We start from the raw sequence: 55,944 nt of genomic DNA, 5'->3' as shown, positions 1-55,944 counted from the left end.
TGTTCCCGTTGGGCTTCGAAGCAGCCCTAAACCCTGCAATCGATATCGACCTGACGGAACACCAGTGCCTGCTTTGGGGCCGCTTCGCAGCCCAGCGGGAGCAAGCTCCCTCGCCACAGGTTGTCGGCTGCCCTTACGCTTGCGGTATTGGTCAGACGGTTACCGTTCTGCCACCTGCGCTGAGTGCTTTCGCCCCATTTTCGCGCACGGTACAGCGTGTTTTGCACGACGTCCCGCCTATCCAGCGGGCCCGACAACAGCGGTCCGTTTCTTGCTAGAGCCAGCTTAATCAATGACATGGCATTTTGCCGTCAATCATTTCAAAGCTTGATTCGCTGTTGAGGCGAGTGGTTCTAGGAGTAGTCGGACATGCAAAGTGTGTTGTCGCCAGGTATCCGCCTGCTCGGACGTTTTGGATTCGCGCGCAAGTTCCAGATCCTGTTTTTCCTGTTCATGCTGCCCCTGGCGGGCAGCCTGTGGATGATCGCGCAGGAGTACCGCACCAAGCTGACGGTGATTTCCAATGAGCAATCCGGGGTGCGCGAACTGCTGGCGCTGGATGCCCTGGACGCCCAACTGACCGCCCAGCGCAACCTGGCGGCGCGCTGGAAAGCCGCCGACATCCTCCACGACCAGACACCCGCGGCCAAGGCGGCCATGACTGCGGTCGATACCAATTTCCCGCTGATCCTGCAAAGCGTGCAGGCCCTGGGCGAGGCCCTCAAAGCCCAGAGCGCCCGCCCGGATACCCTTGCACGTTTTGAGGCATTGCAAGCCTCGGTCACGGGCATGGATTCCCAATCCCTGCGCACCGTGGGCTGGTGGCCGGATGGTTATGACCGCTTCACGTCTGCGCTGAGCGCGATGCAAACCCTGCGCGAACAGATCACCATGGACACCGGGTTGATCCTCGATCCGTGGCTTGAAACCTATTTGCTGATGCAGATTTCCACCCAGCAAACCCCCGACCTGATCGAGCGTATCGGGCGTATGGCGAGCGTCGGGCAGTCATCCATCGCATCGGGGCAGTTCACCCTGCAAAGCCGTTTGCAGATGCGTGATTTGCGCGGTCGCATCGGCGATGCAAGGGACCAGTTGGTCAAGGCCGCCGCATCCCTCAAGGCCAAGCAATACCCGGGGCTGCAAACCTGGATCGCGCCATACGACGACAGCTTGCAACTGCTGGACAACGAACTGAAGACCCTGGACGAAGGCGTGTTCGGCGGCACCATCAAGCTCGATACCACCGGCTTCGAACGCAGTGTGGATGGCATGCTTGGCGCCCTCGGCGCGTTGCGTAAACAGTCGCTGACCTCGCTGGACGCGCGCCTGGGTTACTACCGCGACAGCTCGCTCAAGCAGTTCATTCCGGTGGCGGTGACGTTCAGCGTGCTGGCGCTGGCAGCCCTGTACCTGTTCGTGTGCTTGCAGGCATCGATTCGCCGCAGTGCCAGCGGCATCACCACCCTGGCCGAATCCCTGCGCGACGGTAATCTGTGCGTTGAAGTGGCGGTGGAAGGGCGCGATGAACTGGCGGCCATCAGCACGGCGCTCAACGTGGCGGTGGTGCAGTTGCGCACCAGCCTGCTGGGGGTCAATCACGAGACGCAGCAGTTGGGCTCTGCGGTGCTGACACTCAATTCGCAATCGGGCAGCACGCTGACCGAAGTGGAAGACCAGCAACAGCAGATCAGCCAGATTGCAGCGGCCGCCACACAGTTGGCCGCGACCTCCATGGGCGTCGCCAAGAGCTGCGAGCAGGCCTCCGGCAGCGCGCAGAAAACCCGGCAGATTGCCGAAGACAGCAGCCGCGACAGCCAGCGCACCACCGCGAGTATCCAGCAACTCAACCAGCGCTTGACCGACACCTCCGATGCATTGGAGCGCGTCAGCCAGCAGGGCCAGCAGATCCAGTCGGTGGTTGACACCATTCGGGGTATCGCCGAGCAGACCAACCTGCTGGCGCTGAACGCTGCCATCGAGGCTGCGCGGGCCGGTGAACAGGGCCGGGGATTTGCGGTGGTAGCCGATGAAGTGCGCAGCCTGTCGCAACGGACCCAGGCCTCCACGGCGCAGATCGCCGGCACGGTCGACAGTTTGCGCGCGACGGTGAGCCAGGCGGTCACCCTGATGGGCGTGGCCTGTGAGCAGGCGGTGACCGATGCCGAGTCCGTCACGGGCCTGGGCCATCGCCTGGGGGAGATCGCCAGCGCGGTGCAGAGCGTCACTGACACCCTGGCGCAGATCGCCACGGCGGTTGAGGAACAGGCAGCGACGGCGGATGAAGTGAGCGGCAATATCCAGCAGGTTGACCAGGCCGCCGGGCGCTTGCTCGACGGCGCGCGGGCGGTGAACCAGGCGGCGGATAGGTTGAGCAAGGGCAGCCGGGCGCTGAGCGACAACACGGCGCGGTTCCAGCTGGGTTGAGGGGCGGCCTACAGTGCAATGGATAGATGTTCTATCATGAGCATCTATTCATAAACGGTGAAGCAATGCCATGAGAGACCTGCCACCCACCTCGACATTGCGCGCCTTTGAGGTTGCCACACGCCACGCAACCTTCACTTCGGCTTCAGAAGAGTTGCATGTCACCCAGAGTGCCGTCAGCCATCAGCTCAAGCACCTTGAAGAACTCTGGGGATTGCAGTTGTTCCAGCGGGGCAAGTCACTCAGCCTGACGCCTGCCGGAGCAGCCCTTGCGCCGATCGTGCGCGAGTTTTTCATGAACCTTGAGGCGACACTCGCGGACCTGCGCGAGCAAAAGGGCAGGGTCCGGCTCAAGGTCAGTACCACCTATTCCTTCGCGCTGAAATGGCTGCTGCCCCGATTGCCGAGCCTGGCCCAACGGCACCCTGAAATATTGGTCACCCTGGACTCCAGCGACAAGATCATCAACTTCTCCAGTGCGGAGGCTGATGTTGCAATCCGCCTGGGCAACGGGAATTACCCGGCGCTGTATTCGGAGTTCCTGTTCCGCGAGCAGATTTTTCCGGTGGCCAGTCCCGATCTGTTGAAGCGCTTTGGCCGGCCACACACACCCGCCGAACTGCTGCGCTATCCCTTGCTGATGCGCGACGGCGCCGACCTGGTGCCGAAGTGGGAAGTCTGGTTCCAGCACGTCGGGCTCGCGATTGCGCCGCTCAAGGAAAGTGTCAGGTTTGCGGACACCAACATGACGATCGAGGCGGCCTTGCTCGGCCAGGGCATTGCATTGGCGCGCAGTGGGCATGTGGAGTCAGAGCTGAGCGATGGCAGCCTGGTGAGGCTGTTCGATGTGCCGTTCCCGTCACCGGTCGCTTATTACTTTGTCTGCCCCAAAGGCATCGAGTCCCAGCCGCATATCGTCAGCTTTCGTGATTGGCTGATGCAGGAAGCCGTAAACGCCGGACTGGCTTACGAATAAAGCATGAGGATTTGCTCATTCTTCAATGAGCAGACTTCGCTTCAGTTAAGGCGCCGGTTTGCTTAGGATGGGCGCATGCCTTATCCCATTATTCTCCTGGTCCTCTTCGCTGCCTTACTGCACGCCAGTTGGAATGCGCTGCTGCGTGGCGGCGCCGACCGGCTCTGGTCGATGACGGTCATGTGCCTGGCGGTCGCTATCGCCAGTGGCGGCGTTGCGGTGTTCCTGGACCCTCCGGCGCCAGCCAGCTGGTTTTATGTGGTGCTGTCAGCGGTGCTGCACGTGGGCTACAACCTGTTCCTGGTGCGCAGCTACAAAGTCGGAGACCTGGGGCAGACCTATCCGATTTCACGGGGCTCCTCGCCGGTGCTGATCACCCTGGGTGCCGCCGTGTTTGCCGGGGAGAGTGTCTCGGCCAGCTCGCTTCTGGGCATTGCCCTGGTGTCGGGCGGCATCATTTCCCTGGCGTTCAGGGGGCGCCGGCTCGCCGTTCCCAGCCTGCCATACGCCCTGGGCACCGGCTGTTTCATTGCCGCCTACAGCGTGACAGACGGCATCGGCGCGCGCCTGTCGGGTGCGCCGATGGCCTATACGGTGTGGATGTGCGCCTTGTGGGGCGTGTTGATGCCGGCGGTGTATATCGGCCTGCGGGGCCCGAAAAGTCTGTTCAGCCTGCGGCCCGGGTTTTTCACGGCCTTCGCCGGTGGGCTGGTGTCGCTCCTGGCCTACGGAATCATTATCTATGCCATGGCCGGTGCGCCCATGGGCGCGGTCTCGGCCTTGCGCGAGACCAGCGTGCTGTTTGCGGCACTGATCGGCTATTTCTTCCTGGGCGAGACACTGACGGTGCGCAAGGTGCTGGCGTGCGTGGTGATTGCCACGGGCACCATCCTGATCGGCTGACAGCAGGCAAAGCATTTTCCACCACCACATGAAGGTTCGCGCAATGGATACCGTCCCGCAGGCACCGCTGATTCTGATAACAGGTGGAAGTCGTGGCGTTGGCGCCGCCACCGCGCGGCTGGCCGCCGCACAAGGTTATGACGTGGCGATCAGCTTCGTTTCCGATGAGTCTGCCGCCCTCGCGGTGGTGGCGGATGTAGAAGCGGCAGGGCGCCGGGCGTTGGCCGTACGCGCGGACAGCGCAGACCCGGAGCAGGTCGTCCAGTTATTTGCGGCGATAGATCGGGCGTTCGGGCGCATCGATGTGCTGGTTAACAACGCCGGGATCAACGCATTGCAGTCCCGGGTCGAAGACTTGCCGTTCGAGCGGATGCAGCGGATTTTCGCGGTCAACGCGATCGGGCCGATGCTGTGTGCCCAGCAAGCGGTGAAGCGCATGTCGTTTCGTCACCAGGGGCGGGGTGGTGCCGTGATCAATATCTCGTCGGCATCCGCCCGGCTGGGCAGCCCCAACGAATATGTCGACTACGCCGCATCAAAGGGGGCTCTCGAGACCTTCACCATCGGGTTTGCCAAGGAAGTGGCCAGGGAGGGAATACGCGCCAACTGCATCCGCCCGGGGCATATCTACACCGACATTCACGCCAGTGGCGGGGAGCCAGGGCGGGTTGATCGCGTGAAGGATTCGATCCCCATGGGCCGCGGCGGTCAGCCTGAAGAAGTGGCTCGGGCGATCCTGTGGCTGGCAGGCGCCGAGGCGTCCTTCATCACCGGTACGTTCCTGGATGTCACCGGCGGGAAATGAGCAGCAGGGCGCGGCCTACCGAGGTTTCCCTCGGTAGGCCGCGCCCGGCATGCGTGCACTGGGTCAGCTGTTGAGCCTGACTTGCTCCTTCGCCAGTTTCACCACATTGTCCAGGGTAAAGCCGAACTTGGCCTGCAACTTGGACAGCGGTGCCGAGGCGCCAAAGCTGTTCATCACCACCTTGGCCCCGGTTTGCCCCACGTAGCGATCCCAACCCAACGGGCCGGCCTGTTCCACCACCAGTCGTGCCTTCACTGCGGGTGGCAGCACGCTGTCGCGGTAGGCCTGGTCCTGTTCTTCGAACAGTTCCCAGCTCGGCATCGACACCACTTGCGCCGCCACGCCCTCGGCCTTCAGTTGCTCATAGGCGTCTACCGCCAGGCTGACTTCACTGCCGGTGGCCATCAGGATCACCTGAGGCTTCTCGGCGCCGGCCAGCACATAAGCACCACGGGATGTACCCGTCGCCGCTGCGTATTTCGTGCGGTCCAGGGTCGGCAGGTTCTGCCGCGACAGCACCACGCAGGTTGGCCGATGGGTCTGGGCCAGGGCGATCTTCCAGGCTTCCAGGGTTTCATTCGCGTCGCCCGGGCGCAGGGTCAGCAAGCCCGGCGTCGCCCGCAGTTGGGTCAGGTGTTCGATGGGCTGGTGAGTGGGGCCGTCTTCGCCGACACCAATCGAGTCATGGGTAAACACGAACACCACCGGCAGCTCCATGATCGCCGCGAGGCGAATCGGCGGCTTCATGTAGTCGCTGAACACCAGGAAGGTCGAGGTATACGGCCGCAGGTACGACAGCGCCATGCCGTTGGCAATCGCGCCCATGGCATGTTCACGAATGCCGAAGTGCAGGTTGCGCCCGCCGTAGTTCTCGGCGCTGAAGCGCCCGGCGTCGTCGAACGTCAGGTTGGTCTTGGTGGACGGCGACAAGTCGGCCGAGCCCCCCAGCAGCCATGGGATCTGCTTGGCAAACGCATTCAACACCTCGCCACCGGCGGCACGGCTGGCGACGCCTTTGGCATCAGTGGCAAAGCTCGGCAGTTGCTCCTGCCAATGCTCGGGCATCTCGCCGGCACGCATGCGGCGCAGTTCATCGGCCAGTTCCGGTTCGTACTGTTCGAGGTGGGACAGGGTCTCAGTCCATTGCTCATACAGCGGCTTGCTGCGCTTGAGCAGTGCATCCCGCAGGACCGTGCGCGCTTCATCCGGCACCAGGAAGCTTGAGTCTTCGGGCCAGCCGTACGCGGCTTTGGTCAGGCGAATTTCTTCATCGCCCAAAGGCTCGCCATGGGCCGACGCGGTGTTGTGCTTGTGGGGCGAGCCATAGCCGATCACGCTGTCGACTACGATCAGCGTCGGTGCCCCAGTGTTTTTCTGGAACGTGCTCAGCGCGTCGCTCAGGGCCAGCAGGTTGTTCGCATCGGTGACGTGCAAGGTGTGCCAGCCATAAGCCTGGAAACGCTTGATCACGTCTTCGCTGAAGGCCAGTTCAGTGTGGCCTTCGATGCTGATGGTGTTGTTGTCGTAGATCCAGCACAGGTTCTCCAGCTTCAAGTGCCCGGCGATGGACGCGGCTTCGCTGCTGATGCCTTCCATCATGTCGCCGTCGCCGCACAGGGTGTAGACGTTGTAGTCGAACAGCACCTGGTCGTCACGGTTGAAACGCTTGGCCAGCCAACGCTCGGCCATGGCCATGCCGACGCTGTTGGCGCACCCCTGGCCGAGGGGGCCGGTGGTGGTTTCCACACCGGTGGTCATGCGGTATTCGGGGTGGCCGGGGGTTTTGGAGCTCATCTGCCGGAACTGCTTGATGTCGTCCAGGCTGATGGCCGGTTGGCCGGAGCGCTTGCCGTGGGCATCAATCTCCACCACACCGGCCAGGTGCAGCAGCGAATACAACAGCATCGAGGCATGGCCCACCGACAATACGAAACGGTCACGGTTGGGCCAGTCGGGGTGCTCGGGGTGATAACGCAGGAAGCGGCTCCACAAGGTGTAACCGACGGGCGCCAGGCCCATGGGCGTGCCGGGGTGGCCGGAGTTGGCCTTTTGCACAGCGTCCATGGCGAGGGTACGAATGGTGTTGATGCACTGGGTGTCGACAGCGTTGGCAGCGTGATTCATGGAACCTGTTCTCCATCGGGTGACGATCTACAGTGGAGGGCAGCGTGCGCCAAAGGTTTTATGAAATCGTCTGCCCCGCGACGAACGGGGACGCAAACGCGACAGGTTGATCTCAAACATGACAAGAGCCCGCCGGATGGGCTAGCTTCAAGGGGCATTCAGTCAATGATCAACTTGCGGAGGTACTCCATGCCAGTGAAACACGACCTGTATCAGGACCTGGGTTTGAGCAAGGAAGCTATTCATGAACGCAGGGCGAGCGATAACCGATTGGATTCGCTGCTCCACCAATACGACAGCGCCGACAAGGAGGTGCTGGAGCTTGAGTCCTCAAGCGGCGGTGACGAGGAGCTGGAGAAGCTGAAGAAGAAACGCCTGTTGATCAAAGACAAGATCGTCGAGCAGTTGGAGAAAGCCGCGGCCAAGTAAAATATTTGTTCAGAATTGCCTGAAAGACAGCGACCCCGTCGCTGCCTATCATGCCAACCGTTCGCCCGGCACTGGGGCTCTTAGACGGCGCATGGAATGCGCTGTGGCCGGGCGAACTCTCTCTTTCAAGCCAGCAGCGCGCGCTTGCATTCGTCAATCGAGCGCTGCTGGGTTTCACCGTACAACTTCAACTCGTCGATAGTCTGGCGACCCAAGGCCTTTTCAAACTCGGCCTGGTTGGAGTTGGCCGCGTAGTGACTCTGCGCCGCATCCCCCAGGTTCGACTGGAAAATCCCCGCCGCACTCACCGGCAGAAAATCTTCGTACACCAACGGCTCCACGTCCACGTGGCCGGCGGCGATCAGTTCGTCCAGGGTTTTAAACTTGTCCTGGGCGGCCAAGCCTTTCTCGGTTACGAAGTAGCGGAAGTACGCCAGCTCCTGCTCACGCATCTGCTGGTAATTATCGGGAAACGCCTGGAAGTGCTGCTCCATCAATTCGGTGTAGCGCCCGGCATTGGCCTCATTCGGAAACGCGCCCAATTCGTCCCGTGCGGCATTCAGCAATTGGTCGTACAGCGCGCGGCCCTTGGGGGTCAGCGCCACGCCGCGTTGTTCGATTTCACCAAAGCGCGCGCTGTGGCTGCCCTTGGCATCGGTAAAGGCAATGGCTTCATCCAGGGCCTTGAAGCTGGTCTGGCGCAGCAGTATCGGGCACTGGCGGCGGGGCGGGCCTTCGATCACCGCCTTGGGGGTGATGCCTTTGCCGGGCATTGCGGCCTGCACCTGGTCGATGTCCAGGGTGCGCGGTGTCAGGTGGTTGATGTGCGGGCCCTTGAAGGCGACCACGTCGGCGATCAGCCGGTGCTGGTCGCTCAGTTGCTGGTATTGCGCGGCCGTGACGGTGGCGGTGTGGTGCCAGCGGAAGGTTTCCAGGGCTTGCTGGATAAACTCTTCGGCATGGGCGGCGTCGAGGCCGCCGTCGGCTTCGGCTTGCTGGATCAACTCTAGGGCGCGTGGGGTGAAGATCGAACGCTTGGCCAGGGCTGACTGGGCGAAGGCCCGCAGTTCAGTATTTTCGATCAGTTCCAGACGCAGCAGTGAAGTGAACACTCGGAACGGGCTGGTTTGCAGGGCGCTTTCATGCACGGCGCGAAAGGCGGTGGAGTGCACCGGTACCCCGGCCGGCGTGAGGTCGTAATAGCCCACCGGCTGCATGCCCATCACCGCAAACAGGCGGCTGATGGTCGCCAGTTCTTCAGCGGTGCCCAGGCGGATGGCGCCGTGGCGCTCCCTGTCCAGGCGCTGGATTTCCCCGGTGCGCTTCAGTTGGTGCGCCAGCGCGGTGTCGGTTTCCAGCACCCGGGCATTGGTCTCGGCCACCAGTTCCATCAGTGCGCCATACAGCGGCACTTCATCGCGGTACATGTCGGACATGGCCTTGGAGAAGCCTTTGCGAATCTCGTCAGGGCTGACTGGGCGGGCGGCGGGCATAGAAAAATTCCTGGCGGCTATAGAGAGGAAAGGCACGGTTGCCTGATTTTGTTGGGCCTGCCGACGCCTTGCAAACGAAGATTCCTCTGGACTTCATTCTGCAAATGAATGAGCTGGATGACGTCAGCTTCACGTGCATCTCACCGTCGAAGGGCTCTACACTGGCCGTCACCTCTGAACGCGACGGAAGACTCGATGACGGCACAGCCTGCGACGAACATTCTGGAAACGATTGAAGGCCAGCGCCTGGCCAAACCTGACGGCGAACGCTGGCGTGACTGGGGCCCCTACCTGAGCGAACGGCAATGGGGCACGGTGCGCGAAGACTACAGCGCCGACGGCGATGCCTGGCGCTACTTCCCCCACGAACATGCCCGCAGCCGCGCCTACCGCTGGGGCGAGGATGGCCTGGCGGGCTTCAGCGACAAGGCCCAGCGCTGGTGCCTGGGCCTGGCGCTGTGGAACGAGCGCGACGCGATCATCAAGGAGCGCCTGTTCGGCCTGAACAACGCCGAGGGCAACCACGGCGAAGACGTCAAGGAACTGTACTTTTTCGTCGATGGCGTGCCGAGCCATGCCTACATGCGCATGCTCTACAAATACCCTCACGCGGCCTTTCCCTACGATGACCTGATCACCGAGAACGCCCGGCGTGGCCTGGGGGATGCCGAATACGAGATCCTCGATACCGGGGTTTTCGAAGACAACCGCTACTGCGACGTCACGGTGGAATACGCCAAGCACCAGCCCGATGACGTGTTCATGCGCATCACCGTGCACAACCGATCGGACCAGCCCACACGCTTGCAGGTGTTGCCGCACCTGTGGGCGCGCAACGACTGGAGTTGGACCCACGATGCCCCCAGGCCCGAGTTGCGCCTGGAGGGCGAACAGGTGGTGGCGCGGCACCATGAGCTGTTCGATCGCCACCTCAGTGCCTGGGGCCAGGACGGGGTGGAATGGCTGTTCTGCGAGAACGAAACCAACTACCCCAGGCTGGACGGGCAACCGGCGCCGGGGCCGTTCAAGGACGGGATCAACGACTATGTGACCACGGGGGCGCAAGCAGCGATTCGCCGGGATGCGGGTACCAAGGTGGCTGCGCGTTTCATCCTCGAGCTGGCGGGCCAGGAAAGCAAAACCCTGTACCTGCGCTTCGCCCCGGTGGAGGCGCCGTGGATCAATGCGCGCAAGCTATTCGAAGAGCGCCGCCAGGAGACCGATGACTTTTACGCGGCGCTGCAACAGGGCATCGCCGATGAAGACGCACGCAATGTGCAGCGCCAGGCCCTGGCCGGGTTGCTGTGGTCCAAGCAGCTGTACTACTTCGACGTGAATCAATGGCTCGACGGCGACCCGGCCCAGCCCGCGCCGCCGCCCGAGCGTTTGCATATCCGCAATACCCATTGGCGGCACTTGTCGAATTTCGACATTCTCTCGATGCCCGACACCTGGGAGTACCCGTGGTATGCCTCCTGGGACCAGGGGTTCCAGGCGGTAGCCGTTGCCCTGATCGACCCCGGTTATGCCAAGCAGCAACTGTTGCTGTTGGTGAAAGACCGCTTCATGCACCCCAACGGTCAGTTGCCGGCCTACGAGTGGCGTTTCGACGACGCCAACCCGCCGGTGCATGCCTGGGCCAGTTGGCGGGTGTATCAGCAGGACAAGGCGCTGAATGGCGTGGGCGACATGGATTTCCTCGAGCGGATCTTCCACAAGCTGCTGCTGAATTTCTCGTGGTGGGTTAACCGCAAGGACGCCGAGGGCCGCAACCTGTTCCAGGGTGGGTTTCTCGGGCTGGACAACATTGCGCTGTTTGATCGCTCGGCTGATTTGCCGCCGGGTTATCAGTTGGACCAGGCGGACGGCACAGCGTGGGTTGCGGCGTACGCGCTGGACCTGATGCGTATCGGTCTGGAGTTGGCCAAACGCAACGTGGTGTATGTGGATATCGCGGTGAAGTTCTTTGAGCACTTCCTGTATATCGCCGGGGCGATCAACCGCGTCGACAATGGCGATGAAGGCTTATGGGATGAGCAGGATCAGTTTTTCTATGACGTGCTGCATCGGCCTGGCGGTGAAAGCGAACCGGTGCGCCTGCGCTCCATCGTCGGCCTGATGCCGTTGTTTGCGGTGCTGGTGCTGGAGCAGCGCGAGCACGAAGGGTTGGAGGGGTTGCGCGAGCGATTGCTGGGTTTTATGAAACACCGGCCGGACCTGGCCAAGCTGGTGTCGCGCTGGAACGAGCCGGGGCAGGGTAATCGCCTGCTGCTGGCGCTGTTGCGGGGGGAGCGGACCAAGGATTTGCTGCGGCGGATGCTGGATGAGTCGGAGTTTCTCTCCACCTTTGGGGTGCGGTCGCTGTCGAAAGCGTTCGCCGAGGAACCGCTGGCGCTGAAGATGAATGGCAATACCCTGTGTGCCCGCTATGAGCCGGCGGAGTCGGATTCGCGGCTGTACGGCGGTAACTCCAATTGGCGCGGGCCGTTGTGGATGCCGGTCAACTACATGCTGATCGAATCGTTGCGGGAGTTTCACCGCTACTACGCGGATAATTTCTCGGTGGAGTATCCGGCGGGGAGTGGGTATCTGGCGTCGTTGGAGGAGGTTGCGCAGGGGCTGAGCCAGCGGTTGACGAGCCTGTTTCTGAGGGATGAGAACGGTTCAAGGCCGTCGATGGTGGGGTATGCACAGTTGGAGGCGGACCCGGCGAGCCGCGACCTGGTGTTGTTCCATGAGTATTTTCATGGCGAGACCGGGCGGGGGTTGGGGGCTTCGCATCAGACAGGGTGGAGTGCGTTGGTGGCGCTGTTGTTGCAGCCAAAAACCTGAAAACAGCACAATCAAAATGTGGGAGCGGGCTTGCCAGGGTTGCCCTGATCAGGCCGGGAACAGCTCGCTCAATTTCATGGCCAGCATCATGTCGCCTTCAGTGCGCAGTTTGCCGCCCATGAATGCCTGCATGCCGTCGGTGGAGCCGTCAACGATGCCTTTCATGGTTTCGCCGTCCATCACCAGGGTGACTTGGGCGTCCGGGTTTTCACCTTCCAGCAGTTCGCAGGTGTTGTTTTTCACAACCAGCGAGAAGTTCTGGGTGTCGTCGATACGGAAACCGAACACCAGGTCCAGGCCGTCGGCAGCGGCTGGGTTGAATTTGGCTTTCATTGCTTCTACGGCTTTAGCTACGTCAGTCATGGTTTCGATCCTTTTATGGTGAGTCCAGTGACCTTGGGGTCACGGTTGGCCGCAATTCATCGGAAAGTGATGAGCTGCGGCGCCTTCAACAGTTGCAAGTGGGTATGGCTGTTGAAGGAAGCCAGTGCCACCTCGCGACCACGGAATTTCAGCTGGTTGAGCGAGGTGTTAACAATTTGCCAGTTCAGTTCGAAGGCCTGTGCGGCAGGCATTCGGGTAATCAGGTGGAGCAGGGCCGTAATGGTGCCGCCGGAGGTGAACACGGCGATCTTGTCACGGTTGTCGGCGGCTTCGAGGATGCGTTGCAGGCCACCCTGAACACGTTCGACAAATCCCAGCCAGCTTTCCAGGCCCGGCGGGTCGTAGGTGCCGGCCAGCCAGCGTTCGATGATCAGGGAAAAGATGCGCTGGAATTCGCCACGGTTTTGCGCGGCGTTGCGCAGGATATGCAGGGCTTCGGGTTCGCTGTGCAGCAGGTCCGGGAGCAGGGCGCGGATGATCGCCTCGGCGTCGAACTCGTTGAACGCGCTGTCGATTTCCAGCGTGGGTACCGGCAGGCCGAGGGCGCTGTATTGTTCGAAGGCGGCGGTAGCAGTGTGCTGCTGGCGGCGCAGGTCGCCCGACACGCAGCGGTCGAAGCCCAGGCCCAGTTCCGCCAGGTGGCGGCCAAGCACTTGCGCCTGTTGCACACCGATGGGCGACAGCACGTCGTAGTCGTCTGCACCGAAGGAGGCCTGGCCATGTCGAATCAGGTAGATGCTGCCCACGTCCGTTTTCCCGGTACGTTGAAAGTCTGGCGAGGTTATGAGGATGCCGGGAAGCTGTCAATGAAAAAACATACGCTTGTTTTAAAAGGTCGTTAGAGGCCCGCTGCTGGCGGTTTGATCACTGGCCCCATGGCGGTGGCGTCGGTATGCTTGGGCAATCCGCGCCTGGCGCACTGCACTTGTAAGGAGTCACATGGATTTTCTGGCCGAGTACGCTACTTTCCTGGCTAAAACCGTCACCCTGGTCGTCGCTATCCTGGTGGTGCTGATCAGTTTCGCCGCACTGCGCAGCAAAGGCCGCCGCAAAGCTGCCGGCCAGTTGCAGGTCAGCAAGCTCAATGACTTCTACAAGGGTTTGCGTGAGCGCCTGGAGCAGACCCTGCTCGACAAGGACCAGCTCAAGGCCCTGCGCAAGTCTGAAGGCAAGGCCGAAAAGAAGAAGGGCAAGAAGAAGCCAGAAGCCAAGCCACGGGTGTTCGTGCTGGATTTCGACGGCGACATCAAGGCCTCGGCCACTGAAAGCCTGCGCCATGAAATCACGGCACTGCTGAGCCTGGCCACACCCAAGGACGAAGTGGTGCTGCGCCTTGAAAGCGGCGGCGGCATGGTTCACAGCTACGGCCTGGCGTCGTCGCAGCTGGCGCGTATCCGCGAGGCGGGCGTGCCGTTGACCGTGTGCATCGACAAGGTCGCGGCCAGCGGCGGCTACATGATGGCGTGCATCGGCGAGAAGATCATCAGCGCACCGTTTGCCATCCTTGGCTCGATTGGCGTGGTGGCGCAGTTGCCCAACGTCAACCGCCTGCTGAAGAAGCACGACATCGACTTCGAAGTGCTGACCGCCGGTGAATACAAACGCACCCTGACCGTGTTTGGCGAAAACACCGAGAAGGGCCGCGAGAAGTTCCAGGAAGACCTGGACATCACCCATCAACTGTTCAAGAACTTCGTGTCGCGCTACCGCCCGCAGCTGGCGATTGATGACGTGGCCACCGGCGAAGTCTGGCTGGGTGTCGCGGCGCTGGACAAGCAACTGGTGGACCAGCTGCAAACCAGCGACGAATACCTGGCGACCAAGGCCAAGACCGCCGAGGTGTTCCACCTGCACTATGCCGAGCGTAAAAGCCTGCAGGAGCGGGTGGGCCTGGCGGCCAGCGGTTCGGTAGACCGGGTGCTGCTGACTTGGTGGAGTCGCCTGACCCAGCAGCGTTTCTGGTAACAATTCCAGCTGACGTTCGAAGATCAAAATGTGGGAGCGGCGGTGCGACGATTCGACTTGCTCGCGAATGCGGTGGATCAGTCACAGATGTATTGACTGACCCACCGCATTCGCGAGCAAGCCCGCTCCCACATTGGGTCGTGGTGGTCGCATTATCGAGTCAGTAAAGAGGCCTGCGGCACCGCCGGTATGGGATGCCGCATCAACGATCCCACCACCAACGCCCCCAGCAAACCCAACAACCCCGCCACCCATAGCACCACGCTGAACCCGCCGACGAACGCCTGCCGCGCCAGTGGCTGCACCGTGTCCCGCGCGGACTCGGGCAGCAACGCCATGGCCGCTGGCATATCGCCAGCCACTACCCGTGAAGCAATCCCTGCCGCCTGTTCCTGCCACTGGGAGCCGATGCTCGTGTGCAGCAACTGTTCGCTATGGCTGCTCAACAACGCCCCATACACCCCGATCGCCAACATGATCGCGCTGAAGCGCATGGTGGTGCTCATGCCCGACGCCATCCCCGCGCGGTCCCGTGGCACGCAGGCCATGATGTTTTTCTGCGTATCGCCATTGAGCAATCCCGCGCCGGCCCCCGTGACGGCAATCGCCAGGGCGAACGGCAGATAACCACCGATATTGACCGCCCAGGCACTCAGCAGGTTGCCGCACCCCACCAACGCCAGCCCTGTCGCCATCAGAGTGGCCGGGGCAAAGCGGCCGGCCAGGCGTGCGCCTATCCGCGGACAAATCAACATGGTCAAGGCAAACGGCAACATGCCCAGCCCGGAGGCAATCGCGGAGAAGCCCAGGCCGTTTTGCAGGTAGAACGGCAGCAGCGTCATCATCACCTGGGCACAGCCGGCGTAGGCGAACATCCCCAGCAGTGCACCGATAAAGCGCGGGTGCCTGAACAGTTGCAGGTCGACCATGGGCCGCTGTTGCAGGCGTTCGGCGAGTACAAAAACACCCAGCAACGCAGCGCCTCCCAGCAGCCGCGCGTAAGTCAGCGGGTTGTCCCAGCCGATACGGTTGGCTTCGATCAAACCCCAGATCAGGCACAGCAGGCTGGCACTGAAACTCAGGCTGCCCCAAGGGTCGAGCCTTGCAGCCTGGGCATCGCGGGATTCCGGAATCGCGCGCAGCACCAGTCCCATCAGCACCAGGCCGACCGGCAAATTCAGATAGAAAATCCAGCGCCAGCCCAGGTATTGGGTAATCAACCCGCCGAGGGTCGGCGCGGCGGTCATCGCCACGCCCATGCACGCGCCCCAGAAGGCCCAGGCCTTGGCGCGTTCCACTTCGTCATGGAAGGTATGGCCGATGGAGGCCAGGGCCGAGGTCAGCAGCAGCGCTGCGCCGACACCTTTGACGGCGCGAGCGATATCCAGGAACAACGCATTCGGCGCCGCACCGCAGCCGAGGGAGGCGAGGATGAAAATACCCAGGCCCCAGACCAGGGTCTTCTTGCGGCCAAAGCGGTCGGCAATGCTTCCAGCCGGCAATAACAGGGCGGCGAAGGCCAGCATATAAGCGCTGACCACCCATTCGATATCGGCAAAATTCGCCCCCAGGTCCCGGGCGATGCTCGGCAGGGTCACGGCGACGATATTGGTGTCGAGCACGATCAGCGAACAGACCCCGGAGGCGGTCAGCAGCGTCAGGCGCGGGCTGACCTTGCTCATGGCTGCACCGAAGCCACCGCCGCGAGGGCGATCTCGTCATCGTGGGCCGGAGTATCTGCGCTGATGCCGATGGCGCCCACTACCTGGCCTTCAAGGATGATTGGCTGGGCGCCCTTCATCATCAACAGGCCGGCGGTGATGGCTGCCGGGCGGCCATTGTTGATGGCGTTTTCCAGGTCCCCGGACGGCCGCTTGAAGAGCGCTGAAGTGCGCGCCTTGCCTTGGGCCAGCTCGATACCGGCCACCACGGGAGCGCCATCCATGCGCAGCGTCAGGATCGGCCAGCCACCGTCATCGACGATGGCCACGGCGCAGGGCCAGCCCTTGTCGGCGGCGACCTTGCGCGCGTGTGCGGCGATCTGCTGGGCCGTTGCCAGGCTCAGGATTGCCTTGTGGGCAATGCTTGCCGGGGCTTCTGCGGCCAGCGCTGCGGGCACGGTGCAAAGACCGACAAGCACCAGGACCAATGATTTGACGAACATGGGAAAGCCTCTCTACTGTGAACGTACCGCGAGCTTATCCCCGGCAGGTGGCGTCCTTGTTAGGCGCCATACAGAACTTCATTACCTTTGAGCTAATCCTGTGATGGAAATACGTCATTTCCGCTACTTCCTGGCGGTTGCCCGGCAACGCAATTTCACCCGTGCTGCCGAACAGCTGGGTATCGCGCCGCCGACCCTGAGCCGGCAGATCCAGGACATGGAAACCACCCTCGGTACGCGCTTGTTTATCCGCCGCCAGCGCGAGGTCAGCCTGACCGAGGCGGGCGCGGCCTTGCTGATCGAGGCAGAGGCCACCGTGCGCCAGTTCGAGTTTGCCCAACGCAATGCCCAGCGCGCCGGGCGCGGCGAAATCGGTCATATCGAACTGGGTTATGTGGCGTCGGCGGTGTATTCGGGGTTGTTGCAGCGCCAGGTGCAGTCGTTCTGCGCGGACTGCCCGGACGTGAGCCTCAGCGTGCGTGAGAGCCCCATGGCGGCGTTGCCGGGGCTGGTGGCGGAGGGGCGTTTCGACATTGGCTACATTCGTTCGCCGATGACCTTGCCTGATGGGGTCGAAGCGGTGCGGTTGAGCAGTGAAGGGTTTGTACTGGCGTTGCCCCAGGATTCGTGGCTGCTGGGGTTGAAGGCAATCAGTTGCGAGCACCTGCAGAACGAGACGTTTATCTTGCCCGAGCAGATCAGCGGCACGCTGCACGTGGCGGCGCAGGGTGGTTATGCGCCGCGACTGGGGCCGCAGCCAGGTGGGTTGGTGGCGGTGATTGCGTTGGTGTCACTGGGGCAGGGCGTGGCGGTGGTGCCGGAGTCGGTGGTGGGGCATGTGAGCTTGCCGAATGTCGTGTACCGCAGCATTGAAGGCAGCGAGGCGTCGTCCTGGTTGTCGCTGATTTACCGGCGCTTTGAAAAGGCGCCGGCGGTGGCGCGGTATATAGAGCAGGTGAAGCAGGTAGCCAGGTTGAAGGTTTGATCGCGGCGGGTTAGGTGCTTGACGGGTTAAGTGTGTTGCTGCCTTCGCGAGCAAGCCCGCTCCCACATTCGACGGCATTCCAAAGATGGAACTCGGTCGAATGTGGGAGCGGGCTTGCTCGCGAAGGGGTCATTTCAAGCACTACACCAACCGCGGTTGAACCGAATCCGCCAATCGCGTCAGTATCAAGCAGCACGATACCGCTCCGGCATCCAGTACACCCAGTGAGCGCTCGCCCAGGCGGCTGGCACGCCCAATCTTCGCCACCAGATCCCTGGTGGAATCCCGCCCCCGCGAAGCAGCACGTTTCATCGCCTCCAGCGCATCGCTGAATGACGCTCCTGACCCATGGGCCTGTTCAAACGCCTCCACCGCCGGAATCAAGGTGTCCATCAAACACTTGTCACCCACGCCGGCTTCGGTGATGTCCTGCAACGAGGTCAGCCCGCCCCGCAGCAAATGTGCAAAGGTCGCCGCGTCAATCTGTTCGCTGCCGCGCACCTCATCCGCCATGCCGATAAACAGGCTGCCATACAGCGGCCCCATGGAGCCGCCGATGCCTTCCATCAGGCTCAGTGTCAACTCATCCAGGGCTTCGGCCAGGGTCAGCTGGCGGCCTTCAATCGTGCGCCCGCAATGGGCAAATCCCTTGGCCATGTTGATGCCATGGTCGCCATCGCCAATGGCGCCGTCGACTTCGCTCAGGTACTCGCGGTTGGCAACGATCACGCTCACCAGGTCGGCGACGATGGCGCTGCCGTCGTGGGTGGAGAAATGCTGGCTCATGGTTTATTCCGCCTGGGTCATGCCGATGGAGCGGCAGGGTTGGTCGATCAGGGATTTCAGCTCGGCGTCCAGGCCCAGCAAGGTCAGGGTCACGCCCATCATTTCCAGGGAGGTGAAGTAGTTGCCCACGTAGCAGCGGTGAATCTTCAAGCCCCTGGCTTGCAGCTGACGTTCAACCTCGGCGTAGAAAATGTAAAGTTCCATCACCGGCGTCGCACCCAGGCCCGAGACCAGCACCACCACGCTGTCGTCCTGGCTGAAGTCGCGGTCGGCGAGGATCGGCGCGAGCATGCGGGCCGCCATGGCCTCGGCGGATTCGATCGGGATGACTTCAATGCCAGGCTCGCCGTGATGGCCGATGCCCAATTCCATCTGCCCGTCGGGAATCTGGAAGTTCGGCTTGCCCACCGCTGCGATGGTGCAGGGCGTGAGGCCGATGCCGATGGAGCGGCAGTTGTCGACTGCCTTCTGGGCAACACGAATCACCCCGTCCAGGTCGTAATGCTGGGCCGCGGCTGCACCGCCGACCTTCCACATGAAGATCTCGCCTGCCACGCCGCGACGCTTGGCGATGTCGGCCTTGGGCGCCGAGGCCACGTCGTCGTTGGCGACCACGGTGCGGATGCGCATGTCCTTGCTGGCGGCCATCTTCATCGCCAGCTTCACGTTCATGTTGTCGCCGGCATAGTTGCCGTACAGGCACGCCACGCCGGCGCCGTGGTCGGCGGCACGGAAGGCGTCGAAGAAGCTTTTGGCGGTGGGCGAGGAGAAGATTTCGCCGACGGCCACAGCGTCCACCAGGCCCGGGCCGACATAGCCAAGGAACGCCGGTTCATGGCCGGAGCCGCCGCCGGTCACGATGCCCACGCGGCCCTGTGGTGACGGCTTGGCCTTGCCGATCACCCGGGGATTGGTTTCGTATTGGCGCAGCTCGGGGTGCGCGACCAGAATACCCCGCAGCATGTCCTCGACCACCTGGTCGGGATCGTTTATCACTCGATTCATAACGCGGTTTCCTGTTTTTGTTTTGATCAACTGTAGGAGCGAGCTTGCTCGCGAAAAACCAGAGAGCGCCGCGTTGATTCAGGACGCGAGCATTATCGTTAATGACTTTCGCGAGCAAGCTCGCGCCTACAGTAAAAGCGGTTTTGGCGTGTTTCAGGGTTCCAGCACGACTTTAAGCGACTTGTCCCCGCGCTCCATCACCGCAAACGCTTCCTTGAAGTCCGCCAGGGCAAACTTGTGGGTCACCACGTCGCGCATGTCGATCTTGCGGTTGCCGATAAAGTCGATGGCGCGCGGGTACATGTACGGGCCGAGGTGCGAGCCCAGCACGTCCAGTTCCTTGCGGTCACCGATGATCGACCAGTCCACCGTGGCCTCGTCGTTGAACACGCTGAATTCCACGAAGCGCCCCAGCTTGCGCAGCATCGCCAGGCCCTGGTTCACCGCCTTGTGGTGCCCGGTGGCTTCGATGTAAATGTCGCAACCGTAGCCGTCGGTGATCTCGCGAATCTTCGCCATCACGTCGACTTCGGCCGGGTTCCACACTTCGTCCGCGCCCATGCGCAGGGCGAGGGCGGCGCGTTCGGGTTTCATGTCGAGCACGATGAGTTTTTTCGGGTTGCGCATGCGCACCGCACCGATGATCCCCAGGCCCAGGGTGCCGGCGCCGGCCACCACCACGATGTCGTCGAAATCCACATTCGCCCGTTCCGCCGCGTGCAGCGAACAGGCCAGGGGTTCGATCAGGATGGCTTCATCCGGGGCAATCGAGTCCGGTACTTTGTGGATGATGCCTTCCTTGGTGAAGATCATGTACTGGGCCATGGCGCCCTGGACGTTGTTCTGGAAGCCGTACAAGTCGTGTTTCTGGCACATCCAGTACTGGCCGTGGTTGCAGAAGCGGCAGCCCCAGCACGGCACGATCTGTTCGGAAATCACCCGGTCGCCGACCTTCACCCCGCGCTTTTCCGCGCCGGGGCCGAGGGCGACCACGCGGCAGACAAACTCGTGGCCGGGAATCATTGGTGGCTTCACGTAGCGCGGCTGCTCGGCGTCGCCCCAGAATGAGGGCGCGCCGCGGTAGGTCTTGATGTCGCCCATGCAGATGCCGCACAGCTCGACCTTGGTGAGGATCTCGTCGGGGCCGGGCGTCGGCACATCGACGGTCTCCAGGCGATAGTCTTCGGGGCCGTGACAGACCACGGCCTGCATGGTTTTCGGAATGACGGGGGACAGTTGTTCGGCAGTGCGTTCGGTAACGGTAGACATGACGATAAACCTCACGACAAAAGATCAATTACTGGATGCTGTAGCCACCGTCGATCACCACGTTTTCCCCGGTGATCATCTGTGCGGCGTCGCTGAGCAGGTACAACGCCAGCCCGGCGATTTCTTCCGGCTGGGCAAAGCGGCCCGCCGGGATCTGCAATTTGGCCCGTTCCCCCAGCTCGCCCGCCCAGGCCTTTTTGCCGAGGGCGGTTTCGACGATGGTCGGGGAGATGGCGTTGACGTTGATATGCGGCGCCCATTCCATGGCGAGCACCTTGGTCATGCCGACCACGGCGGCCTTGCTGGCGCAGTAGGCGACGTGACGGTCCAGGCCGATCACCGCCGCTTGGGAGGCGAGGTTGACGATGCGCCCGCTGCCCTGGGCAAGCATGTGCCTGGCGCAGGCCTGGGCCACGAAGAAACTGGCCTTGAGGTTGATGTCGAGAGTGGTGTCCCAGGCGTTTTCACTGACGTCCAGGGCCTTGTCCAGCAGGGCCACGCCGGCGCTGTTGACCAGATAATCCAGGCGTTTGAAGTGATCGAATATGTAATCGACGGTGCTGTGCACCTGGTCGAGTTGGCGCAGGTCCACGGCGATGCCGATGTTCCCGGCGCCGAGGCTGGCGGCGACTTCGACCACGGCCGGGTCGCGGTCCAGCAGGGCCACCCGCGCGCCGCGTTCCACCAACAGGCTGGCACAAGCCAGACCGATCCCGGCGGCCCCGCCGGTGATCACGGCGCAGCGGCCGGTGAGGTCGAAGGCTTGATTCCAGAATCCAGACATGAACATGACTCCATTTTTCAGATCGGTGGAGATCCAATGTGGGAGCGGGCTTGCTCGCGAAAGCGGTGTATCAGGTGGCACATCTGTTGAATGATCCACCGCTTTCGCGAGCAAGCCCGCTCCCACACTTGACCGGGTTTTAAGTCAAAACTTACTTCGTGCCGCTCACCTGCTGATACAGCGCATCCGCATTCGCATTGGTCACCGGCACCCACGGCAGGATGTAGTTCCTGGCGGTACCGTCACCCCATTTCACGTCCTTGCCATAACGTTCCCAGATCACCGACTGCGGCTTGTAATCCTTGCCGGCCAGCGCCCGCAGCGCCACATCCAGCGCGCCTTGAGACTGGGCCTGGGCGTCCTGCAGGAAAGTGGTCACTTCATCTTTCTTCGCCGCCTGGATCGCATCCGGCATGCCGTCGATGGATGTCACCGGCACATCCTTGGACGTCAGCCCATGGGACTTCAACGCCTGCACCGCACCGAGGGCCATGTCATCGTTTTGCGCGATCACCCCGTTGATGCCCTTGGGGTGTGCGTTCAGCCAGTCTTCGGTCAGGGCCAGGGCCTGGGCGCGGTCCCAGTTGGCGGTTTTCTTCTCGATGATCTTGATGTCCGGGTGCTTGCCCAGTACTTCCATCTCGCCCTTTTCGCGGTCGATCTGCGCCGACTGGCCAATCGGGCCCTGGATGATCACCACGTTGCCGCGGCCCTTGAGTTTGTCGACCATGGCCTGGGCCTGCAGGCGACCGCCTTCCACGTCATCGTTGCCAACATAAGGCACGTTGGCGTCCGCCACCTTGGTGTTGGAGGCGATCACCACCACGTCATTGCTCATGGCGGCCTTCACGGTGCCGACGCCGGCCTTGGTGTCGATCGGCACAAACAGGATCGCGTCGTAGTGCTGGGTCACCATGTTTTCAATCTGGTTGTTCTGGGTCAGTGCGTCATAGTTGCCGTCGAACACGGTCAACTGCACGGTGCCGTCCTTGACTGCGGGGTGTTCCTTCAGCTCGCGCACCCAGTTCTGCATGAACTGGCCCTTGAGCCCGTACACGGCGGCGCCGATCTTGTAGGTCTTGCCATCGGCGGCCAGGGTGACACTGCTGGCGAGCAGGGAGAGTGCCGCGACGGCGGCCAAAGTCGTACCAGGTTTCATGAGAGAACTCCGTTATTGTTGTAGTGGTAGTTTTCAGAACTAGCGTTTCTTCTTGCGCCACACGTCAATCAGCACTGCGAACACGATGATCAGGCCCTTGGCGACCTGCTGGTAATAGGAGGACACGCCGAGCAGGTTCAGGCCGTTGTTGATCACGCCGATCAGCAATGCGCCAAACAGCGTGCCGACAATCGTGCCGGTACCGCCCGACAGGCTGGTGCCGCCGATTACCACGGCGGCAATCGCATCCAGCTCATACGAGGTGCCGGCCTGGGGCAGGGCAGAGGTGGTGCGCGCCGACAGCACCACACCGGCCAGCCCGGCGAGCAGGCCCGAGACCACGTACACCGAAAACATCACCTTGCGCACGCCGATCCCGGAGGTGCGCGCGCTCTTCTCGTTGCCACCCACCGCGTACACATAACGGCCGTAGGTGGTGTAGCGCAGCACCATCCAGAAGATCAGCGCGACCACGGCGAAGATCACGATGGGCACACCGATCGGGCCGATCTTGCCAATACCCAGCGCCAGGTAGGCGTCGGGCAGGTCAGTGATCGGGCTGCCGTCGTTCAAGATGAAGGTCATGCCCCGGGCAATGCTCAACATGCCCAAGGTCGCGACAAAGGGCGGGATCGACAGGTTGGCCACCATAAAGCCGTTCACCACTCCGAGCATCGCCCCGGCGAACATCCCGGCGCTGACCGCCGCCAGCACGCCATACCCCTGGGTCGCGACCATGGCGCTGCACAGCCCGGCAAAGGCCAGGATCGAGCCCACCGACAGGTCGATGCCCTTGGTGAGGATCACGTAGGTCATGCCTACGGCGAGGATCCCGTTGATCGAGGTCTGGCGCAGGATGTCCATCCAGTTGCGCCAGGTCATGAAGTATTCGCTGGCGAAGGCCATCACCAGGCACAGCAGGATGAACACCAGCGGCAGGCCGAAGCGGTCGAGGGACAGGCGCAGGCGACTGCGGGGTGCGGTCGTGACGGGGGCGGCTGCAGGTGTAGAAAGTGATTTGGCATTCATGAGGCAAGACTCAACAAGGCTTCCTGGGAAAGGGCGGTATCGCTGCTGATGGTCACCAGCCTTCCGCCTTTGAACACGGCAATACGGTCACTCAGGTGCAGCAATTCCGGGGCTTCGGACGACACCACAATTGCCGCGCCGCCGGCGCGCACGAACTGGTCCAGCAGGTGATAGATCTCCTGCTTGGCGCCTTCGTCGATGCCCCGGGTCGGCTCATCGCACAGCAGGCAGATCGGCTGGGTCGACAGGCATTTGGCGAGCACTACTTTCTGCTGGTTACCGCCGCTCATGGATTCCACCGGCAGGTCCAGGGAGGTGGTCTTGATCTGCAGGCGCTTGACCATGTCCTGGGCCAGTTGGTTTTCCTTGCGGGCATTGATCAGCGACCAGCTCGACAGCTGCTTGTACGCCGACAATGCGATGTTCGAGAGGATGCTGCCGCTGAGCACCAGGCCGCTGTCCTTGCGGTCTTCGGTGACCAGTGACATGCCGGCCTGGATCGTTGCCTTGGGCAGGCCGATGGGCATCGGTTTGCCTTGCAGGGTCACGCTGCCGGAGTCCGGCGTGGTGAGGCCGTAGATGCAGTTGAGGAATTCACTGCGGCCCGAGCCCATCAGCCCGTAGATGCCGAGAATTTCGCCCTGGCGCAGTTGCAGGCTGATGTCCTGGAACTCGCCGGCGCGGCTCAGGCTGTCGACGTCCAGGCAGCATTCGGCGGCGCATTCGCGGCCGACCTTGTGGTCGATGCGGGTCAGTTCCTGGCCGACGATGCCGCGCACCAGGTGGGCGCGGTCGATATCGGCCATGCGCCCGGTCTCAACGAAGGCGCCGTCGCGAAAGATGCTGTAGTCGTCGGCGATTTGCGCCAGTTCGCTGAGACGATGCGACACATAGATGATGCCGGCACCACGGGCGGTGAGGCGGCGGATGGCCTTGAACAGGGTTTCGGCCTCGCGCTCGCCGATGGCCGAGGTGGGCTCGTCCATGATCATCACCTGGCAGTCGTGGCTGAATGCCTTGGCGATCTCCACCAGCTGGATCTGCGCCACGCTCAGGCGATGCATGGGGCTGGTGGCGTCGACGTCGAACTCCAGGCCTTCCAGCAGTTCGCGAGTGCGCCGGTTGAGCTCCTTGCTGTCGACGATGCAGCCGGCGCGGCGCGGTTCGCGGCCCAGCCAGATGTTTTCGGCGACGGTCATGTAGGGGATGGGTTCCAGCTCCTGGGTGATCATCGCGATCCCCGCCGCGAGTGCTTCGCTGGGGCGGTTGAATTGAACGGGGGAGCCGTTGAGCAGGATGGTCCCGGCGTCACGCTGGGTGATGCCCATCAGGATGCTCAGGAAAGTCGATTTGCCTGCGCCATTGCCGCCGCACAGGGCGTGGACGCTGCCGGCCCGCAGAGAGAGGCGCCCCTCACGCAGGGCAGGAATCCCGGCGTAAGCCTTGGCGACGTGTTCAGCCTGGAGCAGTAATGGCGTGGCCATCGGCGTGTCCTCGTGCTGTGAATTCTTATTAGGTCGCACAGTCATGTTTCGCTGTGAGCATATGTGTATCAAATGAAATTCTGATCAGTCAATCTCTTTCACTGAAAAGTTGTAAATGGATGGATTTGCGCAAAGTAAGCCGGTTTAGAGGGCTTTGACTGGAAGGTCAGCTAAATCCTGCTTGACAGGGCGACTGGAATATCCGAGAAATGACTGAGCTAAATTTCACCGAGTGATCATATGATCACTCTCCAGCACCCAAAACGGCAGCGGAGCCAAACGCCATGAACACACCTTTCCCGGTGGCTATCGGATGCAATGAAGCGGGTTATGAGCTCAAAGAACTGTTGAAGCGCCATATCGAGGCGCTGGGTTACCCGGTGACGGACTTCGGCACCCATTCCACGGCGCCGGTGCTGTACCCGGACATTGCCCTGGCGGTGGCCACGGCGATCAATGCCGGCGAGCAACGCTTGGGCGTGCTGGTGTGCGGCACTGGTATCGGCATGGCCATCTCGGCCAACAAAGTCCTGGGGATTCGTGCGGCCCAGGCCCATGACACCTATTCGGCGGAGCGGGCACGCAAGAGCAACGATGCGCAGATCCTGTCCATCGGTGCACGGGTGATCGGCGCGGAACTGGCCAAGAGCATCGTCAAGTCGTTCCTGGAGTCGGAGTTCGAAGCCGCGCGGTCCGGGGCCAAGGTCGACCGCATCAACGCGATCGAGCGTGACGGGCATCAGTAGTGGACGGAACGGGGCAAGAGTCGGGAGAATGCGCCTTTGACACCGAAACGGAAGCCCGTGCCCATGAGTGACAGTACCCAGCGCATCGCCAGCGACATCGACCTGATGACCGAAGTGGCAATGCTCTATTACCTTGAGAACGTCACTCAGGAAGCCATCGCCAAGCGCTTCGACCTGTCCCGGGCAAAAGTCAGCCGCCTGCTCAAACGCGCACGGGATGAAGGGATTGTCGAGGTGCGGGTGTTGCAGCACCCGGCGATGAACAACGAGCTGGAACAGGCGCTGGTGGAGCGCTTCCAGCTGGACCGCGCGTTGATTGCGGTCGACCACAGCGACCCGGACACCCAGCGCTCGGCGGTGGCGAGCCTGGTGGCCAACTACCTGAACAAAACCCTCAGCGACGGGATGATCGTCGCGGTTGGCATGGGGCGTAATGTTGGTGCGGTGGCCGATAACGTATTTTTGCCGGTGACCCGCAACTGCACGTTTGTGTGCGCCATTGGCGGTTCGCTCAAGGCGGGTGAATACATGAACCCCGACCATATTTGCCGGCGCCTGGCCCTGCGGTTTGGTGGCGAGAGTGAAAGCCTGTACGCCCCGGCGCTGGTGGCCAACCCGGAACTGCGTGGGGTGTTGATCAGCAACGATACGGTGCGTTCCACGCTTGACCGTGCCCGCCGTGCGGACATGGCGTTGATCGGCATCGGTGACATGAGTGAAAACAGCAACATGGTGCGCATGGGGTGGTTTTCGCCCCAGGAAATTGCACAGGCGCGGTTGTCCGGCACCGTGGGGGACATGATGGGTTATGACTTCATCGACATTCATGGCCAGCCGGCGGTCAACGCGATTCAGGGGCGGGTGATCGGGTTGACGGTGCAGGAGCTGTTTCGGATTCCGGATGTGGTGGCGATTGCCAGTGAAAACACCAAGGCGGCGGCAACGCTGGGGGCGTTGCGTTCGGGAGTGATCAATACCCTGGCGACCACGGTGACCAATGCTCACACCATCCTTGCGCTGGATGACGCGACGCGTAAAAGCTGACACCGCCGATAGTCCAGGCCCTGAACATCACCTGTGGGAGCTGTCGAGCCTTGGCGAGGCTGCGATGGCATCACCGCGGTATGACTGGAGTACCGAGTTGTCTGCATCGCGGACAAGCCCGGCTCCCACAGTTGACTGCCTCAGGGTTTCCACACCTGCACATCCTGCGCATCCACCGCCTTGGGCAACAACCCCGCCTTGAAGAACGCATCCGCAATCTTCTGCTGCTCCCCCAACTGATCCAGCGTCACCGGCTGCACCTCATAACTGCGATGAGCATTGGCGGCCTCGACAGTCTCCACATCCAGGTTGCCCCACAATGGCCCCAGCGCTTTCGCGGCATCACGCGGGTGGCTCTTCACCCACTCGCCAGCCTGGTGCAACTGCTCGTACACCAGCTTCAGCACTTCGGGATGCGCCTTGGCGTAGGGCGTACCCGTCAGGTAATAGCGCTTGTAGCTGGCCAGCCCGGTACCGTCCGCAAGGGTGCGGGTGGGCAGTTGGCGCTGCACGCTGGTGAGAAACGGTTCCCACGTGACCCAGGCATCAACCTTGTTGTTTTCAAATGCAGCGCGGCCATCGGCGGGCGTCAGGTACGCCGGCTCGATATCGGAGAAGGCCAGCCCCGCCTTGTTCAAGGCTGCGATCAATAAATAGTGAGTGCCGGCGGCCTTGGTCACGGCGATTTTCTTGCCTTTCAAGTCCGCCAGTTGCTGAATCGGCGAGTCCTTGCGCACCACGATCGCCTGGGCTTGAGGCGAGGGCGCTTCCTGGGCGAAGTAGGTGAGCTTGGCCTGGGCGGCCTGGGCGAAGATCGGTACGGTGTCGGCCACGTCAGCGCTGATATCCACGTTACCGACGTTCAGTGCTTCCAGCAGCGGCAGGCCACTGGGGAACTCGTGCCAGGTGACGTCGATGCCGTCGGCCTTGAGGGCTTTTTCCAGGGTGCCCTGGGTTTTCAGCAAGGTGATCAGGGTCGAGGATTTCTGGTAGCCGATGCGTACGGTTTCCTGGGCTTGTGTGCTCAGGGTGGTGCAGAGGCCCAGTGTGGCAAGGCCTGCGATGAAAAGGCGATGGAGCGAAAACTGGGGCATGGCGTGCTCGACTCTTAATGGATTAAGGTGAGCTTATTGTTCTAAAAAACATTCGATAAATAATTTTTCGATCTTAGCTTAGGCCTTTATCGGGTGCGCCGTTCGCGGCCTTTCAGCGTCAGGATGAAGGAGGGCGGTATGCAGTTGTATGTTGTTCGTCACGGCGAAACTCAAGCCAATGCCGAGGGGCGTTACCAGGGCTCGCTGGACATTGATCTCAACGAATGGGGCGTGCTGCAGGCGCGGGAGTTGCGGGAAAAATTGCCGGCGCAGATCGACGCCGTCATCGTCTCGCCGCTGCGCAGGGCTCAGCAAACGGCGGCCATTGTGTTTGCGGATGATGGGCTGCAACTGCCTACGCTGGATGCGTTTCGTGAGCGCAGCGTGGGGGTGTTTGAGGGACTGACCCAGGCGGAGGCGGCGCAGCGTTATCCCGACCTTTGGGCGCAGAATATTACCCGGCAATGGGAGCGGGCACCCACGGACGGTGAGTCAATCTCGCAGTTCGTCGAGCGCATCCGGGGCGGATTGAATCAGTTGCTGGTGAACCATGGGCAACAGGTGGTGGTGCTGGTTGCCCATGGGGTTGTCGCCAAGGCGATTCGCGCATTGGTTCGCGATGATTTCTCAGACTTCTTCGACTGGCAGTTGCGCAATGGCGAAGTGCTGAGTCTCAACATCGCCATAGAGCCCAATGTGGCGAGGGAGCTTGCTCCCGTTGGGGTGCGAAGCGCCCCCTGGTAGGCCGCTGCGGTCTTTCAGGATGGGCCGGTCAATGCTTTTGGGGTTGCTGCGCAACCCAGCGGGAGCAAGCTCCCTCGCCACAGTGTGGGTGTGAGTCATGTCTACAGGGGAACGCTCAACGCCTGCGCAAACGCCTGGGGCGTAGGGCTTTCCGGCCAGGTCGGAACACCCTCCGCCAGCGTTACCCACGGCTGCTTGTGCCGCAGCCAGATATGCGCCACCGGCTGCACGGACGGGCTCTCATCCAGTGTCCCGACCCGCAGCACAACCAACCCCGGCGCGGCCGTCGTGGTGTTGCAGATCCGCGTATGGCACACCCCGCACAACCGATGTTCCGAGCGCCGCCCATCAACGTCATAGGCATATTCCGTCAGCGAACCTTCAACCCGCAGCGCATCCGCCGGCAACAGCGCGTGCAGGGCAAACGCGCTGCCGCTCCAGGTCTGGCAGTGGCGGCAATGGCAGGCATACACCGCCAGCGGCGCGTCGGTATCGAGGGTGTAGGTCACGCGGGCGCAGCGACATTGGCCGGTGAGTGTCATCAAAAACGATCCTGTGCAAAGTGAGGGCGAAAGCCCCATCGGTTATGCTCGCCAGCATGCCGCAGCCTCCGAACAAAGAACATCCGCCAAAACTGCCCAGCGGCTCACAGGAAATGTATGAACGCCCCGCAACTCCAATGGGAAACCCAGCGCGCCTTCCTCGCCGTGTTGCGCACCGGCAGCCTGTCGGGCGCGGCCCGTTTGCTGGGGATCGCCCAGGCCACCGCGCGGCGAAGGATCGAGGCCCTGGAGCAGAGCGTCGGGGTCAGCCTGTTTATCCGCTCACCCGCCGGGCTGTTGCCCACCGACACGGCCAAGGACCTGATCAGCCACGTTGAAGCGATGGCCGTTGCCGCCAACGCCTTCAGCCGCGCAGCCTCGGCCGACACGGCCCTCGCCGGCGGCACGGTGCGGCTCACCAGCGGCAAGCTGCTGGGCGTTGAAGTGCTGCCGCCCATGTTGCGCAGCCTGCGCCGTGATCATCCGCAATTGGCCATCGAACTGAGCGTATCCAATCGGCTGCAGGCACTTGCCCGGCAAGAGGCCGACGTCGCCGTACGCATCCGTCGCCCGGTCGAATCCACGGTGGTCGCGCGCAAGGTCGGCGACCTTCACGTAGGGTTGTACGCCGCACCCGAACTGTTGGCAGAGCAGGGCACGCCGGACACCGTTGCGCAATTGCACGGCTACCCGCTGATCGGGCCGGACCGCAACTTGCTGGAGATCGAATTCCTGGGTGAGCGCGGTTTCGACTGTTTGGCGCCCAGTACGGTGATTCGCACCGACGATCACCTCGCGCAGTTGGCCGCTCTGCGTGCGGGGCTTGGGATCGGCGTGTGTTCAGCCCAGGTGGCACAACGTCACGGGCTGGTGCGGGTGTTGCCCGCGCAGGTGGATTTCAAGGTTGACGTGTGGATCGCCATGCATCAGGACATGCGCAAGGTCCCGCGCATCGCCGTGGTGTTCGATGGCTTGGGCGCGGCCCTGACGGACTTCTTTCAGCCGCGATAACGCAACGCGTCAACCAACAATGCAAATGCGGGGGAGGCCGTGCGGGCCATTCGCCCCGGCGACACGGTATGGATTGCACCCGGTGTCAAGCATTGGCATGGCGCCACGGCGAACACCGCCATGACCCATATCGCGATCAACGAAATGCTCGACGGCAAGGTGGTGGACTGGATGGAGCAGGTCAGCGACGAACAGTACGCCGCGCAGTAATCGGTCTCACCGCCGCAACTGCGGCTCGCCTTCAATGCAGCTCACCAGAAACTCCATCACCACCTTCACCGAAGGCGAGCGGCGCATATCCGGATACACCGTCAGCCAGATATCGCGAACCGGGCCTTCGGTGTTCGTTGCCAACCGCACCAATGCCGCGTCGTGATCTCCCACCAGCGTGGGCAATACCACCGCACCTACTTGGGACCGGGCGGCCATTTGCTGGGTGATCAGGTCGCTGGCGGCGAAGGCAATCGTGCGGTTGCCGCGCACCTGATGCATCCACGCCTGTTGGGGCAGGTGGTCGCGGGTGGCGTCATAGGCAATGAATGTCCACTGCTCAGCGGGCAGTTGTTTGAGCTGGGGCGTGGCATAGAGGCCGAAGCGCACGGCGCCGACCTTTCTGCGTACCAGCGCTTCCTCATCGGGACGCACCGTGCGCAGGGCAATGTCGGCTTCGCCTTTGTCGAGGGCGGCCAGCGTCGTCGAGGACATCAACACGATATTCAGCTTGGGATACTGCGCCCTGAAGCGTGCGACATGGGGCGCGATGCAGTGGATGGCAATCGACGGCGGGCAACTGACCCGCACGGTGCCGGCCACTTCGATCGAGGCCACGCGGGACAGGCGCATCACTTCGGTGGCCATCTCGCCCATGCCGGCCGCCAGCTTCGCCAGTGCCAGGCCTTCCTCGGTGAGCGGCCGGCTGCGGGGCAGGCGATCCACCAGTTTGACGCCGAGGGCTTTTTCCAGGGCATCGACGCGCCGGCCAACAGTGGCGTGTTCCACCTGCAGTTCGCGGGCGGCAGCCGACAGTGATTGGGTGCGCGCCAGCACGGTGAAGAAATACAGATCCTGCCAGTCGAACATCGGGTTATTTTCGCACGGAGGGTGGGAGGTATTGGGGAATTCTCGTACAGAGTAGCGCCTTTTACCATGGCGCATTCCCACTGCAAACGGAGTTGTCCCGCGATGAAAGCCCTCACCCTTGAAACCTACGGCGGCCCGGAAGTTGTTCAACTGCGCCTTGATGTGCCCAAACCCCAAGTGACCGCCGGCCATGTACTGGTCAAGGTGGCCTGTGCCGGGATCAATTTCATGGATGTTCACACCCGCCAGGGCAAGTACGCCAAGTCGGTGACCTACCCGGTACGGCTGCCGTGCACTCTGGGTATGGAAGGGGCCGGTGTGGTGGTGGCGGTGGGCGAGGGCGTGAGCCATCTGGCGCCGGGTGATCGAGTGGCCTGGTGCATTTCATGGGGCGCGTTCGCCGAATACGCCAGCATACCCGCCGCGCGAGTGGCGCAGATTCCCAATGCGATCGGCTTCGATCAGGCGGCTGCGGCGATGTTCCAGGGCTGCACGGCTCACTACCTGATTGAAGATGTTGCGCGGTTGCAGGCGGGCAACAGCTGTTTGATCCACGCGGCGTCCGGCAGCATCGGCCAGTTGCTGGTGCAAATGGCCCGGCGACTCGGTGCCACGGTATTCACCACCGGCAGCAGCACTGAAAAATGTGCGATTGCCCTTCAGCGCGGTGCTGATCACGCCTGGTCATACGACGGGTTTGCCGAGCGAGTCTTGCAGGTAACGCAGGGGCGGGGTGTGGACGTGGTGTTCGATTCGGTGGGCAAGGCCACCTTGCGTGAAAGCTTCAAGGCCTGTCGTACGCGGGGGCTGATCGTCAATTACGGCAACGTCTCCGGTTCGATCACTGACCTCGATCCGATGGAGTTGGGGGAGGCCGGTTCACTGTTCCTGACTCGCCCACGGCTCAACGACCACATGGCTGACGGGCCTACGGTGCAGAGGCGTGCCAATGCGGTGTTCGCGGCGATACTTGAAGGTTCGCTGACGGTGGATATCGAAGGGCATTACGCCCTGGAAGAGGTGCAGCAGGTGCACGCGAGGATTGAGGCACGGCAGCAGATTGGCAAGGCGGTGGTGTGGCTGGACCGTGAACTTCACTAATGGAGAGGGAGCTTGCGTGGCGAGGGAGCTTGCTCCCGCTGGGCTGCGAAGCGGCCCCAACACCTGCCAATGGGGTCTTCCTGGAGAAACGCGGTGAGTTCATTGGGGCTGCTGCGCAGCCCAGCGGGAGCAAGCTCCCTCGCCACAGGGGTCGTGGCGCTTGTGAGGATCAGTTAACAGCAGGCGAAAAAAAGCCGGCTGATCAGGCCGGCTGGGGGTGAACCGCGAACGACAGGGGTTACGCGCGGTTTTCCATCAGGCGGTCAGCGCCACCTTCAGCTACACGGTTTTCTTGAAGACGGTCAGCACCACCTTCAGCTACACGGTTGCCCTGGAGACGTTCAGCGCCCCCTTCAGCAACACGACGTTCCAGCAGGCGATCAGACCCGCCTTCAGCAACGCGGCGTTCCAGCATACGGTCAGACCCACCCTCAGCCACGCGGCTGTCCATCAGGCGATCCGCGCCGCCTTCAGCGAGGGCAGGTTGGGTAAAGGCGCTTACAGCAAGTACCGAGAAAGCGAGGCTAAGCAAGAGTTGGCGTTTCATGAGGGTGTGCTCCGGGAAAGTCGTTGGTTGGTATGGATGCGATGTTACGCGGCAGATTTTTTAAGAGAACTTCATTGGGCTGATGGTGACTATCGACGCCAGCGATGGCCCGTTTTCCCGGGCCATCGCGTCGCTCATCACGGCATTTCTGGCAGTTCCCGAGGGCGCAGGTCGAACACCAGCACCTCGGCGTCCTCCCCATGGCTCAGGTGAATCTCCCGCTCATCGCGCACTCGGGCACCGTCGCCTTCGTGCAAGCGTTGGCCGTTGACTTCAACGCTGCCCCGCGCCACATGGATGTAGGCGTAGCGTTCCGGGGCCAGCGGCAGGCTGGCGGTTTCAAAGCCGTTGAACAGCCCGGCATACACCCGCGCGTCCTGGCGTACGCCGAGGGAGCCGTCGGTGCCTTCCGGCGAGATGATCAACTGCAACCGGCCGCGTTTTTGCGCCTCGGTGAAGTGCTCCTGCTGATAGCGCGGTTCGGCGCCCGCCACATCCGGCACGATCCAGATTTGCAGGAAGTGCACGCCCTGGGTGTGGCTGTGGTTGAACTCGCTGTGGGCCACGCCGCTGCCGGCGCTCATCAGTTGCACGTCGCCGGGGCGAATCACCGAACCGGTGCCCAGGGTGTCCTTGTGTTCCAGGGCGCCTTCGAGCACATAGGAGAAAATCTCCATGTCGCGGTGCGGGTGTTGGCCGAAGCCCTTGCCGGCGGCAACCCGGTCATCGTTGATCACCAGCAGGTCGGAAAAACCCTGTTCTTTGGGATTCCAGTAGTTGGCGAACGAGAAGGTGTGGAACGACTTCAACCAACCGTGATTGGCGGCGCCGCGTTCCGAGGCTTTGCGAAGGGTCAGCATGGGGTGTTCTCCTCAAGGGAAGCCTGGCTGCGAGATGCAGGGCTTCGGTGTGAGGAGAAGATTACTGGTTAACGATAGGTTGATTAAGAAGCTGGAATCGGAATGACTGTCTCTTTTAGGTTGACGATCGCCAGCTGTGCCGTCCGCAGATGATGGCGGTAGCGCAGCTGAAGTTTGCGCCAGGCCATTGGGTTCACGCCTTCGCTGCGGCTGAACAGGTGACAGAAGTGCGCCTGGTCGCAGAACCCGCATTCCTGGCTGATCTGCGTCAGGCTCAGGGCGGAGCCGGTGATCAGCACCTTGGCCTGCTTGATGCGTTGCTGGCGAATCCATTCCTGGGGCGATACACCGGTGGTGCGCTTGAAGGCCCTGGAGAAATGGCTGCGGGAAAGCTCACAGGCGCGAGCCAGTTCCGTCACCTCCAGAGGGCCAGCAAGATTGGCGAGGATCAATTGCTTGACCCTCTGTTCCCGCTCTGAACACAGGGTCCCGGTTGCAGCTGCTGGTTGAGCCATGATCGCTATCCGTGGTCGATGGGCGCTTGTTTTCACACACCTTACCGGTGAATGAATCCCCAGTGTAGACCGCTGCAAGCATCTGTTGAACTGAGCACATGCATGCAATTTTTCTGGATCGGGCCGTCGCACACTAGCGCGAACGTTCAAGCATCCAGGGGAAGGGCACGATGGACTCAACAGCACAAGGCGGGCCGGACGAGGTCGTGACCCTGGTGGTCAAGCACCGCATAAAACCCGGGCTTGAAGCCGACTACGAAGCCTGGCTGCGACGCATCGTGCGTATTGCCGGTGAGCGTCCCGGGCACCTCGGCGTCGATGTGGTGCGCAGTAAACAGGGCGGGTTGGCGCTATTCACCTGCGTGCTGCGTTACCGCTCCACCGAAGACCTGGAGCGCTGGCTCGATTCGCCGCAGCGCCTGGAGCTGATCAACCAAGCCGCACCAATGCTGGCCGACGGCGACCAGACCGAAGTCGGCGCGGTCAACGAGTTCTGGTTCTCGCCCCTGGCCGATGCTGCCGCCAAGCCGCCGCGCTGGAAACAGGCAGTGGTCACGCTGCTGGTGATCCTGCCGCTGACGTTGCTGGTGCCGATCATCTGGGGCCCGGTACTGCGGCTGCACCCGTTCCTGTCCAACTACATCGTCGCCACCTTCCTGGTCACCCTGACCATCGTTGTACTGGTGGTTTACCTGCTGATGCCGGCGGCCACCCGTCTGTTCGCGCCCTGGCTTGAAGCCTCTGTAAAGGAAACCCTATGAACGCCGACCTGATTCTGTTCAATGGCCAGTTCCACACCGTGGACCGTGAAAATCCCCGCGCCACGGCAGTAGCGATCCACCAGGGACGCTTCGTCGCGGTGGGCACCGACGGCGAAGCCATGGCCCTGCGCGGCAGTGGTACCCAGGTCATCGACCTCAAGGGTCGCACTGTCATCCCTGGCCTCAACGACTCGCACCTGCACCTGATCCGTGGCGGCCTGAACTACAACCTCGAACTGCGCTGGGAAGGCGTGCCGTCACTGGCCGATGCCCTGCGCATGCTCAAGGATCAGGCTGACCGCACGCCCACGCCGCAGTGGGTGAGGGTGGTGGGCGGCTGGAACGAATTCCAGTTCGCCGAAAAACGCATGCCCACCCTCGACGAGCTCAACCAGGCCGCCCCCGATACGCCGGTGTTCGTGTTGCACCTGTATGACCGGGCCTTGCTCAACCGCGCCGCCCTGCGCGTGGCTGGCTACACCAAGGACACACCGAACCCGCCCGGCGGCGAGATCGTGCGCGACCACAACGGCAACCCCACCGGCATGCTGGTGGCGCGGCCCAACGCGATGATTCTCTACGCGACCCTGGCCAAGGGCCCGAAACTGCCCCTGGAATACCAGGTGAATTCCACCCGCCAGTTCATGCGCGAACTCAACCGCCTGGGCCTGACCAGTGCCATCGACGCCGGCGGTGGTTTCCAGAACTACCCCGACGATTATGCCGTGATCGAGCAGTTGGCCAAGGCCCAGCAACTGACCGTGCGCATCGCCTACAACCTGTTCACCCAGAAGCCCAAGGAAGAACTCAGCGACTTCAAGAACTGGACCGGCAGCGTGACCCTGCATCAGGGCGACGACTACCTGCGCCACAACGGCGCCGGCGAAATGCTGGTGTTCTCGGCGGCCGACTTCGAAGACTTCCTCGAACCACGCCCGGACCTGCCGCTGACCATGGAGCAGGAACTGGAACCGGTGGTGCGCCACCTGGTGGAACAGCGCTGGCCGTTCCGCCTGCACGCCACCTACAACGAGTCGATCTCGCGGATGCTCGACGTGTTCGAGAAGGTCAACCGCGACATCCCGTTCAACGGCTTGCCATGGTTCTTCGACCACGCCGAAACCATCACCCCGCAGAACATCGAGCGCGTGCGGGCGCTGGGCGGCGGCATCGCGATCCAGGACCGCATGGCGTTCCAGGGTGAGTACTTTGTGGAGCGCTACGGCGCCAAGGCCGCCGAGGCCACGCCGCCGATCAAACGCATGCTCGCCGAAGGCGTGCCGGTGGGCGCTGGCACCGACGCCACCCGGGTGTCGAGCTACAACCCCTGGACCTCGCTGTACTGGATGGTCAGCGGCCGCACCGTCGGCGGGCTGGAACTGCACGCCGAGGGGCTGCCCCGGCTGACGGCCCTGGAACTGTTCACCCACGGCAGCGCCTGGTTCTCCTCCGAGCAGGGCAAGAAGGGCCAGATCAAGGTCGGCCAACTGGCGGACGTGGCGGCACTGTCGGCGGACTTCTTCAGTGTCGACGAGGAAGCCATCAAGTGGATCGAATCGGTACTCACCGTGGTCGGCGGCAAGGTGGTCTACGGCGCCGGCGACTTTGAAGATTTCGCACCACCCAGCGTGCCGGTGCTGCCGGACTGGTCGCCGGTGGTCAAGGTACCGGGCCACTGGCGCCCGGCGTCAGCGCTGCAAGCCCAGGTGCACCAATGCAGCGGCCCCTGTGGCGTGCATGCCCATAGCCATGAACGGGCGCGTCTCTCGAACGTGCCGGTCAGCGACTTCCAGGGTTTCTGGGGCGCGTTTGGCTGCTCGTGTTTTGCCTTCTGAATCTAACCCCAAAAGAGTATTCCCATGACTTACAAACGCCTGAACAAAGATGACGCCGTGGTCCTGCTGGTGGATCACCAGACCGGCCTGATTTCCCTGGTGCAGGACTTCTCGCCCAACGAATTCAAGAACAACGTCCTAGCCCTGGCGGACCTGGCCAAGTTCTTCAAGCTGCCGACTATCCTCACCACCAGTTTCGAAAGCGGCCCCAACGGCCCGATGGTGCCGGAGCTGAAAGAACTGTTCCCGGACGCGCCTTACATCCCGCGCCCTGGCCAGATCAACGCGTGGGACAACGAAGATTTCGTCAAGGCAGTGAAAGCCACCGGGCGCAAGCAACTGATCATTGCCGGTGTGGTGACCGACGTGTGCGTGACCTTCCCGACGCTGTCGGCCCTGGCTGAAGGGTTTGAAGTGTTTGTGGTCACCGATGCTTCGGGCACCTTCAATGAGACCGTGCAACAGGCGGCGTGGGCACGCATGACGGCGGCCGGTGCACAGCTGGTGAACTGGTTCTCGGTGGCCTGCGAGCTGCAGGTGGACTGGCGCAACGACATGGAAGGCCTGGCGAATCTGCTGTCGCCGCGTATTCCCAACTATCGCAATTTGATGAACAGCTACTCGGCGCTGACGGCCAAATAAACCGCTCTCTGATATGCAGGTAATCCAATGTGGGAGCGGGCTTGCTCGCGAAGGCGGTGTGCCAGTCAATACATGTACCGACTGACCCACCGCCTTCGCGAGCAAGCCCGCTCCCACATTTTGATTTGTGGTGTGGCGACTGACCGGCTATAAAACAGCCCAGCGTCCACCGAGAAGCGACAATGAACCCCTTCGAAGACATGCGCCTGTTTTGCCAGGTCATGGAATCCGGCAGTTTCACCGCTGCCGCCGAGCATCTTGGCCTGTCCAAGCAGTTTGTCAGCCGCCGCCTGATCCAGCTGGAAGAGCGCCTCGGCGTACGCCTGCTCAACCGCTCCACCCGCCGCCTGGACGTCACGCCGCTGGGCCAGAGTTACTACGAATCCGCCCTGCGCCTGCTCAGTGAAGTCGAGCAAGTGGAGCAGGGCATCGCCGGGCAAAACACCGAGCCCCGAGGCACCATTCGCCTGAGCGCGCCGTTGTCGTTTGCCATGGCGCACCTGGGTTGCCTGTTGCCGCTGTTCCTGCAACGCCACCCTCATGTCACCGTGGAAGTGGACCTCAGCGACCGCCCGGTAGACCTCATCAGCGAGGGCTACGACCTGGTGCTGCGCATCGGCACCCTCGAGGATTCGACCCTGATCGCCCGACGTATCGCCAGTGTGCAGCGCGTCTACTGCGCCAGTCCCGACTACCTGGCCCGCCACGGCACGCCGCAGAGGCCCGATGACCTGGCCGATCACGCATGCCTGCCTTACGGCCATGGTCGCCAGGTGCAATGGCACTTCAAGGTCGATGGCAAACCTCACACCCGCAACGTCAGCGGGCGCATGCGGGTCAACAACGGTGAGCTGCTGCGGGATGCCGCCGTGGCCGGGTTGGGCATCACCTACCTACCCCATTTTATCGTTGCCCAAGCCTTGCAGGACGGCCGCCTGGTGACGCTGCTGGAAGACTGCGCGCCCGAACCCCTGACCCTTTCCGCCGTTTACCCCCAGCACCGCCAGAGCTCGCGCCCGGTGCAGGCGTTGATCGAGTTCCTGCGTGAACGCCTGGCCGGCGGTTGTTGAATCAGAACGCGTACTGCACCCGGCTGTAGTAATACCCGCCGGTAAACCCGAACGGCGAATAGCTGCCCCAGTTATCGCCGAACGACGAGTTCTTCACGCCGATGTGATCCGGGTATTTGTCGAACAGGTTCTGCGCACCTACGGCCACCGTCAGCTGTTTGCTGATCGCGTAGGCCACGTCGAGGTCAGTGATCCACTTGGCCGAATACGTGCGGTCCAGGCTCGCGTCGCTGGAGCTGTTGACCTCGGTGTAGGTGCCGTAGCGAGTCAGGCGCAGGTTGACGTCGAAGTCGTGGATCGCCCAGTCGGCGGAGAAGATCATCTTGCTGCTGGGTGAGGTCTTGGTGATCAGTGCCCGTGACTGGCGACCCATCAACTGGAAGTTGCCCAGGGCGGCGAGCTGCGCCGGGGTGTCGTTGACGCTGAGGATCTGCGTGTGGTTGTAGTTCAGCGCCGCCGTCCATTTCACCGAGCCGTAGCGGTCGAGGTTCTGCCGGTAGTTGCCCACCACGTCCACCCCGGAGGTGCGGGTGTTGGCGCCGTTGGTGAAGTACTGCGCGCCCGCCGTGGCCGGTACGCCGATGCTGTCCAGCAGGGAGGCAATGCCCGGGCCCTGGAAGCGTTCGCTGAGCACCAGGCGGTCCCGCAGGTTGATCACGTAGCCGTCCACCGTGAGGCTCAAGTCATCGCTTGGGGTCACGGCGAAACCGAGGCTGAAGTTGGTCGAGCGCTCCGGCTTCAGTGACTTGGCACCCAATGCCTGGGCGCCGGCGGAATCCACCGGCAGGATCACGTAGTTATACGACTGGTACACGCCATTGATGGTGTCGAACCCGGTGGAGCGTGCGGTGAAGATCTCGTTGGCCAGGGACGGTGCGCGAAAGCCGTTGCTGACGGTGCCGCGCAGGGCGAACACCGGGTTGAACGCATACCGCGTGCTGAGCTTGCCGCTGCGGGTACCGCCGACGCCTTCGTTGTAATGTTCGTAGCGTCCGGCCACGCCGACGTACCACTGCTCGGTGGGATAGAACCCGAGGTCGACATAGCTGGCGACGCTGTTGCGGCTGACCTTCTGCGCGTCTTCCGGACGGATGCCGTTGGTGACCTGGGCCCCCGGATCGGGACGCTGCCCGGCACGCGGATGGCCTGCCGGGAACACGTAGCCGCCATCGATATAGGAAGCCTCGGAGCCGGCGCGGGTCTCGTAGCTTTCGCGTCGGTGCTCCAGGCCGAACGCCACGTCCAGCGGCTTGGCCAGGCCGATCTCGTAGGTGTTTTTCAGGTCGAGGTTGGTGGTGAGCTGGTCGGCGATGTAGATCCCGGAGGTGAACTTGTTCGGTGTGCTTTCGCCCAGGGACGGGTTCTGGTTGTCGTAGGTGCGCTGCTTGGCGTAGTTGCGCCCGTAGGTGCTGCTCAGGTCCCAACCCCAACCGCCGCCAAGGTCGTTGCCCTTGGCGCCGAAAGCCGATTGGAAGTCCGTCTCGTTGACCAACCAGTACGGGCTGTAGCCATCGGGGTATCCATTGGGCCCGGTGGTGATGGTGTTGCGGCCGTTGGGCAGGCGGAAGTTCTGGCCGTCGTTGTTCTCTCGGGTGGCCAGGGTGGAAAACGAGTACAGCGTCAGGTTGTCGTTCAGCGGCAGGTCGAGGTTGTACGCCACATCGCCCAACTGGCTGCGGGGCGAGCCGTAGCCTTTGTAGGTGTGGTGGCTGGAGGTGGCTTCGCGCGGGTCGGGGGAACCGTCCGCCAGCGGGTAGTAATGGCTGCTGTAGCCGTTGCTGCCGGCCTTGTTGTCGCGCTCCTGGTAGCGGGTGTCGAGGGACACGTTGAGCACCCCGGCTTCACCCACCTGGAAGCCATAGTTCAGCGCCTCCTGGCCGGTGCCGCGCTTGCCGTCGTAGTTCTGGCCCAGGGTGGTGTCGGAACTGCCGCCGGTGGTCTGCTTGAGGATGATGTTGATCACCCCGGAAATCGCATCCGAGCCGTATTGCGCCGCCGCACCGTCGCGCAGCACCTCAACATGGTCGATGGCAGCCACCGGGATCAGGTCGAGGTCGCTGGGGGCCGCGCCGCTGTTGATGCCGTTGATGTTCAGGGTGGCGCTGGTATGGCGGCGTTTGCCGTTGACCAGCACCAGTACGTGAGAGGCGGTGAGGCCGCGTAGGGTGGCCGAACGCACCACGCCGCTGGCATCCCAGCCGGCGCGGTCGGGCAGGTTGAACGAGGGGATGAGCTTGCCCAACGCTTCGAGCAAACTTGGCTTGCCCACGGCCCGCAGTTGTTCGCCGCTGATCACATCAATCGGCGTGGGGCTGGTGGTGACGGTACGTTGTTCGGCGCCACGGTTGCCGGTGACCACCACGGTGTCGAGGGTGGGGGAGCGGTCTTCGGCAGATTCGACGCCGAAGGACGCCAGGCCACACGCCAGCGAGAGCGGCAGGAGTTTCAGATGATTGTACCGGTGTAGCCTTTTACGATGAGCGAGCTTGCTGTGGCCAGGGAGCTTGCTGTGGTGAGGGAGCTTGCTGTGGCGAGGGAGCTTGCTCCCGCTGGGCTGCGTAGCAGCCCCAATACCGTCGCCACAGTCTTCCGGGGAAATTGCGGAGTCAGGCTTCAGGGCCGCTACGCGCCCCAGCGGGAGCAAGCTCCCTCGCCACAAAGGTGCCGTCAGCCAGTTGAATTTTCGCATGAGAGTGGAGCTCCTTGGTCTCGAGTGATGTCCCTGTCAGCGTTTGCGCGCGGCAACCGCTTCGATTTCTACCAGCCCGCCGGGCAATGGCAGCGCGACGACTTGCACCGCGGTGCGCGCCGGTTTTTTCGGCTGCTCGGCACTGCCGAAAAACGGCGTGTAGCCTTCCTGCAACCCGGCAAAGTCGAGCTTGCCGCCCTTGGCTGGATCGCCCACCAGGAATATCCGCAGCTGCACCACATCTCCCAAATCCAGGCCCTGGCCTTGCAGCACACCCTTGAGCTTGTTGAGGATCGACGTAGTCTGGATGGCCGTGTCGCCATAGGCGGCAAACGAGTCTTTCGGTGCCTTGGGGTCATGCAGGTCGGCCAGCAACCCACTCACAAACAGCAGCTCGGTCTGCGGCGGCACCGACACCGCCAATGAGATCGGGAAATTCGAGTTCGGCAGCGGCACGCGCTTGATCTCATCGGCGTGGGCGGCAAGGGTGGTGGCGGTCATCAGCAGTCCTGCAAAAAGCGTCTTCATCGGTTCATTCCTTGAGAGAGAAAAGTCAGGCGGCGACGCCCGGTTGCTGGCGTTCGGCATGCCGGCCGATCAGCGAGACGATGCGCCGCGCCGAATCGGCGGCGCTGTTCTGCCAGATGCCGACGCCGCCGTGGGCGAGGGCGTCGCTGGCCAGGTACGTGCGGCCCTGGGGCTCGTTGAGCAGGCGGTAGGCGCTTTCGCCGACCTCGTCGTTGACGATCCACGGGCCCTTGCTGTAGCTGACTTTCGACCAGTTGATCGCCACCGGTTTTTGCAGCTTGGCGCTGTGGCCGGGGTGCAACAGCTCCACCGCCTGGCGTGAGGAGGCGAACTGTTCGGCCAGGGATTTCTGGCTGAAGGCCTGGGCCGATTCACTGGTGTTGTAGGCCGCCACCAGAATCCCCTGGGCGCTGTTGAGGCGGTCGCTGGGGTACCACAGGCCTTTGACTTCATGGTCGAGGTACGACAGGCCGCCGTAGATGTTGAAGTCGGTTTCCCAAAAACGCGGCGCCTGCCAGGCCACCTTGTTGGCCTGGTCGCTTTGCGCGGTCTGGATCGCCTGCTTGAAGGGTGCCGTGAAGTTGGTTGGCAGCTTGGCCAGCAGCGGCAAGGGCACGGTGACAATCGCGTAGTCGGCACTCAGCACCTGGGTCTTGCCGCTGATACGGTCGCGGTAGGTGATCCGGCTGCCTTGCTCCGAGGTCTGGATATCGCTGACTTCGGCGTTGAAGCGCACCGCATCTTTCAGATGCTCGTAGAAGGCATACGGAATGCGGTCCATGCCGCCCACCGGCTGGAACATGGTGGAGGAAAACTCCGGGATTTCATCGAACACCAGCGCGCCCCACAGCTTGGGATTGAGCAGGGTCTGCAGCTCCAGCGGCGCGCGGGTCACGCCGGTCTGGTCGCCGGCGCCGGGCACGCGGGTGTAGCCGGAGCGCACCGAACCCTTGTATTGCAGGTCGCCGTTGAGGTCGCCGTACACCTTGAGGAAACTCAGCAGCGCCTTGCGGTCATCCACGCTCAGGTCCTGGTCCAACGCCTTGCGGCTGACTGTGCGGGCCAGCAGTTCCGAGAGTTGGCCGCGGGTGTCGTTGACCGCCTGGCGCAGCTGGAATGCCGGTTGCTGCGTATCCGGCCGGGCCAGGGCGTTGCGGCTGCTGTTGACCAGTACTTGCAGCTCCACACCCAGCTCGCGGCAGTAGCCGAGGATCGTCTGGTGGTGGCTGGGAATACGCGCGGGGCCGGCGTTGAAAAACTGCCCGTCATCAAAGTCGACGGTCTGGCTGACGCCGTCGTCGAAATCGACCTTGGTGCCTCGGCGCAGGGTCCAGTTGCGTCCACCCACCCGGTCGCGGGCTTCCAGGATCGTCACGTTGAACCCGGCCTTGCGCAGCTCATATGCGCTGACCAGCCCGGAGATCCCGGCGCCGACTACCACCACCTGCTTGCCTTTGCCGGTGCTGCCCAATTGCAGCGGGGTAAAGCTCGATGCCACCGCCTGAGGCGTCAGCCCCAGCGCGCCCAATGCGCTGACAGCGGCGGAATAACCGCCCACGGCGGCAATACGGGAAATCAGTTCCCTGCGGGTAAAAGCCATGATTCGCTCCTTGAGATAGCGGTTTGTCAGAGGTCGTAGCGCACGGTCAGCAACAGGGTTCGCGGGTCGTTGACCGAGTAGTAGCGGGCGCCGCTGGAGGGCACGTAGCCCACCGACTGCGGGTAGGCGCGGTCCAGCAGGTTTTTCACCGCCAGGGTGGTGGTCCAGTGGCCGTCGCCGCTGATGTAGCGGGTGTTGGCGTTCCAGAAGGTCTGTTGCGGGATTTCCTGGATGTCGTCGTTCAATGCGTTGGCGTAGGACTTGGTCTGGAACTGCGCATCGGTGCCTGCCAGCCAGGTGCCCGGCAGCCCGGCCGGGATGGTGTAGTTCAGGCCAACGCTTGCATTCCAGCGTGGCGAGAACACCAGTTGCTTGCCGTTGGCATCCACCCCGGCACCGCTGGCGTTCTGGAAGTCGTCGTACTTGCTTTGCAGGTAGCCGACGTTGGCGGTCAGTTGCAGGTCGCGGCTCAGGGCGGTGAGGGTTTCCAGCTCCACGCCGTAGGTGTGGGCACGGCCGACGTTGGTGCGCAGGCTCACCCCCAGCGCCGGGTCATAGGCGTTGGTTTGCAGGTCTTTGTAGTCGTTGTAGAACAGCGCGACGTTGGCCCGCAGGCGCTGGTCGAAGAAGTCGCCCTTGACCCCGGTTTCCCAGGTGGTCACGTCTTCCGGGGAGAACGCCTGTTCGGCGGCGGCCTGGGTGGGGGCGCGGTTGTCGTAGCCACCGGCCTTGAAGCCCTTGGCGACGTAGGCGTACTGGTTCAGGTGCGGGGTCCAGGCGTATTCGAAGCCGATCTTCGGGCTGGTGGACTGCCAGGATTTGCTCGACTCGGCGGTGAAGTTGGTGCCGGTGATTTGCCGGTCGGTGTTGATCGCGTAGTTGGTGAAGTCGAAATTCTTGTGCTCGCGGGTAAAGCGCAGGCCGGCGATCAGCGACAGTTGTTGCGTCAGCTTGTAGGTGCCCTGGCCATACAGCGCATAGCTTTCGGTGTTGGTGGTGCTGTATTGGCCCTGGCCGATCACCCGATTGCGGGCGATGGAATAGGTAAGGTTGTCGCGGTCGGCGTCGAACTTCTCGCGGTACAGGTACACCCCGGTGCTGAAGCTGAAATCGTCGTAGTCGCCGTTGAGCTGGAACTCCTGGGTCGCATAGTTCTGCTTGTACAGAATCAGGTTGTTCTGGATCAGCGCGGCTTGCCCTGAGTTGTCGTAGTCCACCGGTTGGTGGAACGCCGAGTAGGCGGTCACCGACTTGAAGTTCAGGTTGTCATTGATCGCGTAAATCGCCCGCAGTACCGAGCTGCCCTGGTCCAGGCGGTTTTTCGGGTCGAGGCTGCTGTAGCTCTTGAACTTGTCGAAATGCCCGTTGGCGTCGAAGGGCGTGTAGCTGGTGGTGTCGCCCCGGTCGAAGGTACCGGCCAGGGTCAGTTGCACATCCCACGGCGAATCCACCGGCTTGTAGCGCAGCTTGCCGCGGTAGGACTGGATGTCGATGTTGTTTACATCCTTGCCCCGGGTGGGGTCGGAGACGGTGCCGTCGCGGCTCAGGCGGATCGCCGAGAAACTGCCGAACAGCGCGTTGTCCACCAGCGGGCCGCTGATCAGCAGGCGTGCGTTCTGCGCATCGTAGTTGCCGGCGCCCAGCTCTACAAAACCACGGGTTTCCTGGGTCGGATCGCGGGTGATCACGCGGATCGCGCCGGCGCTGCTGTTGCGTCCGTACAGGGTGCCCTGGGGCCCGCGCAGCACTTCGACACGCTCCACATCGTTGAAGTCGAGCATCGACGAAATCGCACGCGGGATGTACAGGTCATCGGCATACACGGCGACGGCGGCTTCCTGGATCGGGTCGGTTTCACCGATACCGCGAATGCCGTAGGTCTGCGCGCTGTAGGAGATCGACTGGCGGCTGAGTGTCAGGTTCGGCACCTGGCCCGAGAGGTCGCGCACGCTGTTGATCTGCTTGTCTTCCAGGGCCTTTTCATCAAACGCGGAAATCGCCAGCGGGGTTTTTTGCAGGTCTTCGCTGCGGTGCTCGGCGGTGACGTTGACCACCGGCAGGGCGGTGTCGTCGGCGTGAACGGAAAGGCCGAACAGGGCGAGGGAGATGGCCAGTGCCAGGCGATTGGGTACGGCGGTAGGACTCATGATGGACCCCTGAGGTGGTTGACGGTTTAGGCAAAATTGGGCCTCCACCTGGTCAGGGGTCGGTACTGGATGTAACAGTATTTGTATAAATGCCGGGCGTAAAAGTCCGATTAGTTATAAGTTAATTATAAAAAATAGGTATGTATTGGTTTGAATGTGATGCGTAAGGCTGATGATATTTTTCAGCCGACAAAAAACAAATGTGGGAGCGGGCTTGCTCGCGAATGCGGTCGCTCAGTCAACATTGATAGTGACTGAAACACCGCATTCGCGAGCAAGCCCGCTCCCACATTTTGATCTCTGTTGGGTTTAGTAACCGCGTTGGGTATCAGCGAGGTTTTCCAGCGGACGATCACTCAGATACCTTTCCAGATTGCCCAGGAAACTGTCCGCAATGTCATGCCGGCTATTGGTCGAAATCGCCGACGTATGCGGCGACACCCTGACCCTCGGATGCCCATACAACGCATGCCCGTCCGGCAATGGCTCGGGCTCGGTCACATCCAGCGAAGCCAGCCCGATATGGCCGCTGTCCAGCGCCTCCAGCAGCGCCTCATGATCCACCAATCCTCCCCGGGCAATATTGATCAGGTGCAACCCTGGCTTGGCATTCGCCAGCGCCTCCCGATCGACGATATGCCGTGTGGCCTCGGTCAGTGGCGCTGCCAGCACCAGGTGATCGGAACGAGCAAACAGGTCATGGATATCCCGCGCCGCTTCCACACCCTCCACGTCAAACGGCGTGTCAGTTTGGCGTAATGCCACCACCTTGACCCCCAACCCATGAGCCTTCTGCGCCAGGCTGCGGCCAATCGCGCCAAACCCGAGAATCCCCAGGGTGGTGCCCTTGAGCGGGCGCAACGGGGTGAACTGCCACTGGGCATCCTTTACCCAGATATCCGGCAAATGCTTGGCCGCCGCGAAGATTGCCGCCAGGGCGAACTCGGCGAGGTTTTCGGCGGCGCTGCCCCGTGAGGTGCTCACCGGCGGCCCGTTGAACAGCCACCTGGGATAGAAGTCGATGCCCGACGACACCACCTGGATCCACTGCACGCCGTACGGCCAACCCGGTGGCGGTGTGTCCGGCGCGGTGTAGCCGCGCACATTGATCGGCCGGGCCAGCAGGATATTGGCCTGGGCCGGCAAGTCGCTGGGCACACCGGCCGGCACGCTGATCACCTCGGCACCGGGGTGGGTGAGGGCCAGGCGCTGGCGGATGACTTGATTGAAATCTTCGTCCAGCTGGCTGGCGATAATCACCTGGCTCATGGGCGTTCCTTGTGTCGTTGAGCGAAGACGGCCTTGCCGACGCCTTGCAGCACCGCGTCGTTCTGCGGGGTATGCACGCGGCTGCACAGCACGTCGCGGTAATGCCGCTGCAGTGGGCTGTGTCGGGACAGGCCGGGATTGCCGGACGCCTCGATGGCCAACTCGACGGCACGGATCGCGTTGCCGGTCACCAGGTATTTGATCTGTGCGGCGTGGGCTGCCGGGGTGTGCCCGTCGGCGGCGGCGTCCAGCAGGCTGCGGTTGGCAAACAGCAGAGTGTCGATATGCCCGACGGTCTCCTGAAAGCGCGGCAAGGTCGACAGCGCGGCGCCGAGGTTGGACGGCTTGCGTTGTTCCAGCCAGCCCACCAGCCAGTCGCGCGCGGCCTGGGCCACGGCGTCGTACACCGATGAGAGCAGTACCGACATCCACAGGAACCCGTCACCGTCCAGTTCCGCCTGCGGTGCGCTCCAGGGGCTGACGCTGACCGCGTGGTCCAGCGGCACCAGCACGTTGTCGAACACCACTTCATGGCTGCAGGTGGCGCGCATGCCGAGGTGGTCCCAGGTGTCGATGATGCTGATGCCGGGGCTGTCCCTGGGCACCAGCCAGGCGCCTACCAACGGGTCTTCATCGCTGCTGCGGGCCCACACGCTGAACCAGCTCAGGCCATGGCTGCCGGTGGAGTAGATCTTGCGCCCGCTGATGCGCCAGCCGGCGGCGGTACGCCGGGCGATGGTCGCGGGCAGGCCGCCACGGGCCGGGGTGCCGAGGTCGGGTTCGACGCGCAGGGCATTGATCAGTGCACCCTTGCGCACAGCGTCTTCGGCGACCTGGGTGCGCAGGGCGGGCGACCAGGTTTTGCTGTCTTGCAGGCGCGTGTGTTGCAGGTACTGCATCACCAGGATCAGCGCGGTGGACGGCTCGCCCTTGGCAATCGCGCTGATGGCCTTGCGCGCCTGGCTCAGGTTGGCACCGCCACCGCCGAGGGCCTTGGGCACGGTCAGGGCGACAAGGCCGTGTTCGTGCAGCAGCTTGAAGTTGTCGTGGGGGAAGGTGCCGCTTTCATCAACGATCTGTGCAGTGGCGGCGAGCTGGGCGCTGAGGCGTTCCAGCAAGGCTTCGAAATTGGCCACTTCCACGGAGCGCAGTGACGGTTGAGAAGAAAGGCTCATGATGGGTGTACTCGTTCAAAATGTGGGAGCGGGCTTGCTCGCGAAAGCGGTGTGTCAGGTTGCACATCCGTTGGCTGATCCACCGCTTTCGCGAGCAAGCCCGCTCCCACATGGGTTATTCGGCGTTTTCGAAGGCGGGTTATATCGGCAGCAACTTGAACTGCCGGTCCCACAACGGGCTGACATCCAGCCGCTCGTTCAATACCCCGGCATTGAAGAACAGGTCCGCCACTTCCTGCTGCGAAGCGATGGCCTGGTCGTTCACCTCGATCACGCTGTAGGGCTGGCTGCGGTTGTTGTACACGTCGAGGAACACGGCCTGGTCCACACCGAGCAACTTCGCCGATTTTTCAGCCCACGGCTCAGGGTTGTTGTTCATCCATTCCAGCGTGCGCGCCTGGCGCTGCAAGTAATCCTGGATCGCCTGTTTGCGCAGCGGGTCTTCCAGGGCAGCGGGGCGGGCGCCGATCAGGTAGTTGCCGGAGAGGTAGCCGAGGGCGGTTTTCAATACCCGGGCGCCGCTGCGGAATTTCGCCAGCTGGATAAACACCCCGTAGATCACCCAAGCGTCCAGCTGGCCACTCTGGAACGCGCTGAAACCGTCCTGTGGCGTGAGTGCCACGGGGGTGATGTCGTTGAAGGTCAGCCCTTGCTCCTTCAAGGCCTTGATCAAGAAGTAGTGCGAGGTGGTGGAGCGCACATAGCCCACACGCTTGCCTTTCAACTGGGCGATGGATTCAATTTTCGACTCCTTGGGAATCAGGATCACCTGGTTATTCACGTCACCTTGCAGCACCGCAATCAGCTTCGGCTCGCGGTGGCTCTGGATCGAGAAGATCGGCGGGATCTCGCTCATGCCGCCAATGTCCAGGCTGCCGGAGGCCAGCGCTTCGACGATCAGGTTGCCGCCGGCGAACTCGGCGTAGTCGACTTTATAGGGCGTGTTGGAAGTGCCGGCGTCGTCGGTGAAGTACGAGTCCTGGCCACGGTAGGTGGCGACGGCCAGGGTCAGGTCCGAGAGCTTCGCAGGTGCAGCGAAAGCCCGGGGCACCAGCGAGGCGAGGCCCAGGGCGCCAAGGGCAATCGAACTGGCACCCAGGAAGCCGCGACGATTGAACTGTCCGTGTTTGATCGTGTTCGTCATGGTCGTGCCCTGGTCAGATGGCGATCTGCGTTGGTTGAGTTTCGAACGGGGTGCTGTAGCGGTTCGCCGGCACGTCCAGGCCAAGGTTTTCCCGCAGGGTGGCGCCGCTGTATTCGCTGCGCAACAGCCCGCGTTGTTGCAGCACCGGCACTACCAGCTCGGTGAAGTACTGCAAGCCGTCCGGCAGCAGTGAATTGATGATGAAGCCGTCGGCCGCGCCGGCTTCGAACCAGGTCTGGATCGCGTCGGCGACCTGCTCCGGGGTACCGACAAAATCGCGCTTGGGCCGGGAGAACCGCAGGGCCACTTCCCGCAGGGTCAGGCGTTCATCGCGGGCCAGTTGCTTGATGCGGTCGGAGCCGCCTTTCTGGCTGTTGGAGCCCAGGTCGCCGAGTTCCGGGAAGGGTTCGTCCAGCGGGTACTTGCTGAAGTCGTGGTCGTTGAACGGGCGGCCCAGGGCGACGATTGCGTCCTCGACGGTCACCAGCTCCACAGCTTGCTGATAGCGGCTTTCCACCTCGGCTTCGTCGCGGCCAACAATCGGCCGGATGCCCGGCAGGATCGACAACTGATCAGCATCACGGCCAAAACTGCGGGCGCGTTTCTTCAAGTCCTGGGCGTAGGCCTTGGCTTCGTCGAAGGTCTCGGCATGGACAAAAATCGCGTCGCTGTTTTCGGCGGCAAAATTGCGCCCGTCCTCGGAAGTGCCCGCCTGGAAAATCACCGGCTGGCCCTGGCGCGAGCGGGCGATATTCAGCGGGCCCTTGACCGAGAAAAACTCGCCCTTGTGTTCCAGTGCATGCAGCTTGCCAGGGGTGAAAAATTCGCCGCTTTGCTTGTTGTACGCAAAGGCATCGTCTTCCCAGGAATCCCACAGGCCCTTGACCACATTCACGTGCTCCCTGGCGATGCGGTAGCGCACGGCGTGGGGCGGGTGCTCGGCCTTGCCGAAGTTGTCGGCGGTGCCGCTGAGCCACGAAGTCACCACGTTCCAGCCGGCGCGGCCGCCGCTGATGTGGTCCAGAGAGGCGAACTGGCGTGCCACCTGGAACGGTTCGGTGTAGCTCACGGTGACGGTCGCCACCAGGCCGATGTTCGAGGTCAGGGCCGCCAGGGCCGAAAGAATGGTCAGCGGCTCAAAACGGTTGAGGTAGTGCGGGCTGGATTTTTCATGGATATGCAGGCTGTCGGCGATGAACACGAAGTCGAACTTCGCGCCTTCGGCCAGTTGCGTTTGATGCTTGTAGAACCCGAAGTTGACGCTGGCATTGGGTTGCGCCTGCGGGTGGCGCCATTCGCCCCAGCCGTGACCGACGCCGTGCACCATGGCACCGAGTTTCAGTTGGCGTTTGCTCATGTTCTCTCTCCTTTTAGCGGGAAGCCTGGGTAAGCGGGGCACGTTTGGCGTTGAAGCTTTTGTCGAAGCCTTGGGAGACGTCGATGTGCTTGGTCAGCAGGCCTTCGTCCTGATAGATGTCGGCGGTGGTTTGCAGGCCGCTGATCACCGAGTCGTCAATCGCCACCGGTTGCATATGGGTGGCGTTGGCCACGGCTACGTGCACCTCCAGCGGCAAGCCGGTGATTTTGGCCATGGCGGCGGCGAACGCCTGCGGGTGATCGTTGCTCCAGCGGTAGGCGCGGTCGACCCGTGCCACGAAGTCGTCCAGCTGCACGCGCTTGTCGGCAATTGCCTTGGCGGTGGCGGCGAGGTACAGGTGATTGCTCAGCAGGTTGTTGCCGCTGGCAAGGACCCTTGCCTGGCTCTGGCTGGTGACCACGGTGGTGTAGGGGTCCCAGGTCGACCAGGCATCGGCGGTGCCGTTATCCAGCACCAGCCGTGACTCGCTGGGCAGCAGGAAGATGAACTGCACGTCGTGGGTGGAAAGGCCGGCGCTGCGCAGCGCCTTGATCGCCAGGAAGTGCCCGATGGAGCCGCGGGTGGTGACGATGCGCTTGCCCTTGAGGTCGGCAAGATCGTGGATCGGGGAGTCTTTCGGAACAATCAGCGCGGTGGTGTTGCGGCCTTCGGCGTGGATGATGCTCACCACCTTCAGCGGTGCTCCGGCACCGAGGGCGAATACGTAGGGCGCGTCCCCCAGCGCGCCGATGTCCACGGCCCCGGCGTTGAGGGCTTCGCCCAGCGGTGCGGCGGCGGGGAACTCGGACCACTGGATTTCGTAGGGCACATCCCGGGTTTCGCCGGCGACTTCCAGCAGCGCCTTGATGGTGGATTTCTGGTTGGCCACTCGCAGGGGCTGCAGGTCGGCGGCCTGGCAAGTCGCACCCAGGGTGAGGGCGGCCAGTAAAAGGGCAAGGGTAAAGCGCATCAGGCGGGCTCCAGGCTAGGTCTTGCGTTCAGTCGCCTCCGCCTGGAGAAGGGGTCGGCTGGTAGTGGGAAGAGGAGCGAGCGGGCTCGCTCCTGGGGGTGTTCAGATCACATAAAACCCGTGGGTGCCGTCGCGGGCCAGCTGGTCCACCAGGCCGAACTCCCAGTCGAGGTAGGCCTGCATGGCTTCCTTCGGATTGTCGGTGCCTTCGTACGGGCGGCGGTAGCGGTCGATGCGCGGTGAAGCGAGGCGGGTCTCGCCTTCCTCCAGCGGCAGTTGCGCGGCGATCCAGCTGGCAGTGCCGTCCTGCAGCAGGAACACGGGCTTGCCGGTCAGCGCTTCGACTTGCGCCACCGCGAGGCGCGCCAGCTGGCTGCTGCCACAGGTCAACACATAGCGTTCGGCAGCAGGCACCTTGCGCAAGGCTTCGGGCAACTGCCCGCGCAACGCCCACCAGGCACCGGGAATGTGGCGCTTGACGTAGTTGGCGCTGGCGGTGAAATCCAGTACTGCGGTGTCGCCATGAGCCTGCCATTCGGCGAGGGTGTGCGGGCTGATCAACTCGGCCTGTTGCGGCGCCGGGACGGGGGCAACCCAGGCCCCCGGTTCGCTGAAGTGCGCAGGTTGCAGGTCATCCAGCACATGCACTTCCCAACCCAGTTGTGCGAGCCAGGACGCAGACATATTGGCCCGCACGCCGTCGTCATCCACCAGTACCAGCCGGGCGCCGCGTACGCTGGCGACGTGATCGGTTTCCTGCACCAGTTGGCCGCCCGGTGTGGAGCGCGAGCCGGGCAGGTGGCCGGCTTCGAATTCTTCCGGGGTGCGTACGTCGAACAGGTAAGTGGTGCGCGCCGATTCCTGCTGCCAGCGTTGCAGGTCGGTGAGGGTGGCGCGGCCTACGCGGGCCTTGTCGGCGACTTGGCGGGCGTCCCTGGCGGCGATCTGGCGGTGTTCTTCCGAGGTCGGCGCGAAGCGTCGAGCCTGGCCGTGTTGCAGCTTCTGCCCGGCCAGGGTCCAGCCGATGGTGCCGTTGCGCAGGGCAGACACCGGGTTGGCGATGCCGGCATTGATCAGCGACTGGGTGCCGATGATGCTGCGGGTACGCCCGGCGCAGTTGACGATAATGCGCGTGGCCGGATCCGGTGCCAGCTCACGGGCGCGCAGCACCAGTTCGGCGCCGGGCACGCTGATGCCGGTGGGAATGCTCATGGTCTGGTATTCATCGAAGCGGCGGGCGTCGAGCACCACCACGTCGGCGTTGCTGTCGAGCAACGCCTGCACTTCTTCAGCCGCGAGCGACGGTGTGTGGCGCTGGCTTTCCACCAGCTCGCCAAAGGATTTGCTTGGCACGTTGACGTCGATAAACAGCTCGCCACCGGCGCTGCGCCAACCGTCCAGGCCGCCTTCCAGCAGGCTGACCTCGGTATAGCCGAGCGCCTGCAAGCGCTGGGCGGCGATCTGTGCCAGGCCTTCACCGTTGTCGTACACCGTCACCTGGGTATCCCGGCGTGGGATGCGTGAATACACTTCCAGTTCCAGTTTCGACAGCGGGATATTCGCGGCGAACAGCGGGTGGGATTCGGCGAAAGGCGCTTCCTCGCGCACATCCACAAGGGCGACTTCTTCACGGTCCAGCAGGGCCTGGCGAATCTGGGCGAAGCTGCGGTTCGATACAGTCATGGGGCAGGGCTCTCTTTGGACAGGGCGTCTTTGGACAAATCCCAGATGTTCGGGAGAAAAGCGTTGGAATAACCGGAGATAAACAGTTTCTCGCTGCCGTCCGGCTGGTACACGGCGCGGCGTACCGCACCGATGTTGGCGCCATACACATGAATGCTGATGGACACCTGGTCACTGAAGGCATTGCTGACTTGATGGATGTCACCGATCTTCGGCGACACGGCTTCCACCTGGCCGGGTTCCAGCTGGATGCGCTTGCCGTCGGCGACCAGTGCGCCCTCGGCGTTACGCTCAAAGCCCTGGGAATACTCGGAACCGCGCAGCATGCCGATCAGCCCCCACACGCGATGGTCATGGATCGGCGTGGTCTGCCCCGGCCCCCACACAAAGCTGACGATGCTGAAGCGCTGGCGCGAATCGGCGTGCAGCAGGAATTGCTGATAACGCTCGGGGTCGGGTTGGGCAAACTCGTCCGGCAGCCAGTCATCGTGGCTGACCAGTTGCGCCAGCAGCTTGCCGCCGCGGTGCAGCAGGTCGCCTTCGCGAGGGTTGCCGTCGATCAATTCCGCCAGGGCGCCAATGAATGCTCTGAGTCTCTCCGGGTGTCGGGCCTGGGTCATGACAATTCCATCGTGGGTGGTTCGTGGTGATGGGTTTATCTAAGCATAATGTTTATAGTTAATATGCTATTTTTTAATGATTAGGTTATAGCGGAAAGTAATTTAGAACCGGTTTGAATAGCGTTAGACGTTATCGATCCGGGGGTTGGGCTATCCAGCCACCGTTTATGGAACTATGCTTTTCACACATCTTAATGACTGTTCTCTATGTGCGGCCCAAATGAAAATTGACGATATCGATGCCTTTGTCGAAGTGATTCGTTGCCAGTCCATCAGCCATGCCGCCGAGTCGCTGCAACTGACCCAGCCGGCCATTACCCGTCGCGTGCAGAACTTCGAGCAGGCGCTGGGGGTGGAGTTGTTCGACCGCAACACCAAGCCGCTCAAGCCTACTTTGATCGGTACGCGGGTGTATGAACAGTGCCGTTCGATCCTTCGGGAAATGGACGCCCTGCGTGAACTGGTGGCCACCGACGCGCCGCCCACCGGCCTGCTGCGCCTGGGGGTGCCGCAGACCATTGGCGACGTGGTGTTGCTGGACGCCCTCAAGCACCTGCGCATTGAATTCCCCGAGCTGCGGGCCCAGGTGGCTACCGGCTGGGGCAGCCAACTGGTGGGCAAGATCGAGCGCGGCGAACTGGACGCGGCGGCGGCGCTGTTTCCGGCGGGCAAGATCTTCCCGGACAACATCGTCGGCGAGTCCATCGGCAAGATGGAACTGGTGGTGGTGTGTGCCAAGGCCCAACTGCCGAAGAAGCCCTGCAAGCTGGCAGACGTGTACCAGAATGGCTGGATCCTGAACCCGGATGGCTGCGGTTTCCGTGCCGGGTTGCAACGCACCCTGTCGGACCAGGGCCTGGCGTTGCGGGTCAACCTGGAGACCTTCGGCACCGAGCTGCAACTGGGCCTGGTGGCTGACGGCCTGGGCCTCGGCCTGGTGCCACGCCCGCTGCTGGAGCGCAGTGCCCATCGCGATCAACTGGCGGCCATGCCCCTGAAGGACTTCAAGCCGGTGATGGACCTGTGGCTGATCTACCCGCATTTCCTGGGCAACCTGCAAGGGCCGGTGGACGCGTTTGGCAAGCTGGTGGCGGCGTCGTTGCACAAGGTGCGCAATGCGGCATGATATGAAAAAAAATAATAATTAGCTTAGATTAAAATGTGCTTTTTATTATTTTTGGTCATCCCCTAGGCTTGCCTGGAAGTCCTTAAGGCCATCCAGGAAGTTTTGCCATGAGCAGCGTCACCTCGATCTCCAGTGTCTCGAACAACGTCCGCCAGCGGGTTACCCCGGAAGAGTGGGAGGTGCGCGTTAAACTTGCGGCGGCCTATCGGCTGGCGGCCTTGTACAAGTGGACCGACCACATCTACACGCACTTCTCCGCCCGGGTGCCGGGGCCTGAGGAGCATTTCCTGATCAATGCCTACGGGCTGTTGTTCGATGAGATCAGCGCTTCGAATCTGGTCAAGGTGGATATCGACGGCACGATTGTCGATGACCCTACGGGCCTGGGGATCAACTATGCGGGCTATGTGATCCACAGCGCTATCCATGGGGCTCGCCACGATTTGCAGGCCGTGCTGCATACGCATACGCGCGACGGTATTGCGGTGTCGGCGCAGAAGGACGGGTTGTTGCCGATCTCCCAGCATTCCATCGGGTTTTCCGGGCGCGTTGCGTACCACGGGTATGAAGGTGTGGCCCTTGACCTGGATGAGCGTGAGCGGTTGGTGGCGGACCTGGGGGACAAGAGTGTGATGATCTTGCGCAACCATGGATTGCTGACGGCGGGGGTGAGTGTGGAGCATGCGTTCCAGCAGCTGCAGGGGCTGGAGCGGGCGTGCAATATCCAGATTGCGGCGCAGGCGGGGGGGAATGCCGAGTTGATCTTTCCGCCGGCGGAGGTGGTGGCCAAGGTGGAGAAGCAGGCAGAAGTGTTCAAGAGCGGGGATGGGCCGGGGGTGGCGCGGCACTGGAATGCGTTGATTCGGCAATTGGAGCGTACGGATACTGATTACAAACTTTGACGTTGTGGGTTTGGTATTTTCGCTTGGTTGTGGGTGTATATCCGTTATTTAGGTAACGGCCACTATTGGTTCCGCTCTTACAGCGGCTCACTTTTGAAAAGCGCAAAAGTAAGCAAAACGCTCTTGCCCCACCACTCGG

Annotated in this window: 49 protein-coding genes and 1 pseudogene; 20 read left to right on the top strand and 30 right to left on the bottom strand. The window is 62.5% G+C overall.

The genetic code is table 11. The annotated features are described in order from the left end of the window. The first annotated feature begins 369 nt into the window (after window positions 1-369). The 4 genes from AC3WKX_RS19520 to AC3WKX_RS19505 all read left to right on the top strand — a co-directional run bounded on the left by AC3WKX_RS19520 (window position 370) and on the right by AC3WKX_RS19505 (window position 5,111). The gene (locus AC3WKX_RS19520) at window positions 370-2,427 is read left to right on the top strand and encodes a methyl-accepting chemotaxis protein (RefSeq protein WP_102605143.1); all 2,058 of its coding nucleotides are present in this window, start codon (window positions 370-372) and stop codon (window positions 2,425-2,427) included. A 70-nt stretch (window positions 2,428-2,497) separates the two neighbouring features. Next, window positions 2,498-3,403 carry a transcriptional regulator GcvA gene (gcvA, locus tag AC3WKX_RS19515; protein WP_087693730.1) on the top strand — a complete coding sequence of 302 codons (906 nt, stop codon included), beginning with the start codon at window positions 2,498-2,500 and terminating at the stop codon, window positions 3,401-3,403. A 75-nt stretch (window positions 3,404-3,478) separates the two neighbouring features. After that, window positions 3,479-4,306, top strand: a complete 828-nt coding sequence (locus AC3WKX_RS19510) for an EamA family transporter (RefSeq protein ID WP_008434678.1) — start codon at window positions 3,479-3,481, stop codon at window positions 4,304-4,306. Between the two features lie 43 nt (window positions 4,307-4,349). Beyond that, window positions 4,350-5,111: an SDR family oxidoreductase gene (locus AC3WKX_RS19505; protein WP_102605144.1), complete on the top strand. Its 762-nt coding sequence runs from the start codon at window positions 4,350-4,352 to the stop codon at window positions 5,109-5,111. A 63-nt stretch (window positions 5,112-5,174) separates the two neighbouring features. Here AC3WKX_RS19505 and tkt read toward each other — a convergent pair whose 3' ends face one another. Beyond that, entirely contained in the window at window positions 5,175-7,235 is a 2,061-nt protein-coding gene (gene tkt, locus AC3WKX_RS19500) for a transketolase (protein ID WP_102605145.1), read from the bottom strand. A gap of 189 nt (window positions 7,236-7,424) precedes the next feature. Between tkt and AC3WKX_RS19495 the strand changes: the two genes are divergently transcribed. Then, window positions 7,425-7,664 (top strand): DUF465 domain-containing protein, encoded by a 240-nt coding sequence (locus AC3WKX_RS19495; protein WP_102605146.1) that lies wholly within the window; start codon window positions 7,425-7,427, stop codon window positions 7,662-7,664. A 125-nt stretch (window positions 7,665-7,789) separates the two neighbouring features. Here the strand turns inward: AC3WKX_RS19495 and hglS are convergent, their stop codons facing one another. Beyond that, on the bottom strand, window positions 7,790-9,157 hold the full coding sequence (gene hglS, locus AC3WKX_RS19490) for a 2-oxoadipate dioxygenase/decarboxylase HglS (protein WP_102605147.1): 1,368 nt from the start codon (window positions 9,155-9,157) through the stop codon (window positions 7,790-7,792). Between the two features lie 195 nt (window positions 9,158-9,352). Here hglS and AC3WKX_RS19485 point away from each other — a divergent pair, with 195 nt between their 5' ends. Next, window positions 9,353-11,989: an MGH1-like glycoside hydrolase domain-containing protein gene (locus AC3WKX_RS19485; protein WP_102605148.1), complete on the top strand. Its 2,637-nt coding sequence runs from the start codon at window positions 9,353-9,355 to the stop codon at window positions 11,987-11,989. Between the two features lie 48 nt (window positions 11,990-12,037). On the opposite strand, the gene AC3WKX_RS19480 is transcribed toward AC3WKX_RS19485, so the two are convergent. Both AC3WKX_RS19480 and AC3WKX_RS19475 read right to left on the bottom strand, forming a co-directional pair. Continuing rightward, window positions 12,038-12,352, bottom strand: coding sequence for an SCP2 sterol-binding domain-containing protein (locus AC3WKX_RS19480; RefSeq protein WP_003215671.1), 315 nt, complete (start codon window positions 12,350-12,352; stop codon window positions 12,038-12,040). 56 nt (window positions 12,353-12,408) lie between these two features. Continuing rightward, a complete protein-coding gene (locus AC3WKX_RS19475; RefSeq protein WP_102605149.1) occupies window positions 12,409-13,119 on the bottom strand; it encodes a histidine phosphatase family protein in 711 nt (236 codons plus the stop codon). 193 nt (window positions 13,120-13,312) lie between these two features. Here AC3WKX_RS19475 and sohB point away from each other — a divergent pair, with 193 nt between their 5' ends. Then, window positions 13,313-14,338: a protease SohB gene (gene sohB / locus AC3WKX_RS19470; RefSeq protein ID WP_008434663.1), complete on the top strand. Its 1,026-nt coding sequence runs from the start codon at window positions 13,313-13,315 to the stop codon at window positions 14,336-14,338. Between the two features lie 152 nt (window positions 14,339-14,490). On the opposite strand, the gene AC3WKX_RS19465 is transcribed toward sohB, so the two are convergent. Then, window positions 14,491-16,020: an MFS transporter gene (locus AC3WKX_RS19465; RefSeq protein WP_102605150.1), complete on the bottom strand. Its 1,530-nt coding sequence runs from the start codon at window positions 16,018-16,020 to the stop codon at window positions 14,491-14,493. Further along, entirely contained in the window at window positions 16,017-16,502 is a 486-nt protein-coding gene (locus AC3WKX_RS19460) for a GlcG/HbpS family heme-binding protein (protein WP_102605151.1), read from the bottom strand. Before AC3WKX_RS19460 ends, AC3WKX_RS19465 begins: the two co-directional genes overlap by 4 nt. Window positions 16,503-16,605: 103 nt before the next feature. On the opposite strand from AC3WKX_RS19460, the gene AC3WKX_RS19455 reads away from it, so the two are divergent. Continuing rightward, a complete protein-coding gene (locus AC3WKX_RS19455; protein WP_102605152.1) occupies window positions 16,606-17,487 on the top strand; it encodes a LysR family transcriptional regulator in 882 nt (293 codons plus the stop codon). Between the two features lie 141 nt (window positions 17,488-17,628). Here the strand turns inward: AC3WKX_RS19455 and dhaL are convergent, their stop codons facing one another. The 7 genes from dhaL to AC3WKX_RS19420 form a co-directional block, all read right to left on the bottom strand. After that, complete coding sequence (gene dhaL, locus AC3WKX_RS19450; RefSeq protein ID WP_102605153.1) at window positions 17,629-18,273, bottom strand: dihydroxyacetone kinase subunit DhaL; 645 nt, start codon at window positions 18,271-18,273, stop codon at window positions 17,629-17,631. 3 nt (window positions 18,274-18,276) lie between these two features. Then, window positions 18,277-19,278, bottom strand: a complete 1,002-nt coding sequence (locus AC3WKX_RS19445; protein WP_102605154.1) for a dihydroxyacetone kinase subunit DhaK — start codon at window positions 19,276-19,278, stop codon at window positions 18,277-18,279. A gap of 153 nt (window positions 19,279-19,431) precedes the next feature. Continuing rightward, complete coding sequence (locus AC3WKX_RS19440; protein ID WP_008434653.1) at window positions 19,432-20,547, bottom strand: erythritol/L-threitol dehydrogenase; 1,116 nt, start codon at window positions 20,545-20,547, stop codon at window positions 19,432-19,434. A gap of 28 nt (window positions 20,548-20,575) precedes the next feature. Then, entirely contained in the window at window positions 20,576-21,331 is a 756-nt protein-coding gene (locus AC3WKX_RS19435) for an SDR family oxidoreductase (protein WP_003215688.1), read from the bottom strand. Window positions 21,332-21,482: 151 nt separating this feature from the next. Next, window positions 21,483-22,490 (bottom strand): substrate-binding domain-containing protein, encoded by a 1,008-nt coding sequence (locus AC3WKX_RS19430; RefSeq protein ID WP_087694868.1) that lies wholly within the window; start codon window positions 22,488-22,490, stop codon window positions 21,483-21,485. A gap of 39 nt (window positions 22,491-22,529) precedes the next feature. Then, window positions 22,530-23,519 carry an ABC transporter permease gene (locus tag AC3WKX_RS19425; protein ID WP_003215711.1) on the bottom strand — a complete coding sequence of 330 codons (990 nt, stop codon included), beginning with the start codon at window positions 23,517-23,519 and terminating at the stop codon, window positions 22,530-22,532. Then, window positions 23,516-25,003 carry a sugar ABC transporter ATP-binding protein gene (locus tag AC3WKX_RS19420; RefSeq protein WP_003215714.1) on the bottom strand — a complete coding sequence of 496 codons (1,488 nt, stop codon included), beginning with the start codon at window positions 25,001-25,003 and terminating at the stop codon, window positions 23,516-23,518. The genes AC3WKX_RS19425 and AC3WKX_RS19420 overlap by 4 nt, the downstream gene beginning before the upstream one ends. 284 nt (window positions 25,004-25,287) lie before the next feature. Here AC3WKX_RS19420 and rpiB point away from each other — a divergent pair, with 284 nt between their 5' ends. After that, on the top strand, window positions 25,288-25,749 hold the full coding sequence (gene rpiB, locus AC3WKX_RS19415) for a ribose 5-phosphate isomerase B (RefSeq protein ID WP_102605155.1): 462 nt from the start codon (window positions 25,288-25,290) through the stop codon (window positions 25,747-25,749). Window positions 25,750-25,812: 63 nt separating this feature from the next. Continuing rightward, on the top strand, window positions 25,813-26,793 hold the full coding sequence (locus AC3WKX_RS19410; RefSeq protein WP_003215718.1) for a sugar-binding transcriptional regulator: 981 nt from the start codon (window positions 25,813-25,815) through the stop codon (window positions 26,791-26,793). A 140-nt stretch (window positions 26,794-26,933) separates the two neighbouring features. Here the strand turns inward: AC3WKX_RS19410 and AC3WKX_RS19405 are convergent, their stop codons facing one another. Then, window positions 26,934-27,887: an aliphatic sulfonate ABC transporter substrate-binding protein gene (locus AC3WKX_RS19405; RefSeq protein ID WP_102605156.1), complete on the bottom strand. Its 954-nt coding sequence runs from the start codon at window positions 27,885-27,887 to the stop codon at window positions 26,934-26,936. A gap of 138 nt (window positions 27,888-28,025) precedes the next feature. Between AC3WKX_RS19405 and AC3WKX_RS19400 the strand changes: the two genes are divergently transcribed. Further along, window positions 28,026-28,631 (top strand): histidine phosphatase family protein, encoded by a 606-nt coding sequence (locus AC3WKX_RS19400; protein WP_102605157.1) that lies wholly within the window; start codon window positions 28,026-28,028, stop codon window positions 28,629-28,631. A gap of 101 nt (window positions 28,632-28,732) precedes the next feature. On the opposite strand, the gene AC3WKX_RS19395 is transcribed toward AC3WKX_RS19400, so the two are convergent. Continuing rightward, window positions 28,733-29,173: a GFA family protein gene (locus AC3WKX_RS19395; RefSeq protein ID WP_102605158.1), complete on the bottom strand. Its 441-nt coding sequence runs from the start codon at window positions 29,171-29,173 to the stop codon at window positions 28,733-28,735. A gap of 117 nt (window positions 29,174-29,290) precedes the next feature. On the opposite strand from AC3WKX_RS19395, the gene AC3WKX_RS19390 reads away from it, so the two are divergent. Continuing rightward, window positions 29,291-30,184 carry a LysR family transcriptional regulator gene (locus AC3WKX_RS19390; RefSeq protein ID WP_102605159.1) on the top strand — a complete coding sequence of 298 codons (894 nt, stop codon included), beginning with the start codon at window positions 29,291-29,293 and terminating at the stop codon, window positions 30,182-30,184. A 30-nt stretch (window positions 30,185-30,214) separates the two neighbouring features. After that, a pseudogene (locus AC3WKX_RS19385) lies at window positions 30,215-30,394 on the top strand (cupin domain-containing protein); the annotation flags it as partial. Window positions 30,395-30,400: 6 nt separating this feature from the next. On the opposite strand, the gene AC3WKX_RS19380 reads toward AC3WKX_RS19385, so the two are convergent. After that, window positions 30,401-31,264 carry a LysR family transcriptional regulator gene (locus tag AC3WKX_RS19380; protein WP_102605160.1) on the bottom strand — a complete coding sequence of 288 codons (864 nt, stop codon included), beginning with the start codon at window positions 31,262-31,264 and terminating at the stop codon, window positions 30,401-30,403. Between the two features lie 102 nt (window positions 31,265-31,366). Between AC3WKX_RS19380 and AC3WKX_RS19375 the strand changes: the two genes are divergently transcribed. Next, complete coding sequence (locus AC3WKX_RS19375; protein WP_102605161.1) at window positions 31,367-32,365, top strand: quinone oxidoreductase family protein; 999 nt, start codon at window positions 31,367-31,369, stop codon at window positions 32,363-32,365. A 238-nt stretch (window positions 32,366-32,603) separates the two neighbouring features. Here AC3WKX_RS19375 and AC3WKX_RS19370 read toward each other — a convergent pair whose 3' ends face one another. From AC3WKX_RS19370 to AC3WKX_RS19360, 3 genes are all read right to left on the bottom strand, one after another. After that, window positions 32,604-32,912, bottom strand: coding sequence for a hypothetical protein (locus AC3WKX_RS19370; RefSeq protein WP_008434626.1), 309 nt, complete (start codon window positions 32,910-32,912; stop codon window positions 32,604-32,606). A gap of 137 nt (window positions 32,913-33,049) precedes the next feature. Next, window positions 33,050-33,772, bottom strand: a complete 723-nt coding sequence (locus tag AC3WKX_RS19365) for a pirin family protein (RefSeq protein ID WP_008434624.1) — start codon at window positions 33,770-33,772, stop codon at window positions 33,050-33,052. Between the two features lie 83 nt (window positions 33,773-33,855). Then, the gene (locus AC3WKX_RS19360) at window positions 33,856-34,287 is read right to left on the bottom strand and encodes an AraC family transcriptional regulator (protein ID WP_102605162.1); all 432 of its coding nucleotides are present in this window, start codon (window positions 34,285-34,287) and stop codon (window positions 33,856-33,858) included. A 170-nt stretch (window positions 34,288-34,457) separates the two neighbouring features. On the opposite strand from AC3WKX_RS19360, the gene AC3WKX_RS19355 reads away from it, so the two are divergent. From AC3WKX_RS19355 to AC3WKX_RS19340, 4 genes are all read left to right on the top strand, one after another. After that, window positions 34,458-35,048, top strand: a complete 591-nt coding sequence (locus tag AC3WKX_RS19355) for an antibiotic biosynthesis monooxygenase (protein ID WP_003207311.1) — start codon at window positions 34,458-34,460, stop codon at window positions 35,046-35,048. Then, window positions 35,045-36,883: an amidohydrolase gene (locus tag AC3WKX_RS19350; RefSeq protein ID WP_102605163.1), complete on the top strand. Its 1,839-nt coding sequence runs from the start codon at window positions 35,045-35,047 to the stop codon at window positions 36,881-36,883. The genes AC3WKX_RS19355 and AC3WKX_RS19350 overlap by 4 nt, the downstream gene beginning before the upstream one ends. An 18-nt stretch (window positions 36,884-36,901) precedes the next feature. Continuing rightward, window positions 36,902-37,525 carry an isochorismate family cysteine hydrolase YcaC gene (gene ycaC / locus AC3WKX_RS19345; protein ID WP_161635723.1) on the top strand — a complete coding sequence of 208 codons (624 nt, stop codon included), beginning with the start codon at window positions 36,902-36,904 and terminating at the stop codon, window positions 37,523-37,525. Between the two features lie 182 nt (window positions 37,526-37,707). Next, complete coding sequence (locus AC3WKX_RS19340) at window positions 37,708-38,595, top strand: LysR family transcriptional regulator (protein WP_102605164.1); 888 nt, start codon at window positions 37,708-37,710, stop codon at window positions 38,593-38,595. Window position 38,596: 1 nt separating this feature from the next. Here AC3WKX_RS19340 and AC3WKX_RS19335 read toward each other — a convergent pair whose 3' ends face one another. The 11 genes from AC3WKX_RS19335 to AC3WKX_RS19285 all read right to left on the bottom strand — a co-directional run bounded on the left by AC3WKX_RS19335 (window position 38,597) and on the right by AC3WKX_RS19285 (window position 53,777). After that, on the bottom strand, window positions 38,597-41,284 hold the full coding sequence (locus AC3WKX_RS19335; RefSeq protein WP_256579802.1) for a TonB-dependent receptor plug domain-containing protein: 2,688 nt from the start codon (window positions 41,282-41,284) through the stop codon (window positions 38,597-38,599). Between the two features lie 36 nt (window positions 41,285-41,320). Beyond that, window positions 41,321-41,812 (bottom strand): RidA family protein, encoded by a 492-nt coding sequence (locus AC3WKX_RS19330; protein ID WP_003211308.1) that lies wholly within the window; start codon window positions 41,810-41,812, stop codon window positions 41,321-41,323. A gap of 25 nt (window positions 41,813-41,837) precedes the next feature. Next, a complete protein-coding gene (locus AC3WKX_RS19325) occupies window positions 41,838-43,412 on the bottom strand; it encodes a flavin monoamine oxidase family protein (RefSeq protein ID WP_008434613.1) in 1,575 nt (524 codons plus the stop codon). A 26-nt stretch (window positions 43,413-43,438) separates the two neighbouring features. Continuing rightward, complete coding sequence (locus AC3WKX_RS19320; protein WP_102605165.1) at window positions 43,439-45,559, bottom strand: TonB-dependent receptor; 2,121 nt, start codon at window positions 45,557-45,559, stop codon at window positions 43,439-43,441. Window positions 45,560-45,868: 309 nt separating this feature from the next. Then, entirely contained in the window at window positions 45,869-46,828 is a 960-nt protein-coding gene (locus AC3WKX_RS19315) for a D-isomer specific 2-hydroxyacid dehydrogenase family protein (RefSeq protein ID WP_102606440.1), read from the bottom strand. Then, entirely contained in the window at window positions 46,825-48,003 is a 1,179-nt protein-coding gene (locus AC3WKX_RS19310; protein ID WP_102606441.1) for an acyl-CoA dehydrogenase family protein, read from the bottom strand. The genes AC3WKX_RS19315 and AC3WKX_RS19310 overlap by 4 nt, the downstream gene beginning before the upstream one ends. 139 nt (window positions 48,004-48,142) lie before the next feature. Further along, window positions 48,143-49,147, bottom strand: a complete 1,005-nt coding sequence (locus AC3WKX_RS19305; protein ID WP_102606443.1) for an ABC transporter substrate-binding protein — start codon at window positions 49,145-49,147, stop codon at window positions 48,143-48,145. A 13-nt stretch (window positions 49,148-49,160) separates the two neighbouring features. Then, the gene (locus AC3WKX_RS19300) at window positions 49,161-50,504 is read right to left on the bottom strand and encodes an LLM class flavin-dependent oxidoreductase (protein ID WP_008434605.1); all 1,344 of its coding nucleotides are present in this window, start codon (window positions 50,502-50,504) and stop codon (window positions 49,161-49,163) included. A 13-nt stretch (window positions 50,505-50,517) separates the two neighbouring features. Next, window positions 50,518-51,474, bottom strand: a complete 957-nt coding sequence (locus AC3WKX_RS19295) for an ABC transporter substrate-binding protein (protein ID WP_102606444.1) — start codon at window positions 51,472-51,474, stop codon at window positions 50,518-50,520. A 102-nt stretch (window positions 51,475-51,576) separates the two neighbouring features. Further along, window positions 51,577-53,157 carry a rhodanese-related sulfurtransferase gene (locus AC3WKX_RS19290; protein ID WP_102606445.1) on the bottom strand — a complete coding sequence of 527 codons (1,581 nt, stop codon included), beginning with the start codon at window positions 53,155-53,157 and terminating at the stop codon, window positions 51,577-51,579. Next, complete coding sequence (locus AC3WKX_RS19285) at window positions 53,154-53,777, bottom strand: cysteine dioxygenase family protein (RefSeq protein ID WP_008434600.1); 624 nt, start codon at window positions 53,775-53,777, stop codon at window positions 53,154-53,156. The genes AC3WKX_RS19290 and AC3WKX_RS19285 overlap by 4 nt, the downstream gene beginning before the upstream one ends. Window positions 53,778-53,997: 220 nt before the next feature. On the opposite strand from AC3WKX_RS19285, the gene AC3WKX_RS19280 reads away from it, so the two are divergent. Both AC3WKX_RS19280 and AC3WKX_RS19275 read left to right on the top strand, forming a co-directional pair. After that, on the top strand, window positions 53,998-54,903 hold the full coding sequence (locus AC3WKX_RS19280; RefSeq protein WP_102606446.1) for a LysR family transcriptional regulator: 906 nt from the start codon (window positions 53,998-54,000) through the stop codon (window positions 54,901-54,903). 107 nt (window positions 54,904-55,010) lie between these two features. After that, entirely contained in the window at window positions 55,011-55,805 is a 795-nt protein-coding gene (locus tag AC3WKX_RS19275) for a class II aldolase/adducin family protein (protein ID WP_063031004.1), read from the top strand. Window positions 55,806-55,944: the final 139 nt, after the last annotated feature.

The organism is Pseudomonas sp. GP01-A4 (genome assembly GCF_058780865.1).
Note: the sequence above shows the minus strand (reverse complement) of the source record. Positions and strands in the feature narration are given on the sequence as shown.

What these genes read in the sequence shown, in the direction of transcription:
- AC3WKX_RS19520 (WP_102605143.1), top strand. Translation starts at nt 370, where the DNA reads ATGCAAAGTGTGTTGTCGCCAGGTATCCGCCTGCTCGGACGTTTTGGA.
- gcvA (WP_087693730.1), top strand. Translation starts at nt 2,498, where the DNA reads ATGAGAGACCTGCCACCCACCTCGACATTGCGCGCCTTTGAGGTTGCC.
- AC3WKX_RS19510 (WP_008434678.1), top strand. Translation starts at nt 3,479, where the DNA reads ATGCCTTATCCCATTATTCTCCTGGTCCTCTTCGCTGCCTTACTGCAC.
- AC3WKX_RS19505 (WP_102605144.1), top strand. Translation starts at nt 4,350, where the DNA reads ATGGATACCGTCCCGCAGGCACCGCTGATTCTGATAACAGGTGGAAGT.
- tkt (WP_102605145.1), bottom strand. Translation starts at nt 7,235, where the DNA reads ATGAATCACGCTGCCAACGCTGTCGACACCCAGTGCATCAACACCATT.
- AC3WKX_RS19495 (WP_102605146.1), top strand. Translation starts at nt 7,425, where the DNA reads ATGCCAGTGAAACACGACCTGTATCAGGACCTGGGTTTGAGCAAGGAA.
- hglS (WP_102605147.1), bottom strand. Translation starts at nt 9,157, where the DNA reads ATGCCCGCCGCCCGCCCAGTCAGCCCTGACGAGATTCGCAAAGGCTTC.
- AC3WKX_RS19485 (WP_102605148.1), top strand. Translation starts at nt 9,353, where the DNA reads ATGACGGCACAGCCTGCGACGAACATTCTGGAAACGATTGAAGGCCAG.
- AC3WKX_RS19480 (WP_003215671.1), bottom strand. Translation starts at nt 12,352, where the DNA reads ATGACTGACGTAGCTAAAGCCGTAGAAGCAATGAAAGCCAAATTCAAC.
- sohB (WP_008434663.1), top strand. Translation starts at nt 13,313, where the DNA reads ATGGATTTTCTGGCCGAGTACGCTACTTTCCTGGCTAAAACCGTCACC.
- AC3WKX_RS19465 (WP_102605150.1), bottom strand. Translation starts at nt 16,020, where the DNA reads ATGAGCAAGGTCAGCCCGCGCCTGACGCTGCTGACCGCCTCCGGGGTC.
- AC3WKX_RS19460 (WP_102605151.1), bottom strand. Translation starts at nt 16,502, where the DNA reads ATGTTCGTCAAATCATTGGTCCTGGTGCTTGTCGGTCTTTGCACCGTG.
- AC3WKX_RS19455 (WP_102605152.1), top strand. Translation starts at nt 16,606, where the DNA reads ATGGAAATACGTCATTTCCGCTACTTCCTGGCGGTTGCCCGGCAACGC.
- dhaL (WP_102605153.1), bottom strand. Translation starts at nt 18,273, where the DNA reads ATGAGCCAGCATTTCTCCACCCACGACGGCAGCGCCATCGTCGCCGAC.
- AC3WKX_RS19445 (WP_102605154.1), bottom strand. Translation starts at nt 19,278, where the DNA reads ATGAATCGAGTGATAAACGATCCCGACCAGGTGGTCGAGGACATGCTG.
- AC3WKX_RS19440 (WP_008434653.1), bottom strand. Translation starts at nt 20,547, where the DNA reads ATGTCTACCGTTACCGAACGCACTGCCGAACAACTGTCCCCCGTCATT.
- AC3WKX_RS19435 (WP_003215688.1), bottom strand. Translation starts at nt 21,331, where the DNA reads ATGTCTGGATTCTGGAATCAAGCCTTCGACCTCACCGGCCGCTGCGCC.
- AC3WKX_RS19430 (WP_087694868.1), bottom strand. Translation starts at nt 22,490, where the DNA reads ATGAAACCTGGTACGACTTTGGCCGCCGTCGCGGCACTCTCCCTGCTC.
- AC3WKX_RS19425 (WP_003215711.1), bottom strand. Translation starts at nt 23,519, where the DNA reads ATGAATGCCAAATCACTTTCTACACCTGCAGCCGCCCCCGTCACGACC.
- AC3WKX_RS19420 (WP_003215714.1), bottom strand. Translation starts at nt 25,003, where the DNA reads ATGGCCACGCCATTACTGCTCCAGGCTGAACACGTCGCCAAGGCTTAC.
- rpiB (WP_102605155.1), top strand. Translation starts at nt 25,288, where the DNA reads ATGAACACACCTTTCCCGGTGGCTATCGGATGCAATGAAGCGGGTTAT.
- AC3WKX_RS19410 (WP_003215718.1), top strand. Translation starts at nt 25,813, where the DNA reads ATGAGTGACAGTACCCAGCGCATCGCCAGCGACATCGACCTGATGACC.
- AC3WKX_RS19405 (WP_102605156.1), bottom strand. Translation starts at nt 27,887, where the DNA reads ATGCCCCAGTTTTCGCTCCATCGCCTTTTCATCGCAGGCCTTGCCACA.
- AC3WKX_RS19400 (WP_102605157.1), top strand. Translation starts at nt 28,026, where the DNA reads ATGCAGTTGTATGTTGTTCGTCACGGCGAAACTCAAGCCAATGCCGAG.
- AC3WKX_RS19395 (WP_102605158.1), bottom strand. Translation starts at nt 29,173, where the DNA reads ATGACACTCACCGGCCAATGTCGCTGCGCCCGCGTGACCTACACCCTC.
- AC3WKX_RS19390 (WP_102605159.1), top strand. Translation starts at nt 29,291, where the DNA reads ATGAACGCCCCGCAACTCCAATGGGAAACCCAGCGCGCCTTCCTCGCC.
- AC3WKX_RS19380 (WP_102605160.1), bottom strand. Translation starts at nt 31,264, where the DNA reads ATGTTCGACTGGCAGGATCTGTATTTCTTCACCGTGCTGGCGCGCACC.
- AC3WKX_RS19375 (WP_102605161.1), top strand. Translation starts at nt 31,367, where the DNA reads ATGAAAGCCCTCACCCTTGAAACCTACGGCGGCCCGGAAGTTGTTCAA.
- AC3WKX_RS19370 (WP_008434626.1), bottom strand. Translation starts at nt 32,912, where the DNA reads ATGAAACGCCAACTCTTGCTTAGCCTCGCTTTCTCGGTACTTGCTGTA.
- AC3WKX_RS19365 (WP_008434624.1), bottom strand. Translation starts at nt 33,772, where the DNA reads ATGCTGACCCTTCGCAAAGCCTCGGAACGCGGCGCCGCCAATCACGGT.
- AC3WKX_RS19360 (WP_102605162.1), bottom strand. Translation starts at nt 34,287, where the DNA reads ATGGCTCAACCAGCAGCTGCAACCGGGACCCTGTGTTCAGAGCGGGAA.
- AC3WKX_RS19355 (WP_003207311.1), top strand. Translation starts at nt 34,458, where the DNA reads ATGGACTCAACAGCACAAGGCGGGCCGGACGAGGTCGTGACCCTGGTG.
- AC3WKX_RS19350 (WP_102605163.1), top strand. Translation starts at nt 35,045, where the DNA reads ATGAACGCCGACCTGATTCTGTTCAATGGCCAGTTCCACACCGTGGAC.
- AC3WKX_RS19340 (WP_102605164.1), top strand. Translation starts at nt 37,708, where the DNA reads ATGAACCCCTTCGAAGACATGCGCCTGTTTTGCCAGGTCATGGAATCC.
- AC3WKX_RS19335 (WP_256579802.1), bottom strand. Translation starts at nt 41,284, where the DNA reads ATGCGAAAATTCAACTGGCTGACGGCACCTTTGTGGCGAGGGAGCTTG.
- AC3WKX_RS19330 (WP_003211308.1), bottom strand. Translation starts at nt 41,812, where the DNA reads ATGAAGACGCTTTTTGCAGGACTGCTGATGACCGCCACCACCCTTGCC.
- AC3WKX_RS19325 (WP_008434613.1), bottom strand. Translation starts at nt 43,412, where the DNA reads ATGGCTTTTACCCGCAGGGAACTGATTTCCCGTATTGCCGCCGTGGGC.
- AC3WKX_RS19320 (WP_102605165.1), bottom strand. Translation starts at nt 45,559, where the DNA reads ATGAGTCCTACCGCCGTACCCAATCGCCTGGCACTGGCCATCTCCCTC.
- AC3WKX_RS19315 (WP_102606440.1), bottom strand. Translation starts at nt 46,828, where the DNA reads ATGAGCCAGGTGATTATCGCCAGCCAGCTGGACGAAGATTTCAATCAA.
- AC3WKX_RS19310 (WP_102606441.1), bottom strand. Translation starts at nt 48,003, where the DNA reads ATGAGCCTTTCTTCTCAACCGTCACTGCGCTCCGTGGAAGTGGCCAAT.
- AC3WKX_RS19305 (WP_102606443.1), bottom strand. Translation starts at nt 49,147, where the DNA reads ATGACGAACACGATCAAACACGGACAGTTCAATCGTCGCGGCTTCCTG.
- AC3WKX_RS19300 (WP_008434605.1), bottom strand. Translation starts at nt 50,504, where the DNA reads ATGAGCAAACGCCAACTGAAACTCGGTGCCATGGTGCACGGCGTCGGT.
- AC3WKX_RS19295 (WP_102606444.1), bottom strand. Translation starts at nt 51,474, where the DNA reads ATGCGCTTTACCCTTGCCCTTTTACTGGCCGCCCTCACCCTGGGTGCG.
- AC3WKX_RS19290 (WP_102606445.1), bottom strand. Translation starts at nt 53,157, where the DNA reads ATGACTGTATCGAACCGCAGCTTCGCCCAGATTCGCCAGGCCCTGCTG.
- AC3WKX_RS19285 (WP_008434600.1), bottom strand. Translation starts at nt 53,777, where the DNA reads ATGACCCAGGCCCGACACCCGGAGAGACTCAGAGCATTCATTGGCGCC.
- AC3WKX_RS19280 (WP_102606446.1), top strand. Translation starts at nt 53,998, where the DNA reads ATGAAAATTGACGATATCGATGCCTTTGTCGAAGTGATTCGTTGCCAG.
- AC3WKX_RS19275 (WP_063031004.1), top strand. Translation starts at nt 55,011, where the DNA reads ATGAGCAGCGTCACCTCGATCTCCAGTGTCTCGAACAACGTCCGCCAG.